The sequence below is a fragment of the Nitrosospira multiformis genome (genome assembly GCF_900111585.1).
Taxonomy (GTDB): domain Bacteria; phylum Pseudomonadota; class Gammaproteobacteria; order Burkholderiales; family Nitrosomonadaceae; genus Nitrosospira; species Nitrosospira multiformis_B.
Genome location: NZ_FOHI01000005.1, coordinates 115343 through 173013 on the forward strand (window position 1 = coordinate 115343; position 57671 = coordinate 173013).

Consider the following 57671-nt stretch of genomic DNA (forward strand, 5'->3'; position numbering starts at 1 on the left):
GCATCAAATTGCGATATGAAGATTTTCGCACCGTAACCCGTGACATCACACTCCCAGTCCCCACGGCGAACGCCGCCGCCATTCGCAAGGCAGCCCAGGAATGCCTGCGGCGCGTCTCTCTTGAGCAGAAAATGCGACTGCTTGGCGTTCGCGCCAGCGGATTGTGTTCCGAGACGCCGGTGCAGAGCGCAGGCATGAGTCAGCAAAGGGAACTCCCCCTGGCTGTCCTGGATATCCGATAAAGAAGTGTGCATACAGATTGCTCGTGGCCCAAGTGGCCCGGTCAAATATGGGCGATAATCCTTCCTTTTTTCTTATTGACCAGCGTGGGCAGTGTGCTTAGCTGCTTGAAGCTTGCTTTCACCCGATTTATCCATTCTCCATGCCAACAAAAAAAACACTGGCTCGCTTCGCAATCATCATTGCAATTCTCACGGTAGCGGGTTATGCAATATGGTTTGCAACGCGTCCGGCGCCCATAGAGGTTGAACTTGCGACCATCAAGCGGAGTACAGTGGAAGCCACCGTGGTGAATACACGTGCCGGAACAGTGACCGCATGCCGGCGTGCCAAGCTTGCGCCAGCGGCAGGAGGGCAGATTGTCAAGTTGCAGGTCAAGGAGGGTGACAGGGTCAAGAAAGGACAGGTATTGCTGGAATTATGGAATACGGATTTGACCGCTCAGCGCGATCTCGCATGGCGTCAGCTCATCACCGCGGAAGAGCGGCGCCGCGAAGCCTGTATCATTGCAGCCCATGCCAGCCGTGAGGCAGAGCGTGCGCGTCAACTCGCCGAGAGAGGCTTCGTCAGCGCACAGAACCGGGAGAATGCTGATGCCGACGCACGCGCCCGCCAGGCAAGCTGCGATGCGACGACTGCCGATGTGAAGCGGGCGCGGGCTCAGGTCGAAGTAACGGAGGCGGGGCTGGAACGCACTGTTCTGGTTGCTCCATTTGATGGCATCGTGGCGCTTGTCACCGGGGAACTGGGTGAATATGCCACCCCATCACCCCCGGGGATTCCCACGCCGCCGGCTGTTGATCTGATCGATGATAGCTGTCTGTATGTTACCGCTCCAATGGATGAAGTCGATGCACCCAAGCTGAAGATCGGGCAACTCGCCCGCATTACGATCGATGCCTTGCCCAGCCAGATCTTCCCCGGCAAGGTGCGGCGGGTGGCGCCGTATGTCACGGAGGTAGAGAAGCAGGCGCGCACGGTGGATATCGAAGTGGATTTCGAAGAAATACCGAAACGGCCGTTGCTGGTGGGATATAGCGCCGATGTCGAAGTAGTGATCGAGCGGCATGAGAATGTGCTGCGCGTGCCTACCCAGGCGATCCGTCAGGGCGGCAAGGTGTTGTTGGTGAACGAGGAGAACAGATTGGTTGAACGCAGGCTGGAAACAGGACTTGCCAACTGGGCATTTACCGAAGTCACCGGTGGCCTGGAGGAAGGCGATCGCGTGTTGCTGTCATCAGAGGCAAAGGAAATCAAAGCCGGTATACAAGTGCGGGAGAAGGTTGCCGAGCAGTGAATCAATGGGGTGATCCATTGATTCACTTCACCAGAATAGAATGATTCTCCTTACTGACATTTCGCGTGTTTTCCATATGGGAGACCAGGGGGTACGAGCGCTCGATGGGGTCGATCTTGAAATCGATACCGGAGAGTATGTTTCCATCATGGGTCCCTCGGGGTCGGGCAAGTCGACTCTGCTCAACGTTATCGGCTTGCTCGATCAGCCAGACGGTGGACGCTATGAACTCGACGGAAAGGATGTAACCGATCTGTCCGAGATCGAGAAGGCGCGTGTTCGCAGGGAAAAAATCGGCTTCGTGTTCCAGTCGTTTCATCTTGTGCCGCGATTGACTGCCGCGGAAAACATCGAGCTACCGTTGATCCTGGAGGGAATTCCACCCGCCGAGCGAAAGTCGCGCGTGGATGAGGCGCTGCGGGGGTTCAATCTGCAGGATCGGGCGGCGCACCGGCCTTCCGAGCTGTCAGGGGGGCAGCGTCAGCGCGTTGCCATCGCGCGTGCGACCATCCTGCGACCCACTGCCTTGCTGGCGGATGAGCCAACAGGTAATCTCGACCACCGTATTGGTGCGGAAGTCATGGTGTTGCTCGAAGGCTTGCATGAGGCGGGAACAACATTGATCGTGGTGACGCATGATCGCGAATTGGGGGCGAGGGCACAGCGCCATATCGCGATGCTTGATGGAAAAATTGTATCCGACGAGAGGCAGGGTAAATTTCCAGGAGGCAACAGTCTTGCATGATCTGCATCCATTTACCGTTTTCAGGACTTCAGGAGCACTGCAATACATCCTATGGCAACAATAAATTGTTTATAATGAACTTGGCAGATTTTGTACTATCACAGCTCCCTGTCCTGGCAGTTGCGCATTCACAGGTTCGGTTCTTTCGGGGAGATGGATCGAGGCGCCTGCAATGCCGCATATTCTGGTTGCTCTGGCAATCGGGTTTTTCAGTTTTCTTCCTTGCCTGGCTTATGCTGACCTCACCGGTCAGGTAATTCATGTTGCGGATGGAGACACTCTTACCCTTGTAATAAACAAGGAATGGGTAAGGGCACGCCTTGCGGGTATCGATGCGCCTGAAGCGAATCAGCCTTTTGGCAAGCTTTCCAGGGAATCTCTCTCCGATCTCTGTTTCTGGCAGCAGGTTACGGTTATTCCGAAAGGAAAAGACCAATATGGCCGCATGTTTGCCCAAGTCCTCTGTGGTGAGGTTGATGCCGGGGCCGAGCAGGTACGGCGCGGCATGGCCTGGGTTTATGATCACTATGTAAAAGACAATGACCTCCAGCCCCTTCAGGACGATGCGAAGGCTGCAAAGCGTGGGTTGTGGGCCGATCCCTATTCAAAGCCGCCATGGAAATGGCGTGAGGTGTGGCAGGAATGAAGATTTGACGTGAAGCTTCGCGATACGTTGAGTCTCTCCATCAGAACCGTTGCCAGCTACCGCACCCGTTCGTTGCTCATCATTCTGGCAATGTCATTGGGGGTGGCAGCAGTGGTCGTACTGACCGCCCTGGGGGATGGGGCTCGTGGCTATGTGGTTCGCCAGTTTTCATCCGTCGGAACCAATCTCATCATCGTCTTGCCCGGGCGGGCCGAAACTTCCGGCGGCTTCCCTGGCGCAGCGTTGGGGCAGACTCCACGCGACCTGACACTGGAAGATGCGCGATCGCTTGTCCACCTGCCGCAGATCAGGCGGTATGCGCCGCTCAACGTCGGTGTTGCCGAACTTGCCTCCGCCGGACGCCTGCGTGAAGTGACGGTGCTGGGAAGCACAGCGGATATACTGCCGATAAGGCACATGAATCTCGCGCAGGGCAGTTTTCTTGCGCGGGAAAAAGGAAGCGAGCGCAGCGCGCAAATCGTTCTGGGTGCCCAGCTCGCACAGGAATTCTTCCCCCAAAACAGCCCCATTGGTCAACGGGTAAGGCTGGGTGACCGGCGCTTTCTCGTTTCCGGCGTGCTTGCGCCGCAAGGCGAAACGATGGGTTTCAATACCGATGAAATCGTCATCATTCCTATCGATTATGCCCAAGCCCTGTTCAACACCTCGTCCCTTTTTCGTATTCTGGTCGAAACCAGAAGCCGCAGCGACCTTTTGCCCGCCAAAGAAGCAATTCGGAACATTTTAAAGCAGCGGCACGATGGGGAAGAGGACATTACGGTCATTACACACGATGCTGTACTTGCCACTTTTGACCGCATTCTGCGGGCGCTGACGCTCGGTGTAGGGGGAATCGCCGCCATCAGCCTCGCGGTAGCCGGCATATTGGTAATGAATGTCATGCTGGTGTCGGTCAGTCAACGCACCTCTGAAGTCGGTTTGTTGAAAGCCCTCGGCGCGCCTTCCTCTGAGATCCACCGTTTGTTTCTTGCCGAGGCGTTGTGGCTGTCATTGGCGGGCGGGATAGCAGGATTCGCATTGGGACAATTTGGTAGTTTGCTGATCCGCCTGGCTTATCCGCAGCTTCCTGCGTGGCCGCCCCTATGGGCCAATATTGCCGGGGTGGGGGTGGCCTTTGTAACAGGTCTGCTGGCTAGCCTTTTACCGGCAGCGCGTGCCGCCAGGCTCGACCCCGTGCGCGCACTGAGTGGAAAATAAGCGGAAATAAGGAAATGGATATAAGGGTATGAAGGGAGCGGCATGAGTGTTATCGATACGCTGCGTTTCGCCCTGCGCTCGCTCACCGCACATCGCCTGCGCACCTTGTTGTCCGCAACCGGAATCGGCATCGGGATTGCGGCGGTTATCCTCCTGACTTCCATTGGGGAAGGAATTCACCAGTTCGTGATTTCGGAGTTCACCCAGTTCGGCACCAATATCATTACGGTCACGCCGGGAAAAATCAAGACTCACGGCAGATCGCTGGGTGCGATCGGGAGCGCCCGGCTCCTGACGATCGAGGATGCGCTGTCGTTGAAAAACTCCCGGTATGTTCAGCACGTCAACGCAGGCGTAATGGGCAATGCGGAAATACGGGCGCGTGGACGGAGCCGGCGGGTCACGGTCTATGGTGAAAGCCCGGATTTTGCGCATACATTCAACATGAAGGTCGCAAGCGGGCGGTTTCTGCCGGAGGATGATCCTCGCAATCCTCGCGCCTATGTGGTGCTGGGTTCCAAAGTGCGCACGGAATTGTTCGGCAGTGAGAATCCTCTGGGCGCTACCCTGCAGGTCGGCCTATCGCGCTTTCGCGTGATAGGTGTCATGGAATCGAAGGGGCAGGTGCTGGGATTCGATCTGGACGATACGGTCTTTCTTCCCACTAGCCGCGCACTGGAAATTTTCAACCGCGAAGGTGTAATGGAAATCAACATTGCCTACCGGCCAAGCGCGCCACTGGAAGCTGTAGTGGAGGATATACGCCGCATCCTCGTTTCAAGGCATGGGCGGGAAGATTTCACCATCACCCCCCAGCAGCAAATGCTGAATACGTTGAATACCGTTCTGGATGTATTGATTTTCGCGGTTGCCGCGCTGGGAGGGATTTCCCTGCTGGTAGGGGCTGTCGGCATGGTCACGCTCATGCATATTGCCGTGACTGAACGCGTTGCCGAAATCGGTTTGCTCACCGCCCTGGGGGCGACCCGTGCCCGCGTCCGCATTCTGTTTCTGACGGAATCCACAGTGCTCGCCACGTTGGGCGGCTTAGGGGGACTGGCTACAGGCGTGGGAATAGCATGGTTGCTGAAATCCCTGGCGATCGGCCTGCCCGTGCAGATTCCATGGAATTACACCACCAGCGCACTCGGAATTTCTGTGCTGGTCGGCCTCGCCGCCGGCGTTATTCCCGCCATGCGAGCGGCACGGTTGAATCCGATTGAAGCGCTTCGGGCCGAATAGATTTTCCGTTCACCCTGATGTAGCTCCCTCTCCCACATGTGGGAGAGGGATGGGGAGAGGGAGGCTTTGGCCTCTCCGCCGCTCAGTTGGTTTCTTTACACCTGTTCATCTTGGGTTCCCTACCTCCGTTCACCTTGAGCCTGTCGAGGGACGAGATTCCTTCTTGCGCCCACAAAAGAACAGCAGAATAAAAGATAAGGGGATTTTTAATCGTCGGAAGCCTGTTTGTTCCTGCGCAGCCACCGAAAAAAGAAAACATAAATAAAGGCCGGAACAAACGGAAGAATCCACGGGAACATCTGCGAAAACCAGGCGGAATAGAAGCTATCCATGTAGCGGGCTTTGGCCGTGGAGCAGGCGCTGGCATCCGGAAGGCGGCAGGCCAGATCGATTTCGTAAGAAACCTGGACATGAGCGCGCCACAGCCAGTAAGCCATTGATGCGGCAAAAACGATCAGCATAAGGACAAGCCAGTTTACCCGGCCTTCTTGTCGCATGGAACGCATTTTTTCTCCACTCCATGAATGATGCTTCCGAGGGAAGCAAGCACGCTTTGAAAATATTCTGGATAACCCACAGGCTGACCTCTGTGGACAATATTCTGATTGTCCCCAAGGCCAGATTTGTTACCCTTTTCACTCCAATACCTCACGCATTGCGGAAGCGCGAATACCTGAGCAGGAAGATAGCCAGTAGTGGCAGTACGAGGCCAATTACGGTCACTGAAACCAGCAGCGGACCAAGTTCGCTGTAATCCGCAGGAACAGTAACCTTCCCGGTATCGGGGTCCGTCACTTCGCGCGTTACCATGAAAATCTGGTTCATGTACTTTGTTCCAAGCTGCGACGCGGACAGGGCAAGGTTGGTGAACGAAGCCATCACCGCGAAGAAGGTAGCCTTGAGCGCCTCCGGCGCGGAGTTGGCAATCCACGCCAGCATCGGGATCATTGCAATCTGACCCAGGGGGGATTCCAGCGCCGTATCGATCACCGCGATAAAGCGCGCATCCACCACGCCGTTCGTCAAGGACGCCGTCCATTCGTGCAAACCGTAATACATCCCGATTATGGGCAGGGACAAGAAGGTACCGACGATGGTAAGCCAGCCGATAATATAGGCAATCGAACGTTCAGCCATGAATCGCCGAAAGATGAACATTCCCGCCAGAGTCAAGGTCGCGCCGATCAGGGATAGTGTCGCCAGAAACTGCTGATCAAAACCAAGGTGATCGATCATCCACCAGGTTGAACCAGCCCCCGGCCCGGGTATGGCGCGGAACACGAATATCAGGATTGCCGTGCCCACCAGCACATTGCGTGCCTCGGGCTCCAGTTCGCCCGTCAGCCGCCACATCAGGAATAAGACGATGGCCATGGAAACCAGGAAGATGATTTCCTCTCCCCCGGGTATCTGGCTCAGGCCTACACTCAGGGAGACTGCCGTGAAAGCCAATCCGCCGCCAAGTATCCACCAGTTCACCGGAGGAGGATCGGGGTTAACCCCAAGCAGCGCTTCGGATTCCATCCGGCTATGTCCCTGCGCCACAAGACGCTTAATATCTCGCCGCCTCAACCATGAGGCGAACAGAACACCGGTAACGGAAACCAGCGGGATGATCAGGGCAAGCTCATAGACGAACAGGTACGCCGCAGCCTTGCCCGCCTCGGGTAACTCACCCACGCCTTGCAACACATAAACATTCACCACCGAGACCAGAATCCCCCCGCTGATGATCGCGACCCGGCCCAGCGTCTGCATCGTGACATGCATGGATTTGCGGCTTTCGAGCGTTAACGGGTTTCCGTCCTTGTCGACTCGGGGCACGGCTTCAACCGTCATCGCATCCGCCACCACATCTTGAAGGACGTAGCCAATGGGCGCGAGCAATGCGGCGGTAACGTACCACGCTTCCACGGTAGCAATAGCGCGCATCTCCTCTAGGTGTCCAAGCAACCCGATCATGATGAGCAGGCTCAACGTGATCAAGCCGGCACCCAGATACACCAACAGGCTCTTCCACCGCCACATGAGGTCGACGAGGTGCCCGAGCGGCATCTTCAACGCCCATGGCAACATCATCCAGAACCCGAGCGCCGCAAGAAATTCGGCCGAAAGCCCTAACCGCTCCTTGACGTAAAATGTGCCGACAATGCCCGTCAGTCCGGAAATGCCAGCGGCTACGTACACCATGAGCGGAGGCAGATAGGACAACCGCATTTCACGGCCCAGCGCGAAAATATTCTCGTCCAGCCAGCCGCCGACAGTAGTGAGGAAACCCATGGCTGGCCGCACGGTTGTGGCCACCGCGCTTTTATCGGGAGATTGATTCATTGCTGCGGAAGGAAAGAAAGATTAGTATCTGGCACGGAAACGTTTTCGATTTTTCTGACTTCAAGGATGAAGCGCGGCACGACAGTTAATATTGCATGTTACGCTGGCCGGCTCTGCGGTTATTGCTCTACGGCTGAGACAACCTGTTCCCGGACTCGGTTCCAGTAACTGGTTGCAACAAAGCCGTTGGCGCAGGTCAGGGTTGTCAATGTCATTATCCGGTATACCTCGCTTCGAGGTGCTTTGACATTGACGGCGGGATCGAACAGATCAGGCGCGACTGCGACACGTTTCAGGGTTTCCCCCGCCAGCAGGATAGGCCAGATGCAGGCCAGCCGTTGACGAATTTCCGAGACAGGAATCGCCATGGTATAAATCCAGCCCTGATCCAGGTGCTCGATGGCCATCCAGATGAGGCGGTCGAGAACCGGTTTGAATTTTGGCAGGTTGCTGTCATTCAACAGGTCCGCAGGCTTCAGGCCTACCTCATCGAGAAGTGATTCGGGAATATAACAGCGGCCATTGTGCAGGTCCCGGCCGATATCCTTCAGAATGTTGGTGAGTTGCAGCCCTTTCCCGAACCTTACCCCGATGGCTGCCATCTCCTCCACATCCCATCGTCCCATCGTCGGCCGATGAGCACAAATCATCCTGGTCCAGAAATCCCCGACACAACCTGCGACATAGTAAGTGTACCGGTCCAGGTCGTCCAGGGTGGATAGCGCCGCTAAATGGTCACTTGATTGATCGGGGAAGCGGTTCAAGTCCATTTCCATCCCTTCGGTGAGCACCTTTATAACCCACTGGATGCGCTTCCGGTCATCGGGCGAACACTCCTCGTACAGCCTGAAACAATCCTCCAGCCGCTGCAGAAGAACGCTTTCTCCCGAGTCTTTCTGATGAGGGACCAGCGCGCTCTGAATCTCCTGAACCGCTTTCCAGTCGACTCCTGGCGTCATGAATTGCTCACGGAACTGGTTCAGGTATTTCAGACGCTCTGCCCGGTCGATCAGATCCGTATCTGCAATGGTATCGGCGGCACGCGCAAACAGATACGCCAGGCCCATCTGGTCGCGCACTCCGATAGGCAGCGCATTGAGCGTGAGATAAAACGAACGGGAAACCTGCTTGAGAATGTCGTGCAGCAGCTCGTGTTTGGTGGAGGGGGCAGTCAAGGATGGAAATTCCGGAACCGTTAACGCAAAGAGCAGAACATTACCTGCTCTCCTACTGGAGGGTCAAGATGACGTGTTAAGGTAAGAGTTCTCCTTCATAGACCAAATAGAAGGGAATATCGCAGGAGTATGGTAGATTATTGAGAACCGTTGACACACTTTTAGCATGTCCAAAAGCAGAAGCAGGCGCCTCAGAAAAAAACTCCATCTGGATGAATTCCAGGAATTCGGCTTCGAGATTTCATTTTCATTGCCTGAAAATCTTGATAGCGAGAAACTGGACGATTTTTTTGATCAATTTATCACGGAGGCCATTGAGAACAACGGTTTGGTGTTTGGGGGTGGTATCGGGGGAAATAGCGGAGGTTTTGTAACATTAGGCAAACGAGGAAGCGCTACTGAAGAGCATAGAGACCGGGTAAAAAGCTGGTTAGTTGCGCATCCTATGGTAGCTGATGTCCAGATCGGAGAGCTTGTTGATGCATGGCATGGGTATGATGAGTAAAAAGGCTCGAGCGAAGCGGAATCCGACAAGAAGCAGGCAGAATCATTAGCTGGACTGCTCTTCGACAATTTTGTTCTGAGCACTGTCCGTCTCTTCGACAGGCTCAGGCGAACGGGCTACCGAGCGAAAATCGAATTAAAAATTTGCCGGTAGTGCATGCGCCTATCCGGCAAATTTACGTGAACGCGCCTCCCGCAGCTTTCCCCCTTCGCCTCGCCCATACTCCAATCAAACCCATTCCCGCCAGCATCATCGCGTAGCTTGCAGGCTCGGGTATAAGGGTGATTCTCCCGACCTGCCCATTGAGGCTTACCAGATAAAGGTTGCCGGAAGCATCCTCGCCGAATGAGGTGATATTCCCCGAAATGCCGGTTGGGGAGAGCAGTTCGGCAGTGCGGTCGGTGAGGTCGGTAATGCCTGAGCCGGTAAAGCGGAAGGACATTACTTTATCGTTCACGAAGTCCGCAAAGAAGTAGGTGCCTTCCAGGCCGGGGATTTCTGAGCCGCGGTAGACATAGCCCCCAATGACTGAACCGCCATCCGCGGTATGGTTATATTCAAAGATGGGCGGGGTATGGTTGGGAATCTGTGGATCGTTGGGAAAATTCACCAGCGTTCCCTCGAATCTGCGCCACCCATAGTTCGCTCCGGCAGCGCCGATATCGATTTCCTCGCGTGCGTTCTGCCCGACGTCACCGATGTAGAAAGTACCGTTTTCCCGGTCGAAACTGTTGCGAAACGGGTTGCGCAATCCATACGCATATATCTCCGGATTGCCGCCTGTGATATTTCCATCCGGTATTGCATAGCCATACTGCGTGGGGTCATTGGGCAGGCGATCAGATGAAACATCGACCCGCAAAATTTTACCGAGATTGCTGGACAGGTTTTGTGCGCGATTACCAGGATCGTCCCGGAGGCCGCCGTCTCCTGTGGCTATGTAAAGATTCCCCCGCTCGCCGGGCCTGAAGCCGAGCCATCCGGCCTTGTGATTGTTGAACTCAGGTTGCTGCACAGTGAGCACTGTTTGCCGGCTGGTGATATCTGCCACGTTCGGCTGCGTCGCACTTACCTGATACGTCGCAACCACGGTATTGAGCGAGGTCTTGTCGATGTAATCGACATAAAATCGACGGTTGCTGGCAAAGTTGGGATCGAATGCCATGCCCAGCAGGCCGCGTTCCCCCTCGGTATTGACCGAGCCTGACAGATCGAGAAATGGTGTTGGCCGCACACTCCCATTCTGGAGGATTTTGATCAGCCCGCCCTGTTCGACAATGAACAGGCGTGAGTCTCCTGCTGGCGATGTTGCGAACAAAGGGCGATCAAGGCCGTTTGCAACGATTCGGGTTTGCAACTGTGCGAAAGCCTCCGGTGCCCCAAGACCAGTGGCGAAGACCAAAGCAAGCAGGGCAGAAAAGGGTTTGATCATGTCAGCTCTTCGGGATCGGTTAGAGTTGGAATCAATAGAGTCATTAGTGGAAATAATGCAAAGTTCAACTTATGTATAGAAAAGGCAAAGTTCGCTGTCAACCCGGCTTGAAATTGGTGGAATTCGAATCTATCGTTATTGCCAGGTTTCCATTTTGGAACAGGCGCGCTCAAAACCTGCCGGGATAGAAATCCGTTGAAGTTAGAAGGAGTTACAAAGGAATCACCGGGCAAGCCAAAACAGCACAACTTGCTATACTGAATCATGGGTGTCCTATTCATTGTCATCGATCGCGGAGGGGAGGGGCATGATTCACGAAGTAAGGGGCGATATCCTGCTGAGCCATGCTCAGGTCATTGCCCATGCCGTTGCCCCCCATGATCGTTTCAGCGAGGGACTGGCTTTGAGTTTGCGCCAGCGGTGGCCCGCCCTGGTCAAGGATTTCCACCACTTCTGCCATACCATGCATCCCAAAGCGGGTGACGTATGGGTCTGGTCGGGTGCGATGAGCAAACGGGTGATCAGCCTGCTGACGAATGAAGTGCCGCCCGACATCGGGGGCAAGCCGCCTCCGGCCAGAAAGGAAGTTTTAGAGCTTTCGTTGCGCGAACTTCGCAGTTTGCTGGAGAGCAAGAGGTTTTCCCATGTCGCGCTACCGCGCCTTGCTACCGGCGCGGGCGGCCTGGATTGGAAGGTGGTGGAGCCCTTGATCGAGCGCCATCTCGGGGACCTGGACCTGCCTATTTATATTTATACTCAGTATGAGGAAGGCGTTCAGGCCATAGAGCCGGGGTTGAGTCGCCATGATAGTCTCGACAGGAGACCGGACACTTCCCGCAAGCAATAGCCTGACGATTCCCGGGTCCGATTCCAGAATAGGGAGATCAGGAGGCCTTTTTGCCGGCGGGTAGCAGATGCAACGTTTGCTCGGATGGGCCAGGAAGGAAGGGCGTGAGCCTGCCTGTCACCCAGTCTTCGTGTCCGCTGCCGTAATAAGGTGACAGGGGATGTCCGCTCTGGCCGCCGGGCATCTCGAAATACCCACTCTCTTCATCGCCCGGGGCGACAGCAAACCGGTTCGACGCGCCAAATGCCGGACCCTGCACGCGTGGCATTTTGCTGTCTCCGGCAAGTTCATCCCCGGGCATATCCAGCCACTTTCCGATAAATAATGGTAACGCTTGGCTGAAAGGATGCCGGATGCGGGCGGTATTGCGTTCGCCCCAGGTTCTTGCGGCAATACCGCCGGGTTGGCGCCGGAAACGCTCGGCTACCCGGTGCGCGCACCTGCCGAGGAGATCGTCCCAGTCGGCATGCACAGGGAGTAGAAGGTGCGGGGGGCGTTCCTCTATCAATTTCCAGACCGCATGTTCCGCCTGGTTCAACGGCGGCAGTTCGAAATCCGGGTATTTCCCCCGTACGACTGCTTCAAATCCGCGGAGGACGCCATTGACAACTTCCTGCCGAAAGGCGCGCACCACCCGGTAGGCTGCCGATTCCGTGGATGCATGTCCATCCCAGTCCTTGAGCGCCTGTTGCATTTCGCTGCGCCAGGGGGCTGCTTCGGTTCTTTCCAGGGTCTGCTCGAGAAGTTGCCGCCAGCGCGCGAGGAACAGTGCCCGGTCGTCCAGTTGGATAGCCAGCATGGTGGCAGGCGTAAAATAATCATGTTGATAAAGGGTGTCGCGGATCTGCTTTGCCCGTGCGCCCAGGTCAAAGCCGCCATCCCCAAGCCTCTCCAGCATCAGGCCGTCCACGGTGCGCGCGTTTGCAGTCCACAGACGCTGGTCGGTGGGATCGATGATTGTTGGATAGAGCGCGGGCTCCAGCCATCCGTTCCAGCCGGTACCTGGTGCACTCCAGTCTGCCGGGAGCCGCGGATTATATTCCTTGCCCCGTGCTGGAAGCCTTCCGGCAATAGTCCACGCGGTTCTGCCTGTCCGGTCACCCACGATAAAGTTCTGCGCGGGGATACCGGCATTCCGTACGATGACGATCGCCTCATCCACGCTTTCCGCCTGTTCCAGATCGGTAAGCGTGATATCCATCGAGCCCGGGTGATGCGCGGTCCAGGCAAATGCGAGGGGTATTCCGTCATAATCGGTTGCCGCAATGGGTCCCCATTCTGTTTCCTGGACCTCCAGTATTTCATCTGCCGCTCCACGTACACGCAGCACTTCGCGATGCACCTCGATGCGCTTCCATCCGTCCGCAGTCCGGTAGTGCAGGGGATCATCCGGATCGCGCATTATCCGCACCCAGTCGATCAGGTCACCATAGCTGTTTGTAAAACTCCACGCAATGTGCCGGTTGGAACCGACCGTGATTGCCGGTGTGCCCGGCAGGCTGGCGCCTGTGATGTCGCTTGTTTCCCCCGGTCGTTGCGGGTGGGGATAGATGAAGCGTGTACGAAACCAGATATTGGGGACGCGCAGTTCCAGGTGCATATCGTTGGCAACCAGCGCCGCGCCTCCAGCCAAGGAGCCAGTCACGGCGAAGCTATTGCTCCCAAGCACGTCGTCGATGTATTCGTCGGGGCTATGCGTATCCACGGGAGGCATAAGGCCGGGATCGAGCTTGCGGAGATCGAGTTCGCTCGCAGACGGGATATCCGGCCAGGCAAGGGGAGTACCCAGCAACGGGGCATCCCATTTGCCACCCATGGCGCTAAGAAACCGGAAGGCAACTGGGGGAAGCGCATCCCGCAGAGTAGAGAAGGCAAGTTCGCGCACGTCACTTGCTTCTTTCAACGTGAAATACATCGCCCCAATGACCAGCAAGCTGTCTTCGCTGCGCCATGCCAGGGGCTTCAAGCCCAGCAGAAGATAGGGAAAGGAGTTTGTCGTCAGCGCATCGAGACCTTCATTTACCCCATTGCGATACGCGTCGAGCAGTTCACGCTGTTCAATCGGCAACTCATTCAGCATTGAGGACGCACGTGCCCGCATCCGATGCTTGCGTGCTTCCCGATCGGCGGGCAAGACGCGTGATCCGAACAACTCGGCCAGCTCGCCTGCAGGCTGCCGGCGCATCAAGTCCATTTGAAAGAAGCGCTCCTGCGCATGAACATAACCCAGCGCCCAAACCAGGTCATGCCGGTTTTGCGCACGCAGCGTAGCGGTACCGAGGGTATCGCGTTCGACAGCCACAGATGCAGACAGGGCATTCGTTTGCACTGTTCCTTCGTATTGCGGCAAGCTTCCACGCAATACCAGCCAGAGGATGCCAACGGCGAGCAACGCCAGGATAACAATGGCGCAGGCAACACGGACAAGACGATAAGGCGTCCGGGGCGTCATGGAGACGCATTCGCTACGACGAAACAGCCACTGGCGTGCGGAACGATCATCGGCTGCGGATCATGCCAGCAGGAAGGGATATGCAAGGCGTTTTCAGGAGTTCAAAAGCTTTTCCCGGACGGATTCGATGTGTTTCCGGTTCACGCCGAGATCGGATTTTCCGAGACGGGAAGCCGAGCGCACCTGAATCACCTTCACTTCCGGATCAAGCCAGAACTCGACGTCATCCACATATTTCACGATTCGTGTGGTGAATTGCGCATAAGTGTACCTAGGCTCTCTCCGCACTCCTTTTCCCCGTCCAGGGTTTCGATGATGCCGGCAAGGCGATTCAGCGTGCTCTCGGCGTCCCCTTTCAGGGGCAGCGGAGCGATTTCAGCATAAGCCGCTAAGGGTGATCGGGGTAGAGCACATCTGGCTGGATACGCTGTTGGGGTTGTTGGAGGGAGTCTTGAGCCTCCCCCCAACAACCCCAGATCGGCAGGAGAGGCGGCCGCGGTCTCACATCCTGCCGTCATTTCCCGTCAGAACGCCGATACAGCCGCTATTCGGCCGCTATTTCGTCTTACTGTTCGCCAGAACGTATTCTGCGAGACGTTGCGCCGGTTCGCCCTGAATATTGGGGAAAGCCGTCATACCCATGCTTCCCTTCTGAACTTTCTGAATGATGGCATCCTTATTGGCCATCTTCTCGCTCAATATCATTGCGGCGCCAGCTTCGGGTTTGTGGCATTTTGTGCAGTTTGTGCTGAATATATCTTCTCCCGTGGCGTCCGAGGGCGGGGTGTAAGGATCTGTTCTCGAACAACCCATCAAGCCTGCCAGTGCGACAAACGTCAATATTAAAGTTATCTTCTTCATTTTTGCTCCTGATTAGAGAGGAATTGTTTTTATACCGCAGGGTGGAGATTATAGCGCGCTATACGGTCCAAAGTGACATTGCACTTTAAGGCTTCATTCGACAATCCCTGAGCATCGAGCGGAGCAGGATCTGTTACCTGTCACCTGCCGCTGCCCTTGGCTGGAAAATGGCTGGAAAATTATTCAAAACAATTTCTCCGCCCGAAATAACCAGATCCGGGTATTCCAGATTTTTCAGGTTATGAGTGGGATCCCCCTTGATGGCGATCACGTCGGCAGACGCGCCGGGCAGGAGGGTGCCGAGAAGGGGCAGGCCGAGGTGTTCTCCCGCTTTCGACGTGGCTGCGCGCAGGACCTCCAGGGTTTCCATATTTCCCATCTGCATCATGTACATAAGCTCTTGGGCGTCGATTCCCCTGGGAACATCCGGATGTGCAATTTCAGCGCCATACAGCAGTTCGCCCCCCTGTTCCCGCCAGACCCGGGCATTGCGCGCAACACCGGGACATTTCGACAGGGTATCGAGTGTCGTAATTATTTTGACGCCCTGCGACACGGCTTTTTTTAACAGAGGCTCGGGGATGATGTCACAGGGAACATGCGCCCATTCATCGACTCCTGCGTTGATGGCAATCTCCGCGCCCTTTACTTCGGCGATATGGGCCGTTACCTTGCGTTTGTTCACATGGGCTTCATCCACTATCGCTTTTACGACTCTTTCAGGGAGCAGGGGCCAGGCAGTGCTGAGATCAGTATTGGGATGTGGGTGAGAGGAATGGGCGTGCTTTGCCGGTTCGTGACTTGTCGGTTCGTGGTTTGGCGGTTCGTGATTGGGCTGTGCATGATGAGCATGATTACCGGCCACCGCATGGTTGTGGTGATGCCCGTGCGCATGGCCGCCCGACCACGGCGCGCCGGGTTCGCCGCCGGGTTCCAGAGCAATCTTGATCACCACCGCGCCCGCATCGATCAGGTTGCGGACCGTTTCTCTTGCTTCTTTCTCCGTGGATACCGGTGTTGCGATATTCTTTTCCCCTGTCAGCGGGATAGGATAACCGCCAGGTGCGGTGATGATGGGTCCCGAGGTAAGCATGCGCAAGGTGCCATTTCCACCGTAGGGCTTGTGTACCGGTCCGCCTACGTCCCGGATTGTGGTAATCCCATGCTTCAATACAGTATCAGCAGGAACACCCTGGAACGAAAGATGGGCGTGCAATTCGATAAAACCGGGCAGTATCGTCGCGTCCCCCAGATCGATGACTTTTGCATTATCGGGGGCGAATGAGCCGCGTGGGCCGATTTGCGTTACCTTTCCGTTTACTATCTGTACCGACGTGTTTGTCCTCATCTTGTGGCCGTCGAAAACCCGTGCGGCATGCAGGAGAAGCGCGTCGTGCTTCCCCGTCTGGGCAACAGCCAGAGGGGAAGCCAGCATGATCGACATCAACGATAAACCTGTCGTGATTCGGCTGGCGAGGCTGATGAGGCTGGTGATTTTCAGGCAGACGCTTTTCATGGGGCCTTTTCTCCTTTTTCCTTTTATCTTGATTGCGTTCCAGATGCTGCTCGATTCAGCAGTGTTTTTAGAACTCGTCCGGCTTCAGCATATTCAGCAGAACACAGAGAGCGGCCATGAGAAAAAAACTGCCCCAGGCAGACTCGACCATTTCCTCTTTGTTGCTGTTGGTCTTATAACAGCAGCCCCAGAATATTCCGGAGGGCGGCTCGCCACTTTTTGCACGGTTGCCGCTTTCATGAAAACCGGTGAAGTAATCGCTTCGAACGATCGCGGCAATCTCCCGATGGGCGGAAGTACACCATCGGGTTCCGTCCACCAGCAGTTCAGCGAGGGTGAGCATTGCGAGGGACGCGATGACCGAGGACGAAGGGTCGGCAAGACCTGATGGATCATCCAGCCGATTCAGGGGCAGGGACGCCGACCGCGAGCGCTTCCAGTATTCACACGCGCGCAACGTGCAGGTCAGGTAAGGTTCTCCCCACAGTGCTGCTGCCCGGCTTAAGCCCAGCATGGCCCATGCTTGACCGCGAGACCATACGCCTGCCGGTCCCGTTGGCTGAAAGTGCCCGTCAGCGAAGCGCGCGCCGGGGTGAAATGCGCCGTTCCCGGTACCGCACACTCCTGCCAGGGTGCTTGCGTGAGTACGCGCGACTTGATGATGAGCACTATCCCCACTGTGATTCAGAAGCTGGATCAGGGGAGCAAGCGAGTCCACGGAGATGAGTTGATTGCCTTCCTTTCCGCCTCCCATATCTCTACCGAGTGGAACGCAATGCATTTCCGGATCATAGGAAGAGGCAATCGCGGAAATGGAGGCCGAGGCAAGGCCACGCGCCTTTGCGTCACCGAACCAGAGATCGCCAAGTGCAGACCCATACCAGAATATGAGGTTTCGGTTAATGGAGTCGGTTGTGATTTTTGGAGACACCCTCTGGCAAATGGCGGCAGCCTTATGGCGATCGGACAGGGCGCCTGTTATCCGTGATCGAAGCCACCAGCACGCTCCCCAGTATCCTCCGACCCAGGAACCGCCTGACGATAAGATCCATCGATCGGCAACCCGGAGCGAATAAAGCGGAAAACTGTTCGCGCAGCTCGAATGAATGGTCCCCATGCGCTGTACCAGCAACTCCAGTGCCTGCTTCATTTCTGCATGATTCAACAGGATGCCTGACGACTGCTCCTCGATGCTGTATCGGGTCTTTTCAAGCATGTGCATAAGGGATCAAGTAAAAAGGTTGCTTCAAAAAACCAGGCTGAAGTCGATGTAGACCATGTCCGCATCTTTCTTGCCCTGATAAAAATTCCTGACCACGCTGCCGCCGAATGCATGGCCGTAATAGAACCGCCATGACAAGTACTTGTTGAGCGTGTGCGTGAAACTGATGTCCACCAATTGACCTGCATCACTTTTGCCGCCGGAGGGGCGACCCGAGTAGCCGAATGCGCCCGAGCGGGATGTCGGTCCGAGCCCCGAATAGAACAGATCACTCGAATTGCTGAGGGACAGATGGTGCAGATCGATTGTTACCCTGGTTTTCGGAGTGGGCGAGACGATCATCTGAAGAAATGCGTCCTGCATATTAATGAGGTTGTAGAAAGGGAGTTTGGCGTAGGCGCGCCCGCTGGGAAGGGCAGTAAAGTAGGTTTTATGCGTGCCGTCATTGGCCTTGTCGTCGCCTGAACTTCTGAAATAGAGCGCTCGCAGCCATGGCTGGAAGGGAAGAGCCGTCCATTGATATCCGGCCTCTGCCGCAATCGCCCACGCCTGGTGGTCCTGGTTGGTCCAGTCACCGAACTGATAAGCGCCCCACAACAAGGCATCGATGCTGCCCGAGCCTAATGGCTGGAGGGTGAGCAGGTGCGCGCCTATGGTATGGAGATTCAGGTTCTGGTTATCAAGCCTGGGCCGTTCTGCGGCAGGACGGTTGTCCACCGCCTGTGTATTGCGTTTGTCATCGTAATTGAGGTAGAAGAGGCGGCCTTCTGTTCCTGGGAGCAGCGTATCCTTCTTGCTGGTGAGCGCCGTATAAAACAGATTGATGTCGCCGATTTCTTTTTGCCCCTGGACGGTGAACCCGCCCTGGGTGGGACGTATCCCGGCGGCCGTTACATTGAACCCGGGTCGGTCATAAACAGCGGTAAAGCCGTCGAAGCTTCGACCTACATGGACGACGTTGGAGGCAAGGAGGCGTTGGGCGATACGCGCCCGTTTAAGGCCGTCGAACTTGCCGATGCCTGTTGTATATTCCATGCCATCCATGAACTCGAACCGGCCGATTTTAAGTAACGCTCCCGCCAGCCCCAATGAACTGAACTTCAAGTCGAGATAAGCCTGTTTCAGAAAAACGTTGCTGGCATTCGTTGACTGGTTGGCAAGGAAATAGGCCCCACCCAGTCCCAGCGGGCCGCCGGGAGATGCAACCGCATCGTCCGGAAGGCTGTATAAACCGATATATTGGGCTTGCGCATAGCCATCGATATAGGGCGTGGTGAGCAGGGCGCCCAATCTTGCCCGCGCCGCCCACAAGCCATAATCGTTGTTGTTATCGATTGCCGGGTCTGGTCGAAAAAAATTCCAGGTCTCGTGGCTGCCATACAGCTCGCCCATCAGCCGCAGATATTCTTTAACCTGACCTATGGTTTGATGCCGTCTGCGGTCCGTGCTCCCGTGGCTTGAAACATGAGGCAGATCAAGATGCAAAGGATTTTCCATCTTGATCGTCTTCGACGGTTATCCTTAGCTACAAACACTAAACTGTCTTCTTGCGCTGCCTGAATTACTCCTGCGCGAGATCATGGGAGTTATTGGATTCATGGCTTCACAGGTTCTTACACCTTTGCGGTAGTCGCGCGGTGAACCGCGCCAGCTGGCGCCGATGTTGGCGCCTTGCGCCGTCTTGCAGAAGCCAGTCCCAGGGCCATCAGGCACCCGCACAAGAGCACGCCGATCAGCAAGCCCCAGGAAGACCGGGAGTTGCCGAAATAATTCGAAAACCCGCCATAAAGGGGCGGGCCGGATGCGAAGCCGCCGAAGAAAGCGACTGAAACAAAACCCGATGCCGTTGCTACCGGGCCAAATGCGGTATCCCTGATCAACATGCTCATTGCAATTGCATTGGTACCGACGGCGGTGAGGCCCATTCCCACAGCCCCTGCCCAGAGATACCAATGACTGTCCACATTGGCCCTCATCGTCACTGCGAGTGCGCAAGCTGCAATGGCAATGAGCACAATCAGAAGCAGCGACTCGTCTCTCATTCTGGCACCGAGGGGGGTCAATGTTATCCGCGAGAGTATCCCCATCACCCCGAAGACGGCGATCAAGCTTCCCGCCGTCGACAGCGGCATGCCTTGTCGGACGGCAAAGGTCGGCAGGAACGTAACGAAAGCGGAGAGCGCTATACCCACGCAAAACTGGATGGCCATCAAACGCAGCAGCAGTACATTTGGCGGCGGGACTCTGAAAGCTTTACGGGTTCCCCAGGGTTTCCGCGAAGCGATGAAGGGTGTCATAATTCCGAACAGTATCGCTACCGGAACAACGATGCCGAATGCGGCATGCCATCCGTATTGCGTTGCGATGGCGGGAAGAACCAGACCTGCAAAAAGCGCCGCAAGCTGAACGCCGGATTGCTTGAGTCCTACGACTGTCGCCTTTTTCTCCGGTGAAACGTGCTGCGCGATCAGTAAATTGGTGACCGGGTTTGCCAGCGCCTGGGCGACTCCACAAATGGCAGCCGCTGCAACCAGCGAGTAATAATCTTCAACCGTTGCAATCAGCGCAAAAGCAAGCGCTACGGCGAAGAAAAGTACTGCAAGCGCTTGCCGTGTCCCGATCCGGTCCACGAACGCGCCTGCCCAGAGCGATAGAATGGCGGCGATGCCGAATGCACTCATCACGAGATAACCCAGCAGTTCGGCCTCGAAGCGCAGATCGCGCACGAGGAATGGTCCCAGCGTGCTGATGGCATACAAGACAAGCATTGGCAGGGCCATGGCAAATACCAGGACAATCCTGAACCAGATGGCTGCAAATAGTGATTTAGCCAAAGTGATAAACGTCCTCTTCCTTGAAGAAGTCGATGAGCCGGCGGCCTGTCGAACTGATAAGCGACTCGTCGGTGCCGTCGAGAATTCGCGACGTGCGCGCTATCCTGTAAATTCCTGAGAGGGGCGTGAGGTCGCTGATGCCTTCAGCACCATAAAGTTGCACCGCTGAATCGGAGGCAATGCAGAGTGCTTGTGACGCAGCCATTTTGGCGACATTGATCCGCACATCGCTGGGATATTGAATATCAATTCCCCGGGCAGCGATGCGGATCAATTCGCGCGCACTTGCAATAGCCTGATAGGTGTTGGCAATATGCTGCCGTACGAGCTGTTTGTGCGGCAGCCGGGCTGAAAGGCCGCGGCGGGAATTGAGGCGCGTGCCCATCAGGTCGAAGCATCGTTGCGCCAATCCCACCCAGTTCATCGCGCGAAGCAGACGGCCAAGACGGAGCCGTTGACTCATCAGTTCGATGCCACTGCCACTCTCGCCCAACCGGTTATATTCGGGGACCTGCACATCGGTGAAAGACATTTCACCCTGGCCCAGAAAACGCCCTAGTATGGGAATCTGGCGCTCGATACTGAATCCAGGCGAGTTCGTGGGAACAAGGATCATTGAGAGCGTCTGGCGTGTATCGCTTTCTTCTTTGCCAGTGCGCGCCAGGACCGTGACAAAAGTGGCACGATCCGCATTGCCGACAAACCATTTTCTGCCATTGATCGTCCAGTTTCCGTTCGATAGATGAGCGGAAGTCGTTATCAGCGTGGGAAACGAGCCGCCATGATCGGGCTCGGTCATGCCGTAACTGGGAGTGGCTTCCCCGGCAACCATGGGTTCCAGGAAATTTCTGCGGATTTCATCGCTGCCGAACTTCAGGAGCATGTGCGCATCCAGGGCTGAATGGCTGCCAAAGATCGCGGATGAGAACTCTGAGCGCCCTTCCTGCTCGGCTACAACTAGGTAATCTTCAAGAGAAGCAATTTTTCCGCTGTGGGAGAGCGGAAAAAACAGGCCCCAGAGGCCGGCACGCCGTGCTTTTTCGGTCAATTCCGATTGCAGCTGCGCTGCCGAGTCCCCTCCCTCGGCCAGGCGCGGCTCGCAAGGGATGATTACCTTGTCGACGAACTTTCTTACCTCGCACGAAAGAGATCGGGCTGCTTCGGTATGGGAGGATGCTTGCTCCTGATATGCTTGCAGCATCAATGTGCCCATTCGGGATGACTCCGGTGGGCGGGATGTTCCGTGAATTCGACTTCGGTAGTCAGCCGCTTCTTGTCGACTTTTCCCGCAGGGCTGAGGGGCAGCTGGCGGTAATAGCGCAGGTATTCGGGAAGCTTGCTTGTCTCCAGGCCCTTTTCATGGAGAAAACGGGTGAACTGGGAAAGTGACGGACGTTCCGCTCCCTCTCTCGTGACGAGACAGAGGCAAACCCTGTGTCCCAGGTCCGCGTCGGCCACCGGAACACAGGCTGCGCTGACAACCGCCGGATGGGAAACAGCAATGTTTTCAATTTGAGCGGGACTGATATTGACGCCGCCCCGAATGATGATGTCTTTCTTGCGGCCGGATAGCACCAGATGGCCGTCTTCATCAATAAGGCCGAGGTCACCGGTATACACCCATCCCTCCTGGCCACGGTACAGGGCATCGAGATCCGGGGCATTGACGTACTGCATGGGACTTATCGGACCCTTGGCCGCTATTTCTCCTATGCAACCTTGCGGTACTTCCTGCTTCTGGTCATCGATTATACGAATGGAACAGATTTCCGGATTGGGCCTTCCTGCCGTCCTGATAATGGTTTCCAGGTCATCATCCAGGGTCGTATGACAATTGACGCCATCGGCGGAACCATACAAGCTGATGAATCCACATCGGAACGCCTCCGTACACCGGCGAATGGAGGCTTCATCGATTTTCGCGCCGCCGCTGATGATGGCAACCAGGCTGGACGTATCCGTCTGCGCCAATGCGGGGTCTGCGGCAATGCGTTGAAACATCGTGGGAACGCCCAATATATGCGTAGGCTTCAGTTCCGCGATGGCTTGAACAGCGGCTGCAACGTCAAATTGCCGCAGGACAATGAGGGAGCCGCCCAGCCAGGATAAAACCCCGAATGTCGCCGTGGACCCAAACGCGGTGCCGAGCGGCATCAGATAAAGCCCCCTGAAAGTCTTCCCTTCGGGATGAATTCGTTGCAGAAAACGGCCCCGTCCGCCCGCCAGCGCGTTGTGAGAATAAGCAACCCACTTGGGCTCGGATTCCGTGCCGGATGAGATCAGGAAGCGGGCAGGTGAATCGGGGCAGACTGCCGGCAGGTCCGGTTCAATGGAGTCGGCTCGCAACAATTCATCCAGTGCGTGCCAACCGTCTCCGGCTGCGCCATCGACCACGAGGATGCGCAGTGAAAGCAAAGTGGGCCGTATGGATTCGATCAATTCGCAAAGGTCGGTTTTTCCATATTCGCGCTCGACAATAATTGCACGGGCGTCACAGCGTCTGAGGAGGGACTGGATATCGAGGCGGCCGCGGCCCGGCGGAAAAGGCGCCACGATGGCTCCAAGCGCGGCCGCCGCCAGATCGATCGCGCAGCTCCGCCAGTCGTTATGAAGCTGGTATGAGATTACATCGCCCGCGACAATGCCCAATTCCTGGAAACTGGTTGCCAGGCGATGGACCTTGTCCAGCAACGCTGCGTAACTGATGGTATGGTCGAGCGATATTACCGCCGGGTTATCCGGGTGTTGTTCCACTCGCTCGCAAAACAACTCGTACAGGGATTTATTCGGATAGATTCCCTGCCGGGCCCATTGCGCGCGGACCTCGGCGGGGACCATATCCAGGATGCCGGAATGGTTCATTTAAATCTCCAGGGAGAATTGACTTGGGTATAAGAACCGGGAGTCAGCCCTGGTTGCAGATGCGCCAGGGTTTGCAGGTCGGCAAGATCTTCGATGACGACGGCGGAGGGAATGCCTGCGTGCTGGAAGAGTTCAACCCATTGGTCAGCCGTTTTCGAGAGGAACACTTCGCTCAAGCATCGCTGGAAGCCATTGTTTTCAATGCCGGCGGTAAGGTCGAGGACTTCCGCGAGCCGTAATACCGTATCCACATCGGGGCATTCGATTGCAATCCTGCCCTGCCTTGTGGCGTAAACGTCATTGATGATACTTGTCGAAGGTTTTGAACCGGAAGCCGGCAAACTGTATATATCCCGGAAATCCTCGGCACACAAAAGTGTTGCTGCGCTCATGAGCGAGGAAGTGACCTTCGCGCCCACATTGTTCATGTACCGGTTAAGCAGTGCAATCGTGACACCTTGAGCCGCTACCACGCCTCCGAGCACATCCAGGACGGTGAACAAGGAGCCGCCACGGCTGCTGCCAGCTCCTGCGACCTTTCCTGCCACTCCCGAATAGGCTTGAGCCATGAAATCCGTTCCGGGCATTGAATTTGAAGAGACGTGCTCGGCACAATCGGTGGCCCATCCACCCGCATAGGCATAAATCAGGGAGGAGTTGATTGCCGCCAGATCGCCATGATCGAGATTGAGCAGTACCGCTTTGCCAGGCGCCCAATTGTGCAGAAAAATATCGGCATGCCGTGCCAGCTCCCTGATTTCTGTTTTTCCAGCTGCGGATTTGATATCGATTTCGCGCACCGTCTTGAGACGGTTGAGCGCCTGGAAACGCGCGGAGCAACCTGCAGCCATGGGCGGCATTCCTCGCAGCGGATCGCCGCCTGGCGGCTCTATCCTGATAACGGTTGCCCCGAGGAGTGCGAGCAAATGCCCGGCGAGAGGACCTTGTATGCGCCGGCATGATTCGATCACCGTGAATCCGCTTAACGGCAGATCATCCTCCGGCAATGCGCCGCCCGCGGGGCGCAGGTAGTCTCCATTCGGTTTTGGTCCGGATGAGAACGACGAGAATGACCACGGGCCTTGCTGCCAGATTTGTCTGGCATCGTCGTCCTGTGCCCTGTCATCGATCGAGCGGACAGGACAGATAGCCATGCCGGTTCTCGCGCACACTTGCGAGATCCGGTGATAGGTCAGCTTCGAGATAGCGAGGAGCAGTTCATCCGGCAATGGCGATGCCGCCCGGGCGTACCGCAGCAGAAAAGCTCTCCATCCTTTTCCCGCCGCTGCTGAACTTACACTCAGTGTTGACCAGAATTTTTGCCACGGGCCGGCGTCAAGTGTTTCGAGTTCAAAAGTGACTCCGTCCAGGGAGACAAAAGGAGGGCAAGCAGGGGGCGAACCAGGGAGGGGGCGGGCGGTTACTGTGGTTTCAGGGGACTCCGAAGCAGTCGCCCCGGCGATATACTGACTCATGCTCAACAAGCCTGCGGCTGCCATCGAGACAGTACTGCTGGAAACAGGCAGTCCCCGCAGTCGGCCAATGGAAGCGGCGATGCTGCCTTGAAGCGCCAGTGCCGCGGTCAAGGTCGAAACGTAGTTCAGCCCCAGAGGTTTCGGCTGTCGATGGGTTCGCCCGTGCACCGACATCAACCCGCATGCTGCCTGCATGATGTTTTCGCTTACGGCGGCTTGCCGGGAAGGATCTTCCCACCGGGTGATTTCACATGTGACAGGGGCGGTGTGGGGTGTTTCGAATTCGAAGCACAATGTCTCATCGCCTGCACAATTCTCATCTGCTAAGGTTTGCATCCCCAATGCTTGGGACTGATAAAGAAGCGAGGAGGCTATGGGGGCAAAATCAAGGGCTATGCTTTTCGGACCCTTTATCACACAACCCGTCAATGTTCGATTCATGTTCATGTTTCTCACGGGACAGGAGTAATTTCGGACTCAACCCCCTGCAACGGCAGGCAGGATGGTCAGCAAGTCACCGTCAGTGAGCCTGGTCGAGAGGCCTTCGCTAAAGCGAATATCGTTGTCGTTCACATAGATATTGACGAAGCGGTGCGCTTGGCCCCCGGTGATCAGTTTTTCCTTGACGCCGGGGTACTGCTGTTCCATCCGTTCGATGGCATCGAGCACATTGGAGCCATCCACTTCGATACGCTTCTGGTTGTCGGTAAGGGGTCTGAGTATGGTGGGGATACTTATGGTTATCGGCATATTTATTTCTCCATAGTTGGCTTTAAACACGAAAAGTATTAATAAGAATTTCAATTCGCATTAACGCCCTTATTCAATCTAAAAGCGTATCGCGCTCATCTGATTGGCGGATTCAGGCGTTTTTACGCGTGCCTGAATCCCGTTACCACCTGCCAATATTCCTGATCAACCTGCTTGCGAAGAATCGAATCGTTCAGACGGTCCCTTTCAGGAGCCCTTTTTAAAAGGCTCCTAAGCTACCATTGCCCCCATCGATAATTCCCATTCCGCCTTATATGAATTTATCATCCTGATTCTCTCTTCGGTGACCATTCCATCGAGGATGCGGAAGCTGCGGATTTCTTCTCCGTATGCGGGATCGGTTGGAACAATGACATAATGGGATTGGGGCTGGGACGCGTATTGCACGTCGGTACGGCTTGGATAGGCTGGAGTGTGGGTATGGGAGTGATAAATCACGACGGGTTCTTCGCCACGTGTCTCCATCTCTCTCCAGACCTGTAACTGCTCTTGCGGGTCGAACTTGAAAAATGTTTCCGACCCGGCCGCATTGCGCATCGGGATGAGGCGCAGGGGAAGATTCGATTTTTCCGGCCCGGCAATGACGCCGCAGATTTCGAAAGGATGATCTTTATGTGCCTGAGCAAGCATTGCTTCAACGAGCTTGGCGTGTATGGTCAGCATGATTCTTGTCCTCCATGACGTTGACATTAATCGGCATATTCCCGGTCGAGAAAAATATAATTCCGTCATTCCGGACCTGATCCGGAATCCGGAGGTTTTCGCATACGGATTGCCAGGTAGCCCAGACTCTGCCCGATGTCCGGGTATGTCGGTTGGAGCTCTACCCGCAGTGACGACTCGCTCAATAGCTTGGCAACGTCTGATCCACATCCCTGATCCACGCCAGGATTCCGCCATCCAGGCTTTTGACGTTCGTGAAGCCCCATTTGCGCATCTCCATGAGAACATCCCGGGACCGCATGCCCATTTTGCAGTGAAGCACGATGAGCTCATCCTTGTTCAATCGGGATAAAACTTCCTCGGACATCATTCTGTCCTTGGGAATATGATTTGCCCCTTCGATATGCACGATGTTCCATTCCTGGATTCCCCGAACATCGATAAGCTGCATGGCTACGCTGCTTTCCCGCATCTCTTTCAATTCCAGAGCGCTGATCGTGGGTATGTTCGGTTTACTGTCCGCTGTTGACCGCGGGAGTCCGCAAAATGCCTGGTAATCGATCAGCCGGGTGATCGGTACCCTGGTCGGGGCTCGCCGCAGCAGGATGAATCTGAAGGTCATATCCAGGGCATCGTAGACAGCAAGCCTGCCGAGCAGCGTATTGCCCAGACCGGTAATCAATTTGATGGCCTCGGTAGCCATGATCGCGCCGATGGATGCGCACAGTATGCCCAGCACGCCGCCTTCCGCACACGACGGGGCCATTTCGGGCGGCGGGGGTTCGGGATAAAGGTCGCGGTAGTTCAGGCCGCATCCCTCTGGCGCATCTTCCCAGAAGACGGAGGCCTGCCCTTCGAAGCGGAAAATGGACCCCCAGACATAGGGCTTTCCAGCCAGCACGCAGGCATCATTGACGAGATAGCGGGTGGAGAAGTTATCCGTTCCGTCTATTACCAGATCGTAGTCCGATATGATGTCAATAGCATTTGTTGTTTCGAGGCGTTCATCGTGAATCCGAACGTGGATATAGGGATTCAGGGCCTTGACCGAGTCCCGCGCGCTCCTGCATTTGGGTCTGCCGATATCCTCCTGCCGATGAATGACCTGCCGCTGCAGATTGGATTCATCGACAATATCGAAATCGATAATACCCAGGGTTCCCACGCCGGCTGCGGCCAGATAGAGGAGCGTCGGCGAGCCCAGGCCTCCGGCGCCGATTACCAGGACCCTGCTGTTCTTGAGACGCTGCTGCCCTTCCAGACCGACATCCGGAATCAGCAGATGGCGGCTGTAGCGCGAAATTTCTTCTTTACTCAATTCTTCCGAGGGATGTACCAGCGGTGATAGCTGCATTCGAAACCTCCATCTTCAAGTCAAAGGATCATCATTTCTTAGAAGCTTGCGGCTATGCCGATTTGTCCCCATCGGCCCGGCATGGGATAACCCGGACGGTAGGCATAACTGGCATCCAGAAGGTTTTCCATGGCCACGAAAATTTCTCCTTTCTTGCCCAGGAAAGGCAATGGGTGGGAGGCACGCGCATTCATGATTACAAAGGAGTCGACCCGCTCGGTATTCGCCGCCCCGGCTGCGCGGGAGCGGCTGAGCGCCAGTACGCTGGATTGGTACTGGGTATCGATCGTCACGCGAATCATTCCGAATTGCCCGTTGAGACCGGCTGTAACCGCCCTTGCCGGGGTATAAGGCAAGTTGTCGATGGTGGGGTCGAGCAAGGTCAGCCCGCCGAATATCGTCCAATGACGTCCGATATTCTGCCTGATCGCAATCTCGGCACCCCGGATCGAATAAGTGCCGAGATTGAGGAATTGAGGCGGTGGCGGAACATTCGGCGGAAAGCCGAAGATGAACCGGTTCTTTACCTGATCGATAAAGAGGCTGAGATCGATTTGCGTCGCGTCGATAGGCGTCAGTTTCATACCGATCTCCGCATGGTTGAGTTCTTCCGCGGACAGCTGTTTCCATGTCTGCCCCAGTGGTGGAATCACGAAGGAGAGAACAGGTGCCTCCAGACCCGGATAGTTGATGCCGCGTGAAACATTGCCGAAGAGCGTCAGCTTTTCGGAAATCAGGGAGAGGCCCGCATGGGGGGAGGTTCTTGTGCGGAACATGCTGTGATCGTAGACACGTATCCCGACCGACGGCACCAGCGACCAGTTTTCATTGAGATCGATCTTCTGGCTTAATGCCACATAAGGCGATGTAACACGGAAAGTCGGCGTATCGAAACTGTCTCGTGGAGCCGGCGGCAACCGGTTGAATTGTACATCGCCCGAAATCCAGTCACTGTCGAGACCGCCGACAATCGCACCTCCCTTCCACAAGGAGAATTCTTCCTTCCAGCGCATGCCGATCATTTCAAAATTGGTGAGCGTATCGCCATCCAGCCCCGCTTGACGCAGCCAGTTGCCTTCCCCCTTGTTGTAATAAAAACGCAGGTCGCCACGCCACGTATCATGTCGATGCGATACGAAGGCAGTCACCATTCCCGCCTGGGTGTTGTACCGAGGCGCTACAGCTGGAAGCGGGAGACGGTTGTCTCCGGGATCGCGTGCCTGATTGTCCACAAAGAGGAAGCTCGTGCCCATTGACCAATTGGCGTTCAGGCGCATCCCGATGCGTCCCATTACATTGTTCAGCTCGCCGTTCGCATTAGGCCGATGTCCATTCGATTGGGCATGGCCTTGCGCCAGCATGAAATCCACGTTTCCGTAACGGCCCACCAGATCCGCCTGCTCTATGAAGGTGCTGAAGTAGCCTCCGGATATCCTGCCGCTGGCATGCAGGCCGTCTTCAATAGCGCGCTTGGTTTCCAGATTGATTGAAGCAAAGTTGTTCCCGTTGATTTGTGGTTGCGGACTTTTATATACTGTGATTGCCTGCATGCCGTTGACTGGCAGAAGATCGAGCAGGGGATGGTTCCAGACCCCCATGTAAAATGGGATGCCATCAATGTAGGTTTTGATTTCGCTGCCGGGCCGGCTGACGCCCATCCCGCGGATATAAACCGCGCCGCCCTGATCCCCGCCAAATGCGCCCACAGGGTTGTAGCGCGATATCTGGACGCCGGGCGTGCGCCGTAATGCAGCAGCCAGATCGAATGCATTCTGGTCGTGCAACTGGCTTTCGGTGACGACTGCCGATGTGCTGGAAAAACCGTCGATACGAACGCGATCTATGATCGGATTGGCGGTTACCACAATCGGAGTGAGTTCAGTTTCATGCGCCATGGCAAAACCGGGGCAGATTATCGTCAAAACCGCAGATAGTGCGGATGCTGTGTTTTTTCTTCTTATCATTTTTCTTGTTTTCATCGAATTCCTGTGAATTGCTGCAAGCAGGCCCAAGCAACAGAGCCAAAGCAACCATCAATGCTGTAAATGACGGAGTCATTTGCTCGAAGGCGGAATGCATATCGACGTGAAACCCGAAGTGAAGCCTCGTGCCGGGAAAAAACCGGGAGGAGCTTGTCATTCGCGGCCAGGAGAATGTTGACACCCCCTGTATAGCTGCTGAGGTGGAATGTAAAGCAAATCTTGGGAATTAGGAATGTGGCATATTGCCGCATGTGACAAATTGTCGCATGTCATATTGCGGCACTCACGCCAGGTTTGATGGGGAAGGTTTCATCGTCTCGACGGACTATTTCCGGTATATATCGGCTTTGCGGAATCAGCCTTGCTGCTGACTGTCTTAAACATTGCAGTTCGATATCCGCTTATTTATCATGTCCGTAATGCCGGAGGCAGGTTTGCCCCCCGGAAACGAAATAAGCGGCGAAAAAATTTAACAATCCTTTTGATCAGAGATTCGACACGAATTCAAAAAAGAGAATAAGTCGAGGAAAATGCTGCATTTCATGGTTTGGTTAATATCCATAAAACAGTAATGTTGTATTTTTACCCTTGCTGATTCCTACTGTGCGGCGTGCGCTCAGATTTTTCACTCCCCGCGTATTAATCCTGCTTTTTGCTGCGCTTTCAATTGCAGTCTTTCTTGCCCACCGGGAAATAGAAACATCCTGGTATCAGGCATGGCGTCTGTCGAAGCTGGCCGGTGATCTGAAGTGGGAGATAAGAAGCGGTCGGGATGAAGACTTCACGCAACTCGCTCGTTCCCAGACCGGACCGTATGATATTCGTCTGGGCTATAGCCGCCTGCCCGGGTTGCTTCAGAATCTGGAAAAACATGGTTTCGAGGTGCAGGCGCAGGCGCATGCTTCCAGGCAGATGAAGGATCTGGTCCGGCGGGGCGTGTTCGTGCCGTATCGAGAAAAATCCCAGGCGGGCCTCGAAATAACCGGAAGCAACGGACAATCGCTATACCGCGTGTCGTTTCCGAGACGAGTGTATGACAAATTCGAATCCGTTCCGTCGGTGATCACGAGCAGTCTTCTGTTTATTGAAAACCGCGAATTGCTGGATGAGACCCAGTCGAAAAAAAATCCCGCCATAGACTGGCCCCGGCTCGGCAGGGCAATCCTGGACAAAGGGATTCAGGTTTTCAATTCCGACCATGACGTTCCCGGCGGCAGTACGCTTGCAACGCAGATCGAGAAGTACCGCCATTCTCCCAACGGGCTGACGCTTACCAGCGGGGACAAGTTCCGGCAGATTGCTTCCGCCTCCGTGCGTGCTTACCTGCAGGGGGACGACACGCTGGCGGTCCGCAAACAGATCGTGGTGGACTATCTTAATACCGTTCCGCTTGCGGGCGCTCTCGGATTCGGAGAAACGAATGGAATCGGTGACGCTCTCTGGGCTTGGTATGGGCTCGATTTCGACGAAACCAACCGCATCCTGAACTGGCAATACCGGAACGAAGCCGAATTTGTCGAAGCCGCAGCGCGCTACAAGCACGTACTGAGCCTCATGATCGCGCAGCGGAGGCCTTCCTATTATCTGCTGGCCGGCCGCCAGGAGCTGGGCGAACTCACCAATGCCTATCTGCGCGTGCTCACCCAGGTGAAAGTGATTCCGCCTAGGCTCAGGGATGCTGCTCTTGGGCAACCTCTGCGGTTTCGGGATGCCTTCAAGCTGGAGGAGATCAAGGATTTTTCCGCCCAGAAGGCGGTCAACGCGGCTCGAGTACGCCTTGCGTCACAGCTCGGGTTACAGGGGCTATATGACCTGGACCGACTGGATCTGTCCGTGCAGAGCACGCTCGATATCGAGCTGCAGAAAAAAACCACCGAAATGCTGCGCCAGTTGAGGGATCCGATAAATGCGGTAGCGGCGGGACTGCATGGCCATCGTCTGTTGGGGAAAGAAGATCCATCCAAAGTCATCTATAGCTTCACGCTTTCAGAATTGACTCCTGACGGAGCCAAATTCCGTATTCTCGCTGACAATTTCGACCAGCCTCTCGATATCAACAAGGGGACCAAGCTGGATCTGGGTTCCACAGCCAAGTTGAGAACACTCGTGAGTTATCTCGAAATTGTCGAGGTGTTGCATGGAAAATATGCAACCTGGGAACCGAAGGTGTTACGCGCGGAAGAGGTCGATCCGAGCGACGCGCTCAGCCGCTGGGCAATCGACTACCTTTTGCATAGCAGGGACAAGAGCTTGAAAGCCATGCTGAACGCGGCCATGGAGCGCAAGTATTCCGGCAGCCCCTATGAGCGCTTCTTTACCGGCGGAGGCCAGCATGTCTTCCATAATTTCAAGCCCGAAGACAACTACAGGATCATGAGCGTGCGTGAGGCCACGACCAACTCGGTAAATCTCGTTTATATCCGGTTGATGCGGGATATCGTGCGCTACTACATGTTCCAGGTGGGAGGGTCGTCCGCCAAAATACTCAGGGATGCGAGTAATTCCGACCGGGCAGAATACCTTCGGCGCTTTGCCGACAAGGAAGGCAGGGTGTTCATCAACCGTTTTTACCTGAAGTACAAAGACAAGGCCGCTGATCCGCGTGAGGTGAGCGACATATTCTTTTCCAGCTTCCGCCATACACCCCGGCGTCTCGCGGCAGCTTACCGCTATATTTACCCAGCTTCCAGTCTGGTCGAATTCGTGGCCTTCATGACGCCGCATTTGCCCCGGTTCAAACAGCTGGATACTTATAGATTAGAGGATCTGTACGAGGCTTATGCACCAGGAAAATATTCGCTGGCGGATCAGGGTCACATCGTCACGGTTCATCCTCTGGAACTATGGCTGGCGCGTTACCTTATCCTGCATCCGGCAGCCGACTATAAGGAGGTAATCGACGCGAGTGCCGGGGAGCGCATTGCCGTCTATCACTGGCTGTTCAATACCATCCATAAAAACTCCCAGGACGTGCGTATCCGCGGTCTTCTGGAGGTCGAGGCGTTTCTCGAAATTCACCGCAGCTGGAAACGCCTCGGGTATCCTTTCGACTCCCTCGTGCCATCGCTCGCCACGGCAATAGGAAGCTCCGCGGATCACCCCGCAGCCCTTGCCGAGCTTATGGGTGTCATCCTCAACGATGGCGTCCGGGTGCCCACGCTGCTGATCGAACGCCTGCGCTTTGCAGTCGACACGCCTTTCGAGACGATCGTCGAGAAGAAACCCATCCAGGGTGAAAGAGTATTTTCTCCCGAACTGGCGGCAACGGTGCGCAGTGTCCTGACCAAGGTGGTAGCGGTGGGTACGGCTTCGCGGCTGGCGCATGCAATGGTGGAAGAGGATGGCTCGGAAATCCTGATTGGCGGGAAAACCGGCACGGGTGACCATCGTCATATCACGTTTTCTTCACCCGGAGTCATCAAGGAATCGCGTGTAGTGAACCGTTCTGCAACTTTTGTCTTCTTTATCGGCGACCGTTTTTTCGGGACCATGACTGCATTCGTACCGGGGGTGGATGCAGCAAACTATACGTTTACCTCGGCACTTTCCACACAGGTGATGAAGAAACTGGTACCGGTTCTCAAACCCCTCATTGACAAGCCTCCATCCTGGCCGGAATCCACCCTGGCGGAGGATGCGGTCAGGAAAGCTTTACCGGAAGAAAAGGAAAAGCCGCAACCGGCTTCCAGCTAAACTTGAAACGCACTAGCACCGGCAGCGGCCAGATTCAGTCCTCTGTGTTGATCCACCACAGGAAAACCACTATTCCCAGCACAAGGGCGAGGCCCAGAATAGCCTTGGCAAATTCCTTCACAAACCAGAACACCATCGATTCATATAAACTCACATTTTCTCCCCTGATTTATTTTCGGGTCCACCACCACAGCAGAAACGACAGAACCAGCGACACCAGCAGCCCGGTGGTGAGCGGGAAGTAGAGTCTGAAATTCTCGCGTTCAATGACAATATCTCCGGGAAGACGGCCAAAGGGCAGCTTCGACAACCAGGGCCACAATAATCCCGCCAATAACAGGAGTATGCCGGATAGGATAAGCAGACGCTGCATAAGAATTCCCGACTCGTCATTTTCTACGAACAGTTTCCAGCCAGTGTAAACCGGTTTTTCCGGAAAGATCAATTCGCTCTTCCCGGCTATATCCGGGTTCACCCTGCCTTATCCGCCAGTTCTTCCTCCCAGAGAACCTGTGAATAAATCCTTCGCAACTGGACTGTTAAAATGGGAATGATGGCAAGGCACCCGAAGAGATCATAGCCCGGTCTACGCTGCTGGAAGCGCAGCCAGTGGGATCCAGTAACGTCAGACATCGAGACGTCAGCGTCATAATACATACTTCTTATCTTTCACCACTCATCATGTGGGATAACCCGATCAACAGAAAAGTTCTGCAGTCGATAGAGGGGCGAATCACGATTGCTTTCTCCTGTTGTCCATCCCCTCGGGGGTATGGATCAGTTATGTGTGAAAGCGAACGGAACATGTGGGGGGCTGTCACTAGAATCGGCAGAATGACCTGCATCGTTCCTTCTTTTCTTCTATGGGGAACGCCGGGTCTACTGGTTTATTTTTATCTTCGTTAATCGAATCTGATTGCAATCCTCAGATTTCTGTTTTCAAGGAGGATAACATGAATATTCTGGTAAAGAAAAACTCCCGTAGTTTACTGACCATAGTTACATTGGTGTTCGGCATGTCTGTTTCAGCCGGGCTCAGCGCGCAGGAGCATTCTGACAAGCGGATAGTGAATAAAAAGTCGGAACAGGTCGAGAGCAAATATCCCGGAGCCAAAGGTGGGAAGATGACTATTGAGGTTCCCGTATTGACGTTCGTTCCAGTTCAGGTTTCAACAGAACTCGAAAACAGAGGGTGTTGGGTGAAATTTTTTGACAAGAAGAATTTTCAAGGCGACAGCCTGTTTTTAAGCGGCCCCGTCACTTTGCCTCGACTGATAGGTCCGTTTGGCTACGATTGGGAGAACAAGGTTCGCAGCGTCAAAGTCGGTCCCAAGGCTAATCTCACCATTTTTGACAATCACAATTATCGGGACGAGGATAAGTTTCTCGATGCCGGGGCGAACGTCGCTAATCTGTCGAAGGAAATGGGTTTTTTTGACAACTTCCGTTCAATGGTACTGAATTGTATTTGATTTGCCGTCCGCTTCATTGATCTGATCGTGATAGCAGTGGTGGTGGATGGTGCAGCAGATCGCAGGGCGGGTAGAACCCGCCCCTCATCAAGAAATTTCTAGGGGCGGCAGGAATCGAGGACGAGGCGTTTGAGTATATGCAGGCGCCGATGAAAGAAATGCTCTGCGCCAGGGACAACGACAATGGGTAATTCCTGGGGGGCAGCCCAATCCAGAACGGTTTTAAGCGGAACGACGTCATCCTGATCGCCGTGAATGATCAGCACGCGCGGCAGAGATTGGACATCCTGCATATCCTGCGGAAAGGAGAGGGAAGGGGCGTTCAAGCGTTCCACCGCTGGGGCGACCAGGACGACCTGTTGCGGCTTGAGTCGTTGCGCGGCGAAAACCTGGATTGCACCGCCAAATGAAAATCCCGCCAGGCACAACGGCGGAGAAGAGTTGAAACGGGAGGCATATTCCGCTGTTACAGCTTCCGCCACCGCCACTACATCATCGACTTCTCCCAGACCATCGTTGCCTGAATAGAGGGGACCTTCGCTCTGCTCCACACCCCGGAAATTGAATTTGACCGTGATAAACTCGAGCTCCAGGAAGGATTTGAACAGGGTATGGACTACCTTGTTATTCATGGTTCCGCCATAGAGCGGATGAGGGTGTGCGATGACGGCAATCCCTCGCGGGGAAGGCGAAGCCGGCTCCGCCAGAATCGCTTCCAGCTTTCCCGCCGGACCGTCAATGAACAGGTTTCTGGACAGGTTTTGGGAATTATGCGCAGTCAATGGATGTACGTAAGGTCGTGAATCAAAGGAGCAATATCATACACGGGGATCAGATCCGTAACCGTTCGACCACACGGCCGTTTTTCAGGTGCTCTTCGATGATTTCATCGATATCCTCCTTGTCCACGTAGGTATACCAGACATCTTCGGGATACACAACGATGACAGGACCTTCATTGCAACGGTCCAGGCAACCTGCATTATTAATCCTTATCCTCTTGTTTTTAGTGTCCAGCTTGAGTGCCTTTATACGCTCTTTGGCGTAGTCGCGCATCGCCTGGGCGCTAAAGTTATTGCAGCACAAGGTTCCGGGTTCACGCTGGTTCACGCAGAAAAATACATGCCGATGGTAGTAGCTCATGGTTTTTGTCTTGAATGGATGAGCAGAAATTATAACGATTATCGCAGTTTAATTTCTGTCCACAAGCGGCTCAGCAGTCGCCGCTGTTTGCGATCGAGATCGCGCAGCATTTCAAGCCGGGCAATCAGTTCCGGATCGGGAAAAATGGCCTTGTTGCTTGCAATCCCGGGCTGGATGTATTGCAAAGCATCGAGATTGGGATTGCCCGAACCGATGAGGTTGGTGAGTTCGGCGGAATTCTTTCCATCCAGCATGAAATTGATGAATTGGTGAGCAAGATCGGGGCGTTTGCCGCTTTTGTGCAGAACCATGCTATCCACTGCCAGCACCGCTCCCTCTTTGGGCGTCGAATAGCTGATCGTGAATTTTCGTCCGGTTTTCTGGGCGTCGAGCGCCGCCTGGAACATGTCGTTGGAATAACCGTGCGCCACCCACAGATTTCCCACTGCCAGTTCCTTGATGTAGCTGGTATTGCTGAAGGCCGCCCAATAGGGTTTGGCACGTACGATCAGATCGGCGGCCTCCTGCCAATGCCTCTCATCCGTGTCGTTCACGGAATAGCCCAGATACTTGAGCGCGGCGGCCATCAGCTCGCGCTGGCTGTCGAGCACGGTCACCCGTCCCCTGATTTTTTCCAGATATTTGGGCTCGAAGATAATTGCCCAAGTATCAGTCGGCAGACCAAGCTGCTCCAGCTTCTCCTTATTGAAGCCGAGCAGGGAGAGCGTGTAGGCGTAGGGGACCGAGTATATATTACCGGGGTCGAAGGTCGTATCGAGATAGGCGGGGTTGATATTCCTGAAATTGGGCAGCAGCGATTTGTCCAGCGGCCTCAGCGCTCCCTGGCGGATGAGGGTGTCGATCGCATTCCCCGTAGGAACGATAACATCATAACCGGTGGCTCCCGCCGCGAGCTTCGCCAGCATTTCCTCGTTATCGGCATAATAATCCTGCGACAGGTCGCACTTGCAGGATTTCTCGAAGCGCGCAACGGTTTCCGGCGCAATGTAGTTATTCCAGTTGAACAGGTGCAGGACATTTTTGCCGCTGTTGCCCGCATCCGGATTCTGGGGAGAGCACCCTGCGGCGAACGTGAGCAGTGATACCAGCAGAAAAAAAAGGAGTCGTGGAGAGTTCATTATTCCGCCGCTTATTTCACCGCTTATTTCACCGTCTTGCCAGGTTTCGTGCTCTCTTCCGAGGAGGCGTTTGATTCAAGCCGCGCGGCAATGATGATCATGACCAATGTCAGCAACATCAATAATGTCGAGATGGCGTTCACTTCAGGCGTCACCGCCACTTTTATCATCGTATAAATCTGGATCGGCAGAATCGGTTCGCCTACACCTTTGGTAAAGAATGTGATGACAAAATCATCGATGGACAAGGTAAACGACATCAGGGCGCCTGCGACCACGGCCGGCATGATGAGCGGCAAGGTGACGAGCCGGAAAGTTTGCCACGGCGATGCGCCCAGATCGCGCGCCGCTTCGAAAATGCTTTCATCCATTCCCTGCAACCGCGCCCGCACGATGATGGCAACGAAACCAATGCAGAAGGTAGTATGCGCAATGATGATGGACACCATTCCGAGCGTGAAATTCAGGACCTGCAAAAAGAATAGCAGGATCGATACCCCAAGCAGGATTTCGGGCATTGCCACTGGGGTGAATACCAGGACCGGCAATACCCTGAGCTTGTACCGGTGTATCGCCAGGCCGGACATCGTGCCCAGCAGGGTAGCGCAGAAGCTGGCGCAAAGCGCAATGATGAGCGAGTTGCGTGCCGCCAGCAGCATTTCGGTATTGTTGAACAGCGCCTTGTACCAGAACAAGGTAAAGCCGACCCATTCAGCGTTCAACCTGGAATCGTTGAACGAGTACAGCACTACGATGATCAGCGGGATATAAAGGAAGGCGTAAACCAGCACGGCCGCGGACCACAACCAGGGATTGCCGCGCTTCACGCTATGTCGCCCGCTGGCCGCTTGCGGAACGGGCGAACCATGTCGTCAAGCCTGCTACGGATAGTACCGCCAGTGTCAGCATGATCGATAATGCAGAACCGAAAGGCCAGTCGCGAGTGCCCAGGAACTGATCCTTGATCAGGTTTCCGATCAGGATATCGCCTGTGCCGCCCAATATGTCCGGCACGGCGAACATGCCCAGCACCGGAATGAATACCAGCGCGGACCCTGAAAATACGCCCGGCAGGGACAGCGGCCAGGTAACCCGCCAGAAGCGTTGCCAGGCATTCGCACCCAGATCCTGTGCCGCATCCAGAAGCGAGGGGTCGTGCTTCTCCAGATTGGTATAGAGAGGCAGCACCATGAAGGGCAGATGTACGTACACCATGCCGACCAATACTGCAAAAGGCGAGAATAATAACGTGACCGGGGCGATTCCGAACGCGGCGAGAACGGTGTTGACAAAGTGGCTGAGCGCGGATTCCGGGCCGAGAATGATCATCCAGGCGTAGATGCGGATGAGGAAATTGCTCGCGAATGGAAGTATCACCAACAGGACCATCAGGTTGCGCAAGTGTTTTCTGCTGCGGGCAATCAGTACCGCCAATGGATAAGCCAGGATGAGGCAGATCAGGGTCGTGCCGAACGCAACCGCGAACGATTTGAGAAAGATCTCCGTGTAGATGAAGTCGCTGAAAAAGAACTGATAAGCGTCCGAGGTGAATCCATATTCGCCAATCGCTTTGTCCGACGGTGGTGTAACAGGCGCCAGCCCACCGAATTCACCCGGAAAGCGAAACGAGGTGAGAATCATGATCAGGCTGGGTGCAACAAAGAACACTATCAGAAACAATAGGGGTGGCGCGCTCACCAGCAGCCGGGCAAGCTGCTTTTCTTTCATTTCGCTCTTAATCATTGAGGATCATTGAGAAAAATGCCCGCGTCGTGGCGCCAGGAGATCGTTACCTCGTCATCCACCTCGAAAAACTTGGCCCGGCCAGGAGCGGAATTTGGTAGTAAAGCTTCAATATAGGCACCGTTGACGAGTTCCACAATATAAGTGGTTACGTCGCCGACATACAGAAAGTCATGCACTTTGCCGCGGAAATGGTTTTTTAGCTGCGATTCATTGGACGGGTGAGAAATTCGCACCTGCTCCGGCCGGATGGCCAGCACGCCCTTGTCGCCCACCTCCACACCCTCCCTAGCCGGCGCCGTTACCTCTCCCAGTCCTTCTATCGCGAGTTTCAGATGAGACGGAACAGCTTCCATAACCGCTGCATTCATCACGCTGATTTTGCCGATGAAATCTGCAACGAAATGATTTCTCGGGGCACTGTAGATTTTAGAGGGTTCGTCTATCTGCTCGACATTGCCTCGGTTCATCACCGCGATGCGATGCGATAGCGCCAGCGCTTCATCCTGTGCATGAGTGACAAAAATAAAGGTAATACCGATTTCTTTCTGGAGATTGATCAGCTCGATCTGCATCTCTTCGCGCAACTTTGCGTCGAGTGCGCCCAATGGCTCATCGAGCAGGAGCAGTCGTGGTCGATTCACCAATCCTCTGGCGAAAGCTACGCGCTGTTTCTGCCCGCCGGAGAGTTCGTGTGGAAAGCGATTGCCGAAGTTCGGCAGGTGAACCCGCTCCAACAGTTCATTCACCCTTTTTTTTATTTCCTGTGGCGCTTTCCCTGCCATCTTGAGGGGAAAGGCAATATTGTCCGCCACCGTCATATGCGGAAATAAAGCATAGGTCTGGAACACGGTATGGACAGGGCGTTTTTCCGGCGGGATGCCTACCATATCCTTGCCATCCAGCAGGATTTGACCGGAGTCCGGCAGATCGAACCCGGCTATCATCCGCAGCAGCGTTGTTTTGCCGCAACCGGACGGGCCCAGCAGCGTGAAAAACTCGCCGGCTTCCACATCGATGCTGACGTTGTCGAGCGCAGTGTAACTGCCGAAACGCCGCGTAACATTACGGATTTCCAGAAGCGCCATAGTCGGGGCAAATCAAGGTAAAACTCGATATTTTACCAAAATTTATGAAGCAACTGCTGCCTTGCCATTCTCTTAAGGAACTTCGAACGCTATGATAAAGCGAGGGCTTGCAGGCAGTCAGGGCCATGCTAAAAAACAGAGAATTTCTGGTGCTGCAGTGCGAGGCTGCTGACCTGCCCGCAGCTTTCCATTCGATTTCGAAGGAGAGTCATCATGAGTTGGGCCTATCTTGTCTTGGCAGGGTTGTTTGAAATCGGATGGCCTGTCATACTGAAGCTGGCACATTGAGGTTCTCAAGCAGCGCCGTTTCATGTAACCCGTCCGAGGGCAGTCCATTGAGGCGCCTACAAAAAAACCCCATCCCTGTGAAAGCGGATGGGGTGTGCTGCCAGCAGTTACAACTGGATTAAAACTTAATTAACGTTATCCAAGATCACCCGGCTTTGCTTGTTCCATTGCACGTCCATGAGGTTGGAGAAACGTGCAATGATCTGGACGGCGAGGCCCCCTTGGAACAGCCCGGCCCAGGCCAGTACCACGAAGCCCCAGTGCAACGGTGCGCTGAAGAGTTCCTCCATGAACCAGAAGGCATGGCCCCATTCGTTCAGGCCGACATTCGGGAGACTCATGATCGGACCGGCAATGACCATCACCAGCGGAAACGAGGTCGTCTTGTTGTAGAGTGGCAGGCGCGTGCTGGCATAGATGTACATCGATACGCCCATGATGATGTACATCGGGAACGAGCCATAGAACAAAGGAATATGGCTGGGAGTGAAACTGGTGTCACGGATGATCACCTGGTGCCAGGAAGCATCCTGCTCGGTGAAGAAGCTCGATCCCCAGTAGACGCCGAACAGGTATACCCCCAGCCACATCAGGAAATAGAAGTACCGCTTGATTTCCTGCTTGATCGTCAGGCTGGCCAATTCCTCCTTGGTGCTGCGGGTCTTCCACAGCCAACCCCAGTATAAGGCGGCCATGGTGGGCCAGAGTATCATCTGGAAGCGCCATAGTCCCATCCAGATTTGCTCGAACTCCGGTTCCATGGAGTCCATCCCGTGGGAATAGGCGTAGGTGCGTTGAAACCAGACCCAGAAAACCGCCAGCCCCAGTATCGGCAGCAGACCCAGCTTGTAGAACTTGGAGTCATACCATTCCGACATGTCGTAAGTAGGACTGCTTGCCTTCACTGCCTTATCTACTACTCTATTTTCAACTGCAGTAGCCATCACCAGCTCCTTTTGCAAATAATCCAGAATCCCCGAAGGAATTTGGAGATCAAGAACAAAGATTCAGGGGAAGTGCAGGAGGAGTACTTCCCCTGGCGTCTCCACGGATCAAAAGAGTGCTGCCGCAACATCCAGGGGGTTGAGGGAATGCCCCCCATGGCAACCTCAATGGATCAGAAGAGCGCTACCGCCAACAGTGCTACCGTCATGCCCGTAAAATATGAAAGGGCAACGAGTCTTCCTACTTTCATCATCTTCCTCCTTATCAAAGCTTCGCCTTTACCGATACAGCAATTTGTTAAGAAGTTGTGATCTTTTTGTGAAGTTTTTGTTATCTTACTGTGAAGACACTTTCTGGTCAACCCAATTCCCCTTCAAGGATTTCTCGTGAAGAATGGCCGGTGAAAGGTCTCGGACGACGGCCTGTACGAATTAACCCAGTGGATCAACTCAGGACGTGAGTCCCTTTGCAGAACGCTGGGGGTGTTGCGGGGATTGCGGGGATTGCGGGGATTGCGGGGATTGCGGGGAGAGCACTGGACCGTGCCGATCAAAGGGAATTCAAAGGCGCCGCTGCCAGCAGCGCTGCGGATCTCGGGCCATGACAGGTGAAGCACCGCCTCAAGTAATGGGCAGCTGGCGTGGCCTATGACTTAACGGAAAACGAGGATAGGAAAGATTTTTTGCGCGCGCAAAAAATCTCATGAAGGACGTGTGAAAGGAATCATAGCGGGATATGGAGATATGGATAGCGGAACTGATTGCACTCCAATGCACTGTTCAAGGGGAGGGTGATTTGCCATTCTGGCCACCTTGCTCTATCGCGCCCTAACCCCTGGATTCCCGTACTGCGATTCTTCCATCTTCAACGAGGAGTGTTCATGCTCTCGCGAGTATGCAAAAACCGTCCTTATTTTCCCAGATGCCACAGTATCACTACGATCAGCAATACGATGAAGATGGTGAGTCGCCGGGTCTCACGTTTTTTCTCCAGGATGAACTGATCCATCTTTTCTTCCAGAGCGCTGGTACGTATCTCCGTCAGGGCATGATGCATCAGGCGGGGAAACTGGGGCATGATTACCGCCCAGCTCGTGGCTTCCTTGTGCAGGCGCCGGCTGAGCCCTCTCCAGCCCAACTGCTCCGCCATCCAGTTTTCCAGGTAGGGCTTGGCTGTTGTCCACAGGTCGAGATTGGGGTCGAGGTCCCGTCCCAGCCCCTCGATATTGAGCAGGGTTTTTTGCAGCATCACCAGCTGCGGCTGGATTTCGACATTGAACTGGCGCGATGTTTGAAACAGCCGCAGTAATACCCGCCCAAATGAAATCTCGCTCAAGGGCTTGTCGAAAATGGGTTCGCATACTGCCCGGATCGCAGTTTCGAAGTCATTGACTCGCGTGTTTTTCGGCGCCCATCCCGCTTCCACGTGCGCTTCCGCCACACGCTTGTAGTCACGGCGGAAGAAAGCCAGGAAATTCTGCGCGAGATAATTCTTGTCCTCGTCGGTAAGGGTTCCCATTATGCCGAAGTCGACAGCGATATATCGGCCGTCACTGCCGACAAAGATGTTTCCCGGATGCATATCGGCATGGAAATAGCCGTCGCGGAACACCTGGGTGAAAAAGATTTCGACTCCGACGCGCGCAAGTCGCGGAATATCCACGCCCTGCTCCCGCAAGGCGGTGACATGACTGATGGGCGTGCCTTTGACGCGCTGCATCACCATGACGCTCGAATAGCAGTAATCCCAGTAGACTTCCGGTACAAGAAGCAGGGGAGAGTCTAGGAAATTGCGCCGCAACTGGCTGCAATTGGACGCTTCGCGCATGAGATCCAGTTCGTCATCGAGATGACGGGCGAATTCAGTCACGACTTCCCGTACCTTGAGCCGCTTGGCATCCGGCCAGACTATTTCGAGCAGAAGAGCGCCTGTGTCCATCAGCGCGATATCATGGGCGATCACAGGTGCGATGCCGGGACGCAGCACCTTGACTGCGACTTCCGTACCATCATGCAGCACTGCCAGATGAACCTGGGCAATGGACGCGCTTGCTACCGGCTCCGCATCGAACAGCAGAAAAACTTCGTTGACGGGTTTTCCGTAAACCTCTTCCAGTGTCTTGAGGGCAATGCTGGAGGGAAATGGTGGAACCTGGTCCTGTAATTTCGCCAATTCGTCGGCGATATCGGGCGGCAGAAGATCCCGCCGGGTAGAGAGCATCTGGCCGAACTTGACGAAGATGGGGCCCAGAGCCTCCAGGGCGAGGCGGAGACGTTCGCCCCGCGCACGGTCCAGTTTACGCCAGAACGTTGCCGCTCTGACGACAGGTCGCAACAGACGCAGACGCTCGTGGCTCAGGAAGAACTCGTCGAGGCCGAAGCGGAATGAGACGGCGAGTATTTTGAGAAGACGGAAGAAACGCATTTATTCTATTCTGCTACCCCGATTCGCCCAGGGATTTGCCCAGATGTTCCTTGATCTTCTCAGTTCACTTATAAGGACTTGTTTATGAGGCCATCCACACGCAGTTCCAGTCTTGACATCTGGTCCTGCAATCCGCTCACTTCATTGGCAAATGTGCGCATGTCGGTCGGTTTGGCAAGTACCGGCTGCTCTTCGGTGAGGTACTCCGTCAATGCCTGAGACAAATTATGAAGGGTTTCGTTATGCCAGTGGAGCAGGTTTTCCCCTACCCGGACCACCCGGTGAGCGAGGATATCCCCCATCACATCGCTTAAATCCTGCTCCACGTCCCAGCGCAGATTCTGCCCGATCTCGAGGATTTCCTGGCCGAACATGCTATCCCCGGAAATCCGGATTTCACGGTATGCGGCTTCATCGCGAACGAGCAGGCGCGGCAGCAACGCCGGCATGATGGTCAGGATGGCGTCGTTGCCAGCGAGGGTGGATGCTGCCGCCACCTCGCCGGTAGGCTGGATGATGACGGCAAGATCAAAAAAAGGTGGGACGCGAAAACGGGCAGTCTTCCCGGCGCACGGCTGCAGCCGTTTGCGCGCCCAACTTTCTCCACGCAGCACATGGTTGAGCGGAGCTATCGCCACCGATGCCAGCATGGAATCCCGTCTCTAGGAGACTTGTTGAATTCCAGCGAGCAGCCAGACGGCATCAGGATCTTTGAGATCCTTCTGCACATGCCAGATTTCATCGAACGCTTCCGGCGCTGACTGGGGCGATTCGCGCAACTGACCATTGAAGCGGACACTGGCAATTGCCATGTCTTTTTCCGTGATCACTTCAAGCAGCTGCGCATTGATCGCCAGCACGTCGGTCCGCTGGGGCTCGTTACCGCGCTCGTTGATCTGCATGCTGATCTCCGCATACATCTCGGGGGTAGTATATTCCCGGATATCGTTCAGGTCGCGCGCATCATTTGCTGCCTGCAAGCGTATGAATGAAGTCTTCGCGTTACGTAGGAAAGGTTCCACCTGAAAATCAGCAGGAATATTGGCTGTGCCGGAAACCGGTGCCACCGCGCTTGCTCTCGGGGTTGTCTCCGGTCCGGAGCCTGTTGCGGCTGTTGCTCCGGGTGTGACACTGTGGTCGGTTGAGGTTCCCTGCATGCCCGAATACTGCATCGGGCGGGCCGAGTGTTCCTGCCTTGGTTTGCGCAGCATGCGCATGACAAAAAAGACCCCGCCGATCAACGCTGCCAGCATCAGCACATCCATCATATTGATTCCTTCGAATGCGCCGCCCATGAAAAGCGCGGCCAGCAATCCTCCCGCAGCTAAACCGGCCAGTGGTCCCAACCACTTATTGCCGCCTGGACGTGCGGCTGCTCCGGGCGCGGCGCTGGGTGTTTGTCCGGGCTGGGGTGCTGCCTGCTGGCTCATGGATTCCCGTTGCTTGCCCATACTTTGACCGCCACCGAAGCGTTTCGCCTCGGCATCGAAGGCCGCCAATCCGAAGCTGAAAACGGCCAGGGTCAACAGAGTCAATATTTTCTTCATGAAGGTCTCCCGGGATACGGTTAAAGTAAGGAGTATAGCACCATCAATTCAAGGAAATGTCGCCTAAAATCAGAATCGCTCACGTCTTTGAGTAATCCTTTCAGGGATAAACGATTGATGGAGGAAAAACGGATAAGTTCGGAGAGGGATTGCCACGGCAGTCCGGCAGCAAGGGGTGGCAAAACATCTGTCATATGAGGGTTGACGTACAGACGCAGCCCAAGATCATGTCTCTAATCGCCAGTTTGATGCCTGGATGCGGTATCGTGATTTTCCGCAACGCTGCTGACACTATAAGGAACGGGGTAAAGGGTGCTTGCTGACAAGACCGAAGGAGCGAAGGACTGAAGAATCATAGGGAACTGGAAAAATCGTTCGGTTTATCTCCGTTCCGGCTATCGCAACATCTTTCGACTGAATATCTTTTAGCCAGATTTCAAGTGACCGTGTTGGATAAATGCTATTGCGAGGAACATACGTGGAGAAAATTCAACGCATACTCATCGCCACCGATTTCTCCCCACGCGGCGAGCGAGCCGTGCAGCGCGCCGCGCTACTGGCGTCAGAGCATGCAGCCGAGCTGTATCTGTTGCATGTCCTTCCCGCGTTGCCGCTCGAAGTATTCAAGCATCTGATAGCCGAAACGCCGCTGGAAACAGAACAGAGGCTCTACAACCGGGCAAAGATAGCACTGCAGGACAGGGCGGAAATGTTGGCGTCGAAAGGCATACGGGTAAAGCATCACGTTGCCATCGGCAGGGCGCACCTCGAGATTAACCGCTATGCCCAGTCCCATCATGCCGATCTCATCGTGATCGGAGATCAGGGGGAAAGCTTCGCGCGCGAATTCTTTTTAGGGACGACCGCATCGAAGACGCTCCGCACGGGCCATCATCCCTTGCTCATCGTCAAGCAGGAGCCGAGGGATAAGTACAAACACGTGCTGGTACCTGTCGATTTTTCGAAAAACTCCCTGACTGCGCTGGAGATGGCATTGAAAGTTATGATAGATGCATCCATTCACGTCTTGCATGTGGTGGAAATGCCGCTCGGCCAGAAAATGAAGCAGGCGGGGTACGATGCAGATCGGGTCGACCGCTACCGCGAGGAAATGTTGACCCATGCCCGCGAAGGCATGGAGAAAATAGTCAGCGATTACGCACCCGGAGGCACGCGCGTTGCATCCATTATCGAATACGGCCGTGCGCCGGATGCGATCCGCGAGAAAACGCAGGCTCTCGATATCGATCTCATTGTAATAGGCAAGCGCGGTCAGACAGAACTGGATGAGGCGTTGTTCGGATCAGTCACAAAGCATATTCTTTATGAAACGCCCTGCGATGTGCTCGTAGTCAACCCCGTAATATGATTCTGTAATTCTCAAACGCTGACGGAGCACCGGCAGCAGTTTTAGTCTTTGCCATGAAAATTTTGACGGTCAATACAGGCAGCTCATCGGTTCGTCTGGCAGCATTTGTTCACCATGAGGAAAAACTGACGGAGCTTGTGAGTGTCAGGAAAGATTCCGGCGGTGAACCGGAAGACACCCTCCAGGAATTCGTGCAGGCCCACGAACTTGCCAAGGTGAATGTCGTGGTGCATCGCGTCGTGCATGGAGGCATGCGTCTTATTTCCCCTTGCCTGATCGATTGCGACGTAGAGAGGGAAATCGCACGTCTCGCGCCGCTTGCGCCCTTGCACAACCCCGTCGCATTGAAGTGGATACGTGCCGCCACCGAAGTATTCGGTATTCATATGCTGCAAGTTGCAGTATTCGACACCGCATTTTTTACCCATCTGCCGACAGTTGCGCAAACTTACGCAATTCCGCATGAGCTGACTGGAAAGTATGCATTGCGGCGGTACGGCTTTCACGGACTGGCGCATCAGGCCATGTGGCAGGCTTGGCGCGATCAACATCCGGACTTTCTGCAAAATGGAAAAATCATTTCGATGCAACTCGGGGCAGGTTGCTCGATCACGGCGACAGATAAGGGATTGCCTCGCGACACTTCCATGGGATTCTCGCCTCTGGAGGGACTCATGATGGCGACACGCTCGGGCGACCTGGACCCCGGTCTGGTGACGTTTTTGCAGCGGCAGGAGAGCCTGACGCCCGAGCAGATGGATCGGCTGCTGAATGAGCAGTCCGGGTTATCGGGAGTATCAGGAATCAGCGCCGATATCCGGGAACTGCTGAAATCGAAAGACGGATATGCTGGCCTGGCGATCGAGCTGTACTGTTACCGGGCGCGTAAATATCTGGGCGCTTATCTTGCTGTGCTGGGCGGAGCAAATGCAGTGGTTTTTGGCGGGGGCGTAGGGGAGAATGTTCCAGTCGTGCGGGAAAAGATTCTGGCAGGAATGGAATGGTGCGGAATCCATCTCGATGCGAAAAAGAACAGCGATGCGAGCGGGATGTCATGCATCAGTAGCGAAGCAAGTCGGGTCGAGGTGTGGGTGGCTCCCGTGAATGAGGCGACAATTCTCGCCCAGGAAGCAGAGGCAGTCATTTCCAGCCGCCGCTAGCCTTTGCGTCAGTGCCGGGATTCTTCGGCAGTAACCAGTGTCCGGGAAAAAGGAGGATTCAATATGAACCGTGCTTCGCCTGGAGCAAAAACCGAAAGTAATCCGCTATCCACGGACGAACTGCGCAAGATCGATGCATACTGGCGGGCCGCCAATTATCTCTCGGTAGGGCAAATCTATCTGCTGGACAACCCCTTGCTCAAGGAGCCGCTTACCCTCGCGCATATCAAGCCGCGCCTGCTGGGTCATTGGGGCACATGTCCCGGTCTCAGTTTTATTTACGCGCATCTGAACCGCATCATAAAAAAATTTGATCTGGATATGTTCTATGTATGCGGACCAGGGCACGGTGGACCGGCAATGGTTGCCAACACGTGGCTGGAGGGCAGTTACAGCGAGTTTTATCCTCGTATCTCCAGGGATGCAACAGGCATGAAGAGACTGTTTCGGCAATTTTCCTTTCCCGGCGGGATTCCGAGTCATGTCGCCCCGGAAACACCGGGGTCGATAAACGAAGGCGGGGAACTGGGTTACTCGCTTTCACATGCTTTTGGAGCGGCCTTTGACAATCCGGATCTGATCGTGGCTTGTGTGGTGGGCGATGGGGAAGCTGAAACCGGACCGCTTGCCGCCTCCTGGCACTCGAACAAATTTCTCAATCCGGTTCACGATGGAGCGGTGCTGCCTATTCTGCATCTCAACGGCTACAAGATCGCAAACCCTACCATACTTGCGCGCATCAGCCACGAGGAACTGGAAAGCCTGTTTGCGGGTTATGGCTACCAGCCCTATTTCGTCGAGGGGTCGGACCCCGAGCCCATGCATCAGTCGATGGCTGCCGTGCTGGATACCGCGATCGAAAGTATACGGAGAATACAGCGTGAGGCAAGGAGCCGCGGGGTGAATTCAGGGGAGAGGCGGGAAGCCATGACCTATCCCCGCTGGCCGCTGATTATCCTGCGCAGCCCTAAAGGATGGACCGGACCGAAAGAAGTGGATGGGAAAAAGCTGGAAGACTACTGGCGCTCCCACCAGGTACCCCTTGCGGCACTCGGTTCCAAGCCGGATCACCTGAAGCAGCTGGAAGACTGGATGAGGAGCTACAAACCCGAAGAGTTATTCGATGAGAACGGGTGTCTCATGCCGGAATTGGCGGCGCTTGCGCCCGAAGGAGATCGGCGCATGGGCGCCAATCCCCATGCCAATGGCGGTCTGCTTCTGAAAGAGCTGGAAATGCCCGATTTTCGCAGCTATGCCGTTGACGTACCCGTACCGGGAACAGAAGTGCACGAAGCCACGCGGGAAACGGGTAAGTTTCTTCGCGATATCATGAAACTCAATCTGGATAGCTGCAATTTTCGGGTAATGGGACCGGATGAGACCAGCTCGAACCGGCTTGACGCCCTCTTCAATGTAACAGCTCGAGCCTGGGTTGCGCAACAGCTACCGGAGGATGAGCGCCTCTCTCCCGATGGGCGGGTGATGGAGATATTGTCTGAACACATATGCCAAGGCTGGCTGGAAGGTTATCTGCTTACCGGACGTCACGGGCTTTTTTCCTGCTATGAGGCCTTCATCCACATCGTTGATTCCATGTTCAACCAGCATGCCAAATGGCTCAAGGTCAGCAAGGAAATTCCCTGGCGGCGACCCATCGCCTCCCTCAATTATTTGTTGACATCGCATGTGTGGCGCCAGGACCATAACGGCTTTTCCCATCAGGATCCCGGTTTTATCGACCTTGTCGTCAACAAGAAAGCAAGTATCATTCGTGTTTATCTTCCGCCGGATGCGAACACTCTTCTTTATATTACCGACAAATGCCTTCGTTCCCGAAATTTCATCAACGTCATCGTCACGGGAAAACAGCCCGCACTCCAGTGGCTGGATATGGATGCGGCCATCAGACATGGCAGCGCTGGGATCGGTATATGGGGGTGGGCGAGCAATGATCAGGAAGGCGAGCCGGATGTGGTCATGGCTTGCGCGGGCGACATTCCCACCTTGGAGACGCTGGCTGCCGTGGATCTGCTGCGGCGCCATGTCCCGCAGTTGAAGATTCGTGTTGTCAATATCGTCGACCTGATGACCTTGCAGCCTCAATCGGAACATCCGGACGGACTTTCAGACTGGGACTTCGATACGCTGTTCACAACCAATAAGCCCATCATTTTCGCCTATCATGGCTACCCCTGGCTGATCCATCGCCTGACTTACCGCCGCACCAATCATCCTAACCTGCATGTGCGTGGTTACAAGGAAGAAGGCACCACGACTACGCCTTTCGATATGACAGTACTTAACGATCTGGACCGGTTTCATCTGGTAATGGATGTGGCGGATCGTGTACCCAGGCTGAGCTCCAAAGGCGCCTACCTCAAGCAACTAATGCGCGACAAGCTGATCGACCATAAACACTATATCAGGCAATACGGCGAGGACATGCCGGAGATACGGGATTGGCATTGGCCTTCACCTGGTTCGTAGCCGTTGTTGCCTGCCCAGTAAAATCGCGGTTTTCCTGCTAAAAATGTTTTTATCACCGCGCATGCTATATTGAAATATATCTCCAGTAACTCCAGTATTCTCCATCGGGGTCCGTTCAAGGGTGGGATGACTCCTCGCAGGAAGAGGGTATACATTCACATGAGAAACTCTTTCCGGACCGCTCTGAATCTTACGCAATTCATATCGATATTGATTGGAATCGTATATCGTTCATTATTCCAAATATCCAACCACCGGATCGGATAGGAGCATTGATGATACTCATCATCAATTTCATTGCGTTGTACGCATCGTTTTCACTCAATCACATGCTTGCCATTTACTGGGGGGCGGTGCTGCCTGTGTTGTATGCTCTCGTCATTGCTCCGCACGCGTTGATCGGCAGATCGGATATCCCTCCATTGACGATAACGAAAGTTCTCGCGGTGAAGTGGAACAATGCGGAGGAATTAACCGCTTACATTGTGAAATATTGGATGGCTTTGGCATATCCGACCACTTCGTGGAAAAAGCAGCGCAACGGTATCGTTTTGTCCCTGACATCGTTCTTCCTGGGCGTGGTTTATATTCTCAAGGAGTTGCTCGCCGCAGGGGTGGTGATGTTCGTAGTCGGTTATGTCCTGTATCAGATGAGCGTTCGGGTGGACAGACCGCGAGCGGTGTTGGGTAATTCTGACTTCAGGGACGGCACTGACAATGAATTTGCCAGGAAAGAATGGGAACTGGCTGCAATGTCCATCATCGCGTTTTCGGAGCTATATCCGGATGACAAGGCATTCAAGAAGGCCGCTGATGAGGTGCTGGAAGATAACGACGTGAAATCGATGCTGACAAAATATCGCTATGATTACGGCGCAAGCTGGCTGAATGTTGCATGATTTTCTCCTGGGATATCCTGAAGCGAGGCTACGCGCGGGGATGTTCACTATTTGTCGTTCGTGACGAGATTTTTTTCGTTGGTATCGACGACAAAGACGGCTAGCAGGCGTGCAGGCTGAGTCTTGCTGTTATTTGCGCTGACGGCATGATGATCACCCGGTAGTTCAGCGAAGCTCTCGCCGGCGCGATAAACCTTTTCCGGACCGTCATTGACTTTGCTACGAATTTCTCCCTCCAGGACCGTTGCATAGATGAAAGCCGACTTTGGATGGGTATGAGCGGGCGACGAGCCTCCCGGCTCGTATTCGACAAGCACGCCTTTCATGCTTTTGCCAGGCACGTTCGGAAGGGCATGATCAAAGACCAGGGTTACCTTGGACTTGTCAGCAGGGAGGTTATCGGCTGAAGCCGCACTTATGGAGAGAACTGCGAAGGCAACGCCGCAGAGAAATCTGGTAAACATTATGTCTCCTTTCGTTGATGGAAATGAGTGGAGAATTGTTGGCCATGCTCATGCCTTCACAGGATAACGGCTGGAAATGGCAATGCGATTCCAGGCATTGATGACTACCGAAAGCCACTCGACAGCCGATATTTCATCTTTTGACAGATGGGCTGCTGCTTGCTCATAGATGGTATCTGGCACTTGTCCCTCGGAGATCAATGTGATTGCTTCTACCAGTGCCAACGATGAACGTTCCTTTTCAGTGAAATACCCGGTTTCCCGCCAGGCAGGCAGGACACTTATGCGATCACTCGACTCGCCACTGGATAGGGCGTCATGAGTATGCATCCTGATACAGAATGCGCACTGGTTGAGTTGGGATGCCCGAAGGCGCAACAGATGTGCAAAGCCCTCGGGGATACTTGCGGAAGCAATGGTCTCCCCTGCCAGCTTCTCAAGGCTCATGACTGCCTGGTAAAGGGCTGGAGCGGATTTACCAAGATTGATTCTTTCTGACATGAAATTTCCTCCCCTGTATATCTGCCAGCGAATAAGCTACTGGCGGAGTTGATCCACAGTGATGGGTTCGGCGTAACGAACCTTTAGGATCGACAAACGCCGAACTGTCCTTGAGAAGCCGTCCCCTCGTGAAGCGCATCCTTGTGAAGCGAGATAAATTTCCGGCGCTTATCGCTCCCGGCGGCACCCGCTCTATGCGTCTGCTTGATTATCTCCAGTAAAAGTTTGATAGCGGATCGTCTAATGACACGGCATTCCGCATTTCATTTCAATTTATAGATGAGGATAAAGAAAAAGCAAATTAGAGACGGCTAAATTTTTATTCCTACATTTATCCTTGATAACGTACGTATTCATCAATTGTAAGTGTCTCTCATGAATTCCCTCATTTCCATCTCCAAAACCAGGCCTTTCGGGTTTCATACCGTAGGGGTAAATTACTGGAAGTGTATGCCTTTGTTGCCGGATCCTCTCGTACGGCTTTTCCGGTTAATAAATCTTCCGTTCGAGTTTTGCTTCGTGCAGTACCGCAGTCGCTAATTCTTCGATAGATTTGCTGGTTGCGTCGAGATATGGGATTCCTGCCCGGCGCATCAGCTTTTCCGCACTTTGCACCTCATACTTGCAGTTCCTGAGGGAAGCGTACACGCTCTCTGGCTTGCGTTCGCTGCGTATCTCATGGAGCCGTTCAGGGTGAATGGTAAAGCCGAACAGCTTGCTTCGCATATTCCTGATCTGGGCAGGAAGCTCTCCGCGCTGGAAATCCTCGGGAATAAGCGGATAGTTAGCCGCGCAAATTCCATATTGCAAGGCGAGATAGAGACAAGTCGGTGTTTTGCCGGTACGGGAAACGCCTACCAGGGTAACATCGGCCCGGTTCCAGTCTTTTTGCGACAGGCCATCGTCGTGCTCCAGAGCGTATTTTATTGCGTCGATGCGCTTCCGGTACTCGGTTGTATTGGAAACGCGGTGAGAACGCCCCATGTTTTCCGAAGAACGCATACCCAGCTCGGCTTCCAGTGGAGCAATAAAAATGCTGAAGCAATCGAGATGCAGAGCGTTGGCGGAATCGACAATAAGCTTGATTCCGGGATTTACGAACGTACTGAACACCAGTGGACGCGCACCGTCCGCGATGTACCGCTCATTGATGGTCCGAACAACTGCCGTGGCTTTTTCCCTGCTGTCAATGTAGGGTAGGGTGATCTCATCCAGGGGAATATTTTCGAATTGGCTGAGCAGGCTATGCCCCAGCATTTCCACCGTAATCCCGGTACGGTCTGAAAGAAAGAAGGCAGTTCGATGAAATGGTTTGGTAGTGATTGGCACGGTTATGAGAAACTATGCGGGATTTCCGGGGGGAAATCCCACTACAAAATGTAGCACAATTCTTCTTTGGCCAGCATTCCCACAATCAGGAGTCAAAATGGACGAGTCGCCCTATATAGCCTGGTTTGACACGCTGCGAATGACGGATGTGAGCCGCGTCGGCGGCAAGAACGCGTCCCTTGGCGAGATGATCGGCCAGCTGAGCGGGATGGGAGTCCGGGTTCCCGGTGGTTTTGCAACCACTGCCGATGCCTATCGCGATTTCCTGGTTCAGGATGGGCTCGCACAGCGTATAGAGCAGACCCTCGCTGAACTTGATATAGAAGATGTTCAAGCACTGGCTGCGGCAGGCACACAAATTCGCTCCTGGATAGTGCAGACATCGTTTCCCTCTCGTCTGGAAAATGAAATTTCTGCTGCTTACGAGAAAATGCTGGGCGAGGCGGAAGGGGAAATTTCGGTAGCGGTGCGTTCTTCGGCCACTGCCGAAGATCTGGTGGATGCGTCGTTTGCCGGGCAGCAGGAGACTTATCTCAATGTCCAGGGATTGGATAGCCTTCTGAAAGCGGTCAAGGATGTCTTCGCTTCCCTCTACAACGACCGCGCCATCTCTTATCGGGTGCATAAAGGTTTCATTCATTCCGAAGTCGCGCTTTCGGCCGGGATACAGCGGATGGTGCGCAGCGACATCGGTGCCGCGGGAGTGATTTTTACACTGGATACCGAATCCGGTTTTGACAAGGTGGTTTTCATCACCGCCTCCTATGGGCTGGGTGAAACCGTCGTCCAGGGCGCAGTCAACCCCGACGAGTTCTACGTCTACAAACCGGCATTGGCACAGGGAAGGCCGGCTATTCTGCGGCGTAACCTGGGCTCGAAACTCATCAAGATGCGGTTTGCTGAAGGGCGCGGCGCTGCCCGGGCGGTTGAGACAGTGGATGTGGAAGAGGGGGATCGTAAACGATTTTCCATTAACGATGCAGATGTGGAAGAGCTGGGCCGTCATGCTCTTGTGATTGAGCGGCATTATCAAAGACCGATGGATATCGAGTGGGGCAAGGATGGTGCGGACGGCAAGCTCTATATTCTGCAGGCCCGGCCGGAGACAGTGCAGGCGCACGCCGCGATGGATACATTGCGGCGCTATCGCCTGAAGAGCAAATCCGCAATACTCGTGTCAGGGCGCGCCATTGGCCAGAAGATAGGGAGCGGCCCTGTTCGCTTGGTTCCCGACGCGCGGGAAATGTCGCGGGTACGCGAGGGTGACGTGCTGGTAACCGATATGACCGATCCTGACTGGGAGCCGGTAATGAAACGGGCCGCCGCCATCGTCACCAATCGCGGAGGGCGAACCTGCCATGCGGCAATTGTTGCGCGTGAGCTGGGGATTCCCGCTGTGGTTGGCTGCGGCAACGCCACCGACTTGCTGAGGGAGAATGAGATCGTCACCGTATCCTGCACCGAAGGGGATACCGGCAATATTTATCAGGGGAAGCTGGAAGTCGAGGTAAGCGACCTCGCGCTCGAAAGCATGCCGAAGGCCCCGGTTAAGATCAGCATGAATGTTGGCAACCCCGAGCTCGCCTTCGGGTTTCAACGCATTCCCAACGATGGGGTAGGGTTGGCGCGGCTTGAGTTCATCATTGCGCGCATGATTGGCGTGCACCCAAAAGCGGTGTTGCAATTTGCCAAGCTTCCGCAAGACGTGAAGCAGCAGGTCGAGGCCCAAACCAGCGGCTACGCCGACCCTGTCAGTTTTTACGTGGAAAAGCTTACGGAGGGGATCGCCACTCTGGGCGCAGCCTTTTTTCCAAAACCGGTAATCGTGCGGATGTCCGATTTCAAATCTAACGAATACTCCAGCCTCATCGGCGGCCATGACTATGAACCGAGGGAGGAAAACCCGATGCTTGGCTTTCGCGGTGCTTCACGCTACGTGGCGGATGAATTCCGGGATTGCTTCGAGCTGGAATGCCGGGCGCTGAAGAAAGCACGCGACGACATGGGGCTGACCAACCTGGAAATCATGATTCCGTTTGTGCGGACACTGGCCGAGGCCCGACGTGTGGTGGAACTGCTATCGGAAAACGGCTTGAAGCGTGGTAAGAATGGATTGCGCCTGATCATGATGTGCGAGATTCCGTCCAACGCATTGTTGGCAGAACAGTTTCTGGAATATTTTGACGGTTTCTCGATCGGGTCCAACGATCTTACCCAGCTCACCCTCGGGCTGGACCGTGACTCCAGCCTCGTTGCGGAAGCCTTCGACGAACGCGATCCGGCGGTAAAAGCGCTTCTGAGCATGGCTATCCAGGCATGCCGTAAAACTGGTAAATATGTCGGAATCTGTGGACAGGGGCCTTCCGATCACCCTGACCTCGCACGATGGCTGATGGAAGAGGGCATTGAAAGCCTGTCGCTTAATCCCGATACCGTCATGGATACCTGGTTATATCTGGCAGAGGAGGCAAAAAAACAGCTATAGTCAAAGAATCCCGTCGAGCTCGACAAGTTTGTCAATCATTTGCCGACTGGCGATTTTCACTTTCATTGTCATAGATTCGACACATCGTTATGAGAACATCGATGCCGGTGTTAGCATTTACCCCTTATGTAAACACCCTCGGGTCTACCCTCTCCCTTACGACCCAAGCCCAGATATGGTCAGACCTCCATTCTGGGCTTTTTCTTTTCCAACGGTATGACATTTCACTACTTGTAAAGAGAAGGGGGTGAAATGAAGTGATAAAACGACAACTTTCGAGGTGATGAGGGATATGGCGGGCAGTTTGCACATGCATATGTCTGAGCAGGAGATTCGGGATTCTCACGCAGGAGCGACAATCGTCGGCAAGCCCATTGCGAATATTTCCTCCGACCGATGCGTGTCTGTCAATTTATTATCCAGCGGACGTTTCCTGGAATCCGGAAAGAGCTGCCCGTCAGCATGATGCTGGTCGACAAGCACGGGATGAAAGTACGATATATCGGGCGGCAGCCTCCTTTGGAGGGATTGGGAGTTGTTGGAGAGAGATGTAGCGGATCTTGTATTCAGAGATTCATTGCAATGGGTACCTTTGGTAAAGGAGATAAGAAATGTCGATAACCTCGGATGCGAAAAGAATGTTTGTGGAAAATCTGAATGCGTTTGGCGATAAGGAAACTCAGCCGGAAAAATACAATCTTTATCTCGGCCTTATTTACCTGATGGCATCGGTGGAGCAGATTCAACAGGAATTGGAGGAAATCAAGCTGCAAATAGCCAAAAGGAATTAAGGCGATATCTGCAGGAGTTGAACAATCCTTGTCCCCCATTCGCCTTGGTTTTCTCCTCCCCGTTCACCCCGAGCCCTTCAACGAGCTCACAACATGCTTGTCGAAGGGTCAGTCGGGAAATCACGTGAAATAGGGGGAACGATCAGGTTGGTATCGAAGTTATTACAAGTCATTCCAGCTTCTGCGAGGATTGGAGAGCATTTTGATAGGGTCTTGCATCCACCGGAATATCTATTGTGAAGGTTGTGCCGCGATAAGGTGAGCTATCGACCCCGACGCTGCCACCATGGCTCTCCGCAACGCTTCGCACGTACGGCAAGCCAATACCCCAGCCTTCCTTGTTTCCCTTTTTTGCGGCCTCTGCCCTGCCGAATATCTGAAATATACTCTCGATTTGTTCAGGTGGGATGAGTTCTCCTCCGTTATGCACGGACAGTAGCATGCGCTCGTTTTGTGAAGCAATCTTGATTCGAACAGGCGTATCGGCAGAGCCATATTTCATCGCATTCCCAATAATATTTTCCACCGCTCGTTTGATTGCCTCCCGGTCCCACCACCCTATGATAGAAGTGCCGATCAGCCGGAAGCGTGTCCCATGAATGGCAGTGAAATCGTCGAGTACTTCCTTAAGGACTTCCTGTATGTCGAATTCCTCGAGCCGCAGGTGTAATCGTTCTCCCATCTGGAACTTTATCGAGTCGAGCAAATCGCGAATCATTCCATCCATTCGGCTCAGGTTACTCATGATCCCGTCCGCGAATTCCTCTATCTTGGTCAAATCGGATGTGGATTTGATCAACTGGGCGGCAAGATGGGCATTCGATAATGGATTTCTCAGGTCGTGAGCAAGTGTTGCAACAAATCTTTCCTGTAGCGCCGCCTGGGTCAAGGCGAAGGCGTTGACAGCCTCACGGATTGATCCATCGATAGAAACATTGATAATGTAAATTTCACGACCATTGAGGTGTACGTCATTCATCTTTAGAACATCAAAGATTGGCCACCGCAGTTGCTGATATTCTGCGATTACCGAG

General features: G+C 54.6%; 50 protein-coding genes (2 of these 50 running past the window's edge). 16 read left to right on the forward strand and 34 right to left on the reverse strand.

Annotation, left to right across the window (positions count from 1 at the left end):
• The 6 genes from dinB to BMW46_RS09325 form a co-directional block, all read left to right on the forward strand.
• Positions 1-242 carry the final stretch of a DNA polymerase IV gene (gene dinB / locus BMW46_RS09300; protein ID WP_074707654.1) on the forward strand. 916 nt of this gene lie to the left of the window's left edge, so the window shows 242 of its 1158 coding nt (coding positions 917-1158); its start codon lies off the left edge, out of view; it ends in the stop codon at positions 240-242.
• 140 nt (positions 243-382) lie between these two features.
• Positions 383-1537: an efflux RND transporter periplasmic adaptor subunit gene (locus BMW46_RS09305; protein WP_074707656.1), complete on the forward strand. Its 1155-nt coding sequence runs from the start codon at positions 383-385 to the stop codon at positions 1535-1537.
• Positions 1538-1577: 40 nt separating this feature from the next.
• Complete coding sequence (locus BMW46_RS09310) at positions 1578-2282, forward strand: ABC transporter ATP-binding protein (RefSeq protein ID WP_074707659.1); 705 nt, start codon at positions 1578-1580, stop codon at positions 2280-2282.
• A gap of 172 nt (positions 2283-2454) precedes the next feature.
• Complete coding sequence (locus BMW46_RS09315; RefSeq protein ID WP_074707661.1) at positions 2455-2928, forward strand: thermonuclease family protein; 474 nt, start codon at positions 2455-2457, stop codon at positions 2926-2928.
• A gap of 9 nt (positions 2929-2937) precedes the next feature.
• Positions 2938-4146, forward strand: a complete 1209-nt coding sequence (locus tag BMW46_RS09320; RefSeq protein WP_074707663.1) for an ABC transporter permease — start codon at positions 2938-2940, stop codon at positions 4144-4146.
• A 42-nt stretch (positions 4147-4188) separates the two neighbouring features.
• The gene (locus tag BMW46_RS09325) at positions 4189-5388 is read left to right on the forward strand and encodes an ABC transporter permease (RefSeq protein ID WP_074707666.1); all 1200 of its coding nucleotides are present in this window, start codon (positions 4189-4191) and stop codon (positions 5386-5388) included.
• Between the two features lie 206 nt (positions 5389-5594).
• Here the strand turns inward: BMW46_RS09325 and BMW46_RS09330 are convergent, their stop codons facing one another.
• From BMW46_RS09330 to BMW46_RS09340, 3 genes are all read right to left on the reverse strand, one after another.
• Entirely contained in the window at positions 5595-5894 is a 300-nt protein-coding gene (locus tag BMW46_RS09330) for a hypothetical protein (protein WP_074707669.1), read from the reverse strand.
• Positions 5895-6036: 142 nt separating this feature from the next.
• The gene (locus BMW46_RS09335) at positions 6037-7668 is read right to left on the reverse strand and encodes an MFS transporter (protein WP_074707975.1); all 1632 of its coding nucleotides are present in this window, start codon (positions 7666-7668) and stop codon (positions 6037-6039) included.
• Between the two features lie 170 nt (positions 7669-7838).
• Positions 7839-8894, reverse strand: a complete 1056-nt coding sequence (locus tag BMW46_RS09340; RefSeq protein WP_074707671.1) for a phytoene/squalene synthase family protein — start codon at positions 8892-8894, stop codon at positions 7839-7841.
• A gap of 166 nt (positions 8895-9060) precedes the next feature.
• Here BMW46_RS09340 and BMW46_RS09345 point away from each other — a divergent pair, with 166 nt between their 5' ends.
• Positions 9061-9399: a YggL 50S ribosome-binding family protein gene (locus BMW46_RS09345; RefSeq protein WP_074707674.1), complete on the forward strand. Its 339-nt coding sequence runs from the start codon at positions 9061-9063 to the stop codon at positions 9397-9399.
• Between the two features lie 175 nt (positions 9400-9574).
• On the opposite strand, the gene BMW46_RS15815 is transcribed toward BMW46_RS09345, so the two are convergent.
• Positions 9575-10831, reverse strand: coding sequence for a PQQ-dependent sugar dehydrogenase (locus BMW46_RS15815; protein WP_074707677.1), 1257 nt, complete (start codon positions 10829-10831; stop codon positions 9575-9577).
• Positions 10832-11138: 307 nt separating this feature from the next.
• Between BMW46_RS15815 and BMW46_RS09360 the strand changes: the two genes are divergently transcribed.
• Positions 11139-11678, forward strand: a complete 540-nt coding sequence (locus BMW46_RS09360) for a macro domain-containing protein (protein WP_074707978.1) — start codon at positions 11139-11141, stop codon at positions 11676-11678.
• Between the two features lie 37 nt (positions 11679-11715).
• Here BMW46_RS09360 and BMW46_RS09365 read toward each other — a convergent pair whose 3' ends face one another.
• From BMW46_RS09365 to BMW46_RS09430, 14 genes are all read right to left on the reverse strand, one after another.
• On the reverse strand, positions 11716-14130 hold the full coding sequence (locus BMW46_RS09365) for a penicillin acylase family protein (protein WP_074707682.1): 2415 nt from the start codon (positions 14128-14130) through the stop codon (positions 11716-11718).
• Positions 14131-14223: 93 nt separating this feature from the next.
• Complete coding sequence (locus BMW46_RS09370; RefSeq protein WP_074707685.1) at positions 14224-14418, reverse strand: DUF1499 domain-containing protein; 195 nt, start codon at positions 14416-14418, stop codon at positions 14224-14226.
• Between the two features lie 267 nt (positions 14419-14685).
• Positions 14686-14991 (reverse strand): c-type cytochrome, encoded by a 306-nt coding sequence (locus tag BMW46_RS09375; RefSeq protein ID WP_074707687.1) that lies wholly within the window; start codon positions 14989-14991, stop codon positions 14686-14688.
• A 133-nt stretch (positions 14992-15124) separates the two neighbouring features.
• Positions 15125-16507 carry an amidohydrolase family protein gene (locus BMW46_RS09380; protein ID WP_074707690.1) on the reverse strand — a complete coding sequence of 461 codons (1383 nt, stop codon included), beginning with the start codon at positions 16505-16507 and terminating at the stop codon, positions 15125-15127.
• 67 nt (positions 16508-16574) lie between these two features.
• Positions 16575-17729, reverse strand: a complete 1155-nt coding sequence (locus BMW46_RS09385; RefSeq protein ID WP_256377026.1) for a glucuronyl hydrolase — start codon at positions 17727-17729, stop codon at positions 16575-16577.
• A 24-nt stretch (positions 17730-17753) separates the two neighbouring features.
• The gene (locus tag BMW46_RS09390) at positions 17754-19226 is read right to left on the reverse strand and encodes an alginate export family protein (protein ID WP_081355757.1); all 1473 of its coding nucleotides are present in this window, start codon (positions 19224-19226) and stop codon (positions 17754-17756) included.
• Between the two features lie 116 nt (positions 19227-19342).
• Positions 19343-20563 (reverse strand): MFS transporter, encoded by a 1221-nt coding sequence (locus BMW46_RS09395; protein WP_081355758.1) that lies wholly within the window; start codon positions 20561-20563, stop codon positions 19343-19345.
• Positions 20556-21776 carry an acyl-CoA dehydrogenase family protein gene (locus BMW46_RS09400; RefSeq protein ID WP_256377027.1) on the reverse strand — a complete coding sequence of 407 codons (1221 nt, stop codon included), beginning with the start codon at positions 21774-21776 and terminating at the stop codon, positions 20556-20558. Before BMW46_RS09400 ends, BMW46_RS09395 begins: the two co-directional genes overlap by 8 nt.
• Positions 21764-23425: an AMP-binding protein gene (locus BMW46_RS09405; protein ID WP_074707693.1), complete on the reverse strand. Its 1662-nt coding sequence runs from the start codon at positions 23423-23425 to the stop codon at positions 21764-21766. The genes BMW46_RS09400 and BMW46_RS09405 overlap by 13 nt, the downstream gene beginning before the upstream one ends.
• Positions 23422-25236 (reverse strand): CoA transferase, encoded by a 1815-nt coding sequence (locus BMW46_RS09410; RefSeq protein WP_256377028.1) that lies wholly within the window; start codon positions 25234-25236, stop codon positions 23422-23424. Before BMW46_RS09410 ends, BMW46_RS09405 begins: the two co-directional genes overlap by 4 nt.
• 141 nt (positions 25237-25377) lie before the next feature.
• Complete coding sequence (locus BMW46_RS09415; protein WP_074707698.1) at positions 25378-25650, reverse strand: MoaD family protein; 273 nt, start codon at positions 25648-25650, stop codon at positions 25378-25380.
• 231 nt (positions 25651-25881) lie between these two features.
• A complete protein-coding gene (locus BMW46_RS09420; RefSeq protein WP_074707701.1) occupies positions 25882-26334 on the reverse strand; it encodes a M67 family metallopeptidase in 453 nt (150 codons plus the stop codon).
• A gap of 181 nt (positions 26335-26515) precedes the next feature.
• A complete protein-coding gene (moeB, locus tag BMW46_RS09425) occupies positions 26516-27688 on the reverse strand; it encodes a molybdopterin-synthase adenylyltransferase MoeB (protein WP_074707703.1) in 1173 nt (390 codons plus the stop codon).
• 38 nt (positions 27689-27726) lie between these two features.
• Positions 27727-29667, reverse strand: coding sequence for a TonB-dependent receptor (locus BMW46_RS09430; protein WP_177171072.1), 1941 nt, complete (start codon positions 29665-29667; stop codon positions 27727-27729).
• Positions 29668-30258: 591 nt separating this feature from the next.
• On the opposite strand from BMW46_RS09430, the gene BMW46_RS09435 reads away from it, so the two are divergent.
• The gene (locus BMW46_RS09435) at positions 30259-33363 is read left to right on the forward strand and encodes a transglycosylase domain-containing protein (protein WP_074707708.1); all 3105 of its coding nucleotides are present in this window, start codon (positions 30259-30261) and stop codon (positions 33361-33363) included.
• Between the two features lie 169 nt (positions 33364-33532).
• On the opposite strand, the gene BMW46_RS09440 is transcribed toward BMW46_RS09435, so the two are convergent.
• Both BMW46_RS09440 and BMW46_RS15385 read right to left on the reverse strand, forming a co-directional pair.
• Positions 33533-33838, reverse strand: a complete 306-nt coding sequence (locus BMW46_RS09440; RefSeq protein WP_256377029.1) for a DUF2905 domain-containing protein — start codon at positions 33836-33838, stop codon at positions 33533-33535.
• Positions 33835-33996, reverse strand: coding sequence for a hypothetical protein (locus tag BMW46_RS15385; RefSeq protein ID WP_177171073.1), 162 nt, complete (start codon positions 33994-33996; stop codon positions 33835-33837). The genes BMW46_RS09440 and BMW46_RS15385 overlap by 4 nt, the downstream gene beginning before the upstream one ends.
• A gap of 320 nt (positions 33997-34316) precedes the next feature.
• Between BMW46_RS15385 and BMW46_RS09450 the strand changes: the two genes are divergently transcribed.
• Positions 34317-34835, forward strand: coding sequence for a beta/gamma crystallin domain-containing protein (locus BMW46_RS09450; RefSeq protein WP_074707713.1), 519 nt, complete (start codon positions 34317-34319; stop codon positions 34833-34835).
• A gap of 98 nt (positions 34836-34933) precedes the next feature.
• Here the strand turns inward: BMW46_RS09450 and BMW46_RS09455 are convergent, their stop codons facing one another.
• From BMW46_RS09455 to BMW46_RS09505, 10 genes are all read right to left on the reverse strand, one after another.
• A complete protein-coding gene (locus tag BMW46_RS09455; protein ID WP_074707715.1) occupies positions 34934-35617 on the reverse strand; it encodes an alpha/beta hydrolase in 684 nt (227 codons plus the stop codon).
• Positions 35618-35666: 49 nt separating this feature from the next.
• Positions 35667-35978 carry a (2Fe-2S) ferredoxin domain-containing protein gene (locus tag BMW46_RS09460; protein WP_074707718.1) on the reverse strand — a complete coding sequence of 104 codons (312 nt, stop codon included), beginning with the start codon at positions 35976-35978 and terminating at the stop codon, positions 35667-35669.
• A gap of 38 nt (positions 35979-36016) precedes the next feature.
• Entirely contained in the window at positions 36017-37117 is a 1101-nt protein-coding gene (locus tag BMW46_RS09465; RefSeq protein WP_074707720.1) for an ABC transporter substrate-binding protein, read from the reverse strand.
• A 23-nt stretch (positions 37118-37140) separates the two neighbouring features.
• The gene (locus BMW46_RS09470; RefSeq protein ID WP_074707722.1) at positions 37141-37944 is read right to left on the reverse strand and encodes an ABC transporter permease; all 804 of its coding nucleotides are present in this window, start codon (positions 37942-37944) and stop codon (positions 37141-37143) included.
• A 1-nt stretch (position 37945) separates the two neighbouring features.
• Entirely contained in the window at positions 37946-38860 is a 915-nt protein-coding gene (locus tag BMW46_RS09475) for an ABC transporter permease (RefSeq protein ID WP_371113502.1), read from the reverse strand.
• Complete coding sequence (locus tag BMW46_RS09480) at positions 38857-39948, reverse strand: ABC transporter ATP-binding protein (protein WP_074707725.1); 1092 nt, start codon at positions 39946-39948, stop codon at positions 38857-38859. The genes BMW46_RS09475 and BMW46_RS09480 overlap by 4 nt, the downstream gene beginning before the upstream one ends.
• Positions 39949-40361: 413 nt before the next feature.
• Entirely contained in the window at positions 40362-41180 is an 819-nt protein-coding gene (locus BMW46_RS09485; protein WP_074707728.1) for a methane monooxygenase/ammonia monooxygenase subunit C, read from the reverse strand.
• Positions 41181-42090: 910 nt separating this feature from the next.
• Positions 42091-43605, reverse strand: a complete 1515-nt coding sequence (gene ubiB, locus BMW46_RS09495) for a ubiquinone biosynthesis regulatory protein kinase UbiB (RefSeq protein WP_074707733.1) — start codon at positions 43603-43605, stop codon at positions 42091-42093.
• A 68-nt stretch (positions 43606-43673) separates the two neighbouring features.
• Entirely contained in the window at positions 43674-44255 is a 582-nt protein-coding gene (locus tag BMW46_RS09500) for a ubiquinone biosynthesis accessory factor UbiJ (protein ID WP_074707736.1), read from the reverse strand.
• A 12-nt stretch (positions 44256-44267) separates the two neighbouring features.
• Positions 44268-45152 carry a Tim44 domain-containing protein gene (locus tag BMW46_RS09505; protein WP_074707738.1) on the reverse strand — a complete coding sequence of 295 codons (885 nt, stop codon included), beginning with the start codon at positions 45150-45152 and terminating at the stop codon, positions 44268-44270.
• Between the two features lie 478 nt (positions 45153-45630).
• Between BMW46_RS09505 and BMW46_RS09510 the strand changes: the two genes are divergently transcribed.
• The 4 genes from BMW46_RS09510 (at position 45631) to BMW46_RS09525 (ending at position 51067) form a co-directional block, all read left to right on the forward strand.
• Complete coding sequence (locus BMW46_RS09510) at positions 45631-46521, forward strand: universal stress protein (protein ID WP_074707741.1); 891 nt, start codon at positions 45631-45633, stop codon at positions 46519-46521.
• A 53-nt stretch (positions 46522-46574) separates the two neighbouring features.
• Complete coding sequence (locus BMW46_RS09515; protein WP_074707743.1) at positions 46575-47681, forward strand: acetate/propionate family kinase; 1107 nt, start codon at positions 46575-46577, stop codon at positions 47679-47681.
• A gap of 63 nt (positions 47682-47744) precedes the next feature.
• A complete protein-coding gene (locus BMW46_RS09520; RefSeq protein ID WP_074707746.1) occupies positions 47745-50168 on the forward strand; it encodes a phosphoketolase family protein in 2424 nt (807 codons plus the stop codon).
• A gap of 275 nt (positions 50169-50443) precedes the next feature.
• Positions 50444-51067, forward strand: coding sequence for a hypothetical protein (locus tag BMW46_RS09525; protein WP_074707748.1), 624 nt, complete (start codon positions 50444-50446; stop codon positions 51065-51067).
• Positions 51068-51114: 47 nt separating this feature from the next.
• On the opposite strand, the gene BMW46_RS09530 is transcribed toward BMW46_RS09525, so the two are convergent.
• The 3 genes from BMW46_RS09530 to ppsR form a co-directional block, all read right to left on the reverse strand.
• Entirely contained in the window at positions 51115-51531 is a 417-nt protein-coding gene (locus BMW46_RS09530) for a cupin domain-containing protein (RefSeq protein WP_074707751.1), read from the reverse strand.
• Positions 51532-51579: 48 nt separating this feature from the next.
• On the reverse strand, positions 51580-52032 hold the full coding sequence (locus BMW46_RS09535; RefSeq protein WP_074707753.1) for a carboxymuconolactone decarboxylase family protein: 453 nt from the start codon (positions 52030-52032) through the stop codon (positions 51580-51582).
• Positions 52033-52521: 489 nt separating this feature from the next.
• A complete protein-coding gene (gene ppsR, locus BMW46_RS09540; RefSeq protein WP_074707756.1) occupies positions 52522-53361 on the reverse strand; it encodes a posphoenolpyruvate synthetase regulatory kinase/phosphorylase PpsR in 840 nt (279 codons plus the stop codon).
• 97 nt (positions 53362-53458) lie between these two features.
• Between ppsR and ppsA the strand changes: the two genes are divergently transcribed.
• Together ppsA and BMW46_RS09550 are read left to right on the forward strand one after the other, a co-directional pair.
• Positions 53459-55846: a phosphoenolpyruvate synthase gene (ppsA, locus tag BMW46_RS09545; protein WP_074707758.1), complete on the forward strand. Its 2388-nt coding sequence runs from the start codon at positions 53459-53461 to the stop codon at positions 55844-55846.
• Between the two features lie 611 nt (positions 55847-56457).
• Positions 56458-56637: a hypothetical protein gene (locus BMW46_RS09550; RefSeq protein ID WP_074707761.1), complete on the forward strand. Its 180-nt coding sequence runs from the start codon at positions 56458-56460 to the stop codon at positions 56635-56637.
• Between the two features lie 169 nt (positions 56638-56806).
• Here the strand turns inward: BMW46_RS09550 and BMW46_RS09555 are convergent, their stop codons facing one another.
• Positions 56807-57671 carry the 3' portion of a sensor histidine kinase gene (locus tag BMW46_RS09555; protein ID WP_074707764.1) on the reverse strand. 293 nt of this gene lie beyond the right edge of the window, so only the last 865 of its 1158 coding nucleotides appear in the window; its start codon lies off the right edge, out of view — the gene reads right to left on this strand; it ends in the stop codon at positions 56807-56809.

Excerpts from the sequence above, each read along its gene's own strand:
- BMW46_RS09390 (WP_081355757.1), bottom strand. The coding sequence starts at position 19,226 with ATGGAAAATCCTTTGCATCTTGATCTGCCTCATGTTTCAAGCCACGGG.
- BMW46_RS09475 (WP_371113502.1), bottom strand. The coding sequence starts at position 38,860 with ATGATTAAGAGCGAAATGAAAGAAAAGCAGCTTGCCCGGCTGCTGGTG.
- BMW46_RS09460 (WP_074707718.1), bottom strand. The coding sequence starts at position 35,978 with ATGAGCTACTACCATCGGCATGTATTTTTCTGCGTGAACCAGCGTGAA.
- BMW46_RS09415 (WP_074707698.1), bottom strand. The coding sequence starts at position 25,650 with ATGCCGATAACCATAAGTATCCCCACCATACTCAGACCCCTTACCGAC.
- BMW46_RS09515 (WP_074707743.1), top strand. The coding sequence starts at position 46,575 with ATGAAAATTTTGACGGTCAATACAGGCAGCTCATCGGTTCGTCTGGCA.
- BMW46_RS09365 (WP_074707682.1), bottom strand. The coding sequence starts at position 14,130 with ATGACGCCCCGGACGCCTTATCGTCTTGTCCGTGTTGCCTGCGCCATT.
- ubiB (WP_074707733.1), bottom strand. The coding sequence starts at position 43,605 with ATGCGTTTCTTCCGTCTTCTCAAAATACTCGCCGTCTCATTCCGCTTC.
- BMW46_RS09400 (WP_256377027.1), bottom strand. The coding sequence starts at position 21,776 with ATGGGCACATTGATGCTGCAAGCATATCAGGAGCAAGCATCCTCCCAT.
- BMW46_RS09335 (WP_074707975.1), bottom strand. The coding sequence starts at position 7,668 with ATGGGTTTCCTCACTACTGTCGGCGGCTGGCTGGACGAGAATATTTTC.
- BMW46_RS09420 (WP_074707701.1), bottom strand. The coding sequence starts at position 26,334 with ATGCTGACCATACACGCCAAGCTCGTTGAAGCAATGCTTGCTCAGGCA.
- BMW46_RS09330 (WP_074707669.1), bottom strand. The coding sequence starts at position 5,894 with ATGCGTTCCATGCGACAAGAAGGCCGGGTAAACTGGCTTGTCCTTATG.
- BMW46_RS09450 (WP_074707713.1), top strand. The coding sequence starts at position 34,317 with ATGAATATTCTGGTAAAGAAAAACTCCCGTAGTTTACTGACCATAGTT.
- BMW46_RS09535 (WP_074707753.1), bottom strand. The coding sequence starts at position 52,032 with ATGTCAGAAAGAATCAATCTTGGTAAATCCGCTCCAGCCCTTTACCAG.
- BMW46_RS15815 (WP_074707677.1), bottom strand. The coding sequence starts at position 10,831 with ATGATCAAACCCTTTTCTGCCCTGCTTGCTTTGGTCTTCGCCACTGGT.
- ppsA (WP_074707758.1), top strand. The coding sequence starts at position 53,459 with ATGGACGAGTCGCCCTATATAGCCTGGTTTGACACGCTGCGAATGACG.
- BMW46_RS09375 (WP_074707687.1), bottom strand. The coding sequence starts at position 14,991 with ATGAAGAAGATAACTTTAATATTGACGTTTGTCGCACTGGCAGGCTTG.
- BMW46_RS09485 (WP_074707728.1), bottom strand. The coding sequence starts at position 41,180 with ATGGCTACTGCAGTTGAAAATAGAGTAGTAGATAAGGCAGTGAAGGCA.
- BMW46_RS09480 (WP_074707725.1), bottom strand. The coding sequence starts at position 39,948 with ATGGCGCTTCTGGAAATCCGTAATGTTACGCGGCGTTTCGGCAGTTAC.
- BMW46_RS09405 (WP_074707693.1), bottom strand. The coding sequence starts at position 23,425 with ATGAACCATTCCGGCATCCTGGATATGGTCCCCGCCGAGGTCCGCGCG.
- BMW46_RS09325 (WP_074707666.1), top strand. The coding sequence starts at position 4,189 with ATGAGTGTTATCGATACGCTGCGTTTCGCCCTGCGCTCGCTCACCGCA.
- BMW46_RS09345 (WP_074707674.1), top strand. The coding sequence starts at position 9,061 with ATGTCCAAAAGCAGAAGCAGGCGCCTCAGAAAAAAACTCCATCTGGAT.
- BMW46_RS09315 (WP_074707661.1), top strand. The coding sequence starts at position 2,455 with ATGCCGCATATTCTGGTTGCTCTGGCAATCGGGTTTTTCAGTTTTCTT.
- BMW46_RS09310 (WP_074707659.1), top strand. The coding sequence starts at position 1,578 with ATGATTCTCCTTACTGACATTTCGCGTGTTTTCCATATGGGAGACCAG.
- BMW46_RS09500 (WP_074707736.1), bottom strand. The coding sequence starts at position 44,255 with ATGCTGGCATCGGTGGCGATAGCTCCGCTCAACCATGTGCTGCGTGGA.
- BMW46_RS09465 (WP_074707720.1), bottom strand. The coding sequence starts at position 37,117 with ATGAACTCTCCACGACTCCTTTTTTTTCTGCTGGTATCACTGCTCACG.
- BMW46_RS09520 (WP_074707746.1), top strand. The coding sequence starts at position 47,745 with ATGAACCGTGCTTCGCCTGGAGCAAAAACCGAAAGTAATCCGCTATCC.
- BMW46_RS09385 (WP_256377026.1), bottom strand. The coding sequence starts at position 17,729 with ATGCACATGCTTGAAAAGACCCGATACAGCATCGAGGAGCAGTCGTCA.
- BMW46_RS09305 (WP_074707656.1), top strand. The coding sequence starts at position 383 with ATGCCAACAAAAAAAACACTGGCTCGCTTCGCAATCATCATTGCAATT.
- BMW46_RS09380 (WP_074707690.1), bottom strand. The coding sequence starts at position 16,507 with ATGAAAAGCGTCTGCCTGAAAATCACCAGCCTCATCAGCCTCGCCAGC.
- BMW46_RS09550 (WP_074707761.1), top strand. The coding sequence starts at position 56,458 with ATGTCGATAACCTCGGATGCGAAAAGAATGTTTGTGGAAAATCTGAAT.
- BMW46_RS09360 (WP_074707978.1), top strand. The coding sequence starts at position 11,139 with ATGATTCACGAAGTAAGGGGCGATATCCTGCTGAGCCATGCTCAGGTC.
- BMW46_RS09410 (WP_256377028.1), bottom strand. The coding sequence starts at position 25,236 with ATGCAAACCTTAGCAGATGAGAATTGTGCAGGCGATGAGACATTGTGC.
- BMW46_RS09430 (WP_177171072.1), bottom strand. The coding sequence starts at position 29,667 with ATGAAAACAAGAAAAATGATAAGAAGAAAAAACACAGCATCCGCACTA.
- BMW46_RS09505 (WP_074707738.1), bottom strand. The coding sequence starts at position 45,152 with ATGAAGAAAATATTGACTCTGTTGACCCTGGCCGTTTTCAGCTTCGGA.
- moeB (WP_074707703.1), bottom strand. The coding sequence starts at position 27,688 with ATGCAGCTATCACCGCTGGTACATCCCTCGGAAGAATTGAGTAAAGAA.
- BMW46_RS09530 (WP_074707751.1), bottom strand. The coding sequence starts at position 51,531 with ATGTTTACCAGATTTCTCTGCGGCGTTGCCTTCGCAGTTCTCTCCATA.
- BMW46_RS09525 (WP_074707748.1), top strand. The coding sequence starts at position 50,444 with ATGATACTCATCATCAATTTCATTGCGTTGTACGCATCGTTTTCACTC.
- BMW46_RS15385 (WP_177171073.1), bottom strand. The coding sequence starts at position 33,996 with ATGTCTGACGTTACTGGATCCCACTGGCTGCGCTTCCAGCAGCGTAGA.